Genomic DNA, 55993 nt, shown 5'->3' with positions numbered 1-55993 from the left:
ATGACCGGTAACAGGCCGACCAACACCAGGGTCAGCGCCGGCAGCGATGCCCGCGCCCATTCCCCTTCACTGGTCATTTCGAAGATTCGCACCGCCAGCGTGTCCCAGCCAAACGGGCGCATCAGCAGGGTCGCGGGCATTTCCTTGAGCACATCGACGAACACCAGCAACGCCGCGCTCAGTGTGCCGGGCAGCAACAGCGGCAGATACACTTTGAAAAACAGTCGCGGCCCACTGACACCCAGACTACGTGCCGCTTCGGGCAATGAAGGCCGTATACGCGCCAGACTGTTTTCCAGTGGTCCGTAGGCCACCGCGATAAAGCGCACCAGATAGGCCATCAGCAACGCCGCCAGACTGCCCAGCAGCAATGGTTTGCCGGCGCCGCCGAGCCAGCCCGACAGCGGAATCACCAGTTCGCGGTCGAGATAACTGAACGCCAGCATGATCGACACCGCCAGCACCGAACCCGGCAGCGCATAACCAAGATTGGCCAGACTGACCCCGGAACGGATTGCCCGGGTCGGCGCCAGACGTCGGGCAAACGCCAGCAGCAGCGCGACGCTGACGGTGATCAACGCCGCCATGCCGCCCAGATACAGGGTGTGCAGGATCAGCCCGGCATAACGCTCATCGAGATCGAAGCGCCCGCGCTGCCAGAACCATACGAGCAGTTGCAGCAACGGAATCACGAACGCGCAGGCAAACACCAACGTGCACCAGCCGGTCGCCGCGAACGCCTTTAGCCCGCGCAGCTGATACAACGCCTTGACCCTGGGGCGCTCGTTGCTCGCCCGGTTGGCGCCACGTGCGCGCCGCTCGCCGTACAGCACCAGCATCACAACCAGCAACAACAGGCTCGCCAGTTGCGCGGCGCTCGGCAGACTGAAGAAGCCGTACCAGGTTTTGTAGATGGCGGTGGTGAAGGTGTCGAAGTTGAACACCGACACCGCGCCGAAATCCGCCAGCGTCTCCATCAGCGCCAGCGCCACACCGGCGCCAATCGCCGGACGCGCCATCGGCAACGCCACCCGCCAGAACGCCTGCCATGGCGATTGCCCGAGTACCCGCGCCGCCTCCATCAAGCCTTTGCCCTGCGCGAGAAACGCGGTGCGCGCCAGCAGGTAGACATAGGGATAAAACACCAGCACCAGCACCACAATCACCCCGCCGGTGGAGCGCACGCGCGGCAGGCGCAGGCCGCTGCCGAACCACTCACGCAGCAGGGTCTGCACCGGGCCGGCGAAGTCCAGCAGGCCGACGAAGACGAACGCCAGCACGTAGGCCGGGATGGCGAATGGCAACATCAGCGCCCAGTCGAGCCAGCGCCGTCCGGGGAATTCGCAGAGGCTGGTGAGCCAGGCGAGGCTTACACCGAGCAGCGTCACACCGACGCCGACGCCGAGCACCAGCGTCAGGGTGTTGCCGAGCAGGCGCGGCATCTGGGTTTCCCACAGGTGCGACCAGATCTGCTGATCGATGGTCTGCCACGACAGCAGCAGGACACTCAGGGGCAACAGCACCAGCGCGGCAATGGCGAGGACGATGGGATACCAGCGGCGTTGGGCGGGGTGGGCCAAGGGGGTTCTCTGCAAGAGGGCCAACGCCCATTCGACGTCGACCACATGTTGTGGCGAGGGAGCTTGCTCCCGCTCGGCTGCGAAGCAGCCGCAGGAGATTAACAGTTCAATTCACGCCAGACGCAAGGGCGCCATGGGGTCGCTTCGCGACCCAGCGGGAGCAAGCTCCCTCGCCACAGAGGGCTCGCCGTGATGGCCGGCTCAGTTCCAACCCGCGCGATCCATCATGCGGATCGCTTCCGCCTGACGCTTGCCCGCCACTTCCACCGGCAAGGTGTCAGCGACGAACTTGCCCCACGCCGCCACTTCTTCCGAAGGTTTCACTGCCGGGTTGGCCGGAAACTCCTGGTTGACGTCGGCGAAGATTTTCTGCGCCTCAGGCGTGGTCATCCACTCCACCAGCGCCTTGGCGGCTTCCGGGTGCGGTGCATGCTTGGTCAGGCCGATACCGGACAGGTTTACATGCACGCCGCGATCGGCCTGATTCGGCCAGAACAGTTTCACCGGCAGGTCGGGCTTCTGCTTGTGCAAACGACCGTAGTAGTAGGTGTTGACGATGCCGACGTCGCACTGCCCGGCGTTGATCGCTTCCAGCACCGCGACGTCGTCGGAGAACACATCGGTGGACAGGTTGTTGACCCAGCCCTTGAGGATCTTCTCGGTCTTCTCGGCGCCGTGCACTTCAATCATGGTCGCGGTCAGCGACTGGTTGTAGACCTTCTTCGCCGTGCGCAGGCAAAGACGCCCTTCCCAGTCCTTGTCGGCCAGCGCTTCGTAGGTGGTCAACTCGCCCGGTTTCACCCGCTCGGTGGAATAGGCGATGGTCCGCGCACGCAGGCTCAGGCCGGTCCAGGCGTGGCTTGAGGAGCGGTATTGCGCGGGAATATTGGTATCGATGGTTTTCGAAGTGAATGGCTGGAGGATGCCCATCTGCTCGGCCTGCCAGAGGTTGCCGGCATCCACGGTGAGCAGCAGGTCGGCGGTGGCGTTTTCGCCTTCGGCCTTGATCCGCTGCATCAGCGGCGCTTCCTTGTCGGTGATGAACTTGATCTTCACCCCGGTTTTCGCGGTGTAGGCGTCGAACACCGGTTTGATCAGTTCATCGATACGCGAGGAGTAGACCACCACCTCGTCGGCGGCCTGGGCGGCAGTGCTGCCGATCAGGGTCAGGGCCAGTGCGGTCAGGAGACGCTTGGGTGCCAACATGGGAGTGATCTCTCGGTCGGAAAATGTGGGCCAAATGATAAGGACTCACATTTACCAGCTCAATCGAACACTTGGGCAAGGAGTTACCAGATGTTGCACAAGCTGAAATTCATGGCGTCGGTTCTGGCCCCTTCGCGAGCAAGCCCGCTCCCACCCTTGAAATGCATTCCAATGTGGGAGCGGGCTTGCTCGCGAAGAGGCCATCAGCCTCAAACAGATCTCAGGGTTTGGCCAGTACCGGCAGATCCCCGGTCAACCCCAGCGCCTCACGCACAAACAACGCCTTGGCCTCCGGCATCTGCTCCACCAGTTTCAATCCGGCGTTGCGCAACCAGCGCACCGGCAACGGGTCAGCCTGGAACAGACGCTCGAAGCCCTCCATCGCCGCCATCAATGCCAGGTTGTGCGGCATGCGCCGACGCTCGTAACGACTCAGCACTTTCACATCCGCCAGCCGTTCGCCGCGTTCCGCCGCCTGCAACAACATTTCAGCCAGCACCGCCGCATCAAGGAAACCCAGGTTCACCCCCTGCCCGGCCAACGGGTGAATGGTGTGCGCGGCGTCGCCGATCAGTGCCAAGCCTTCGGCCACGTAGCGTTTGGCGTGGCGTTGACGCAACGGCACGCACAGCCGTGGATCAGCGCTGATCACCTCGCCCAGGCAACCTTCGAATGCCCGCTCCAGCTCACGGCAGAACGCGGTTTCATCCAGCGCCATCAGGCGTTCGGCTTCACTTGGCGTGGTCGACCAGACGATCGAGCACCAGTCCTGCTGCCCGTCACGTTCCAGCGGTAGAAACGCCAGCGGCCCGTGATCGGTGAAACGCTGCCACGCTGTCATCCGGTGCGGCTTGCTGCTGCGCACGCTGGTGACGATGGCGTGGTGCAAGTAATCCCACTCGCGGGTGGCGACGCCGGTCAGCCGGCGCACCGCCGAATTGGCGCCGTCCGCAGCAATCACCAGCGGCGCACGCAACTGCCGACCATCGGCCAGGGTCAGCAGCCAGTCGTCACCGGAGCGGCGCATCTGTTCCAGCCGTGCGTTGGCCAGCATGCCCAGATCGCAATCGTGCAAGCGATCGAGCAAGGCATCCTGCACCACACGGTTTTCGACGATATGACCGAGCACTTCGGCATGCACACTGCTCGCCGAGAAGTGAATCTGCCCGGTGCCGCTGCCGTCCCACACGTGCATGTCGGTGTAGGGGCTGCTGCGGCGCTTGGCGATGCCGTCCCAGACGCCAAGACGTTCGAGTATCCGCTGGCTGGCCGCCGACAAGGCGCTCACTCGCGGCTCGAACGGCGCGGCGGCGTCGAACGGTTTGACGCTCAGCGGGCTGCCGTCGAGCAGCAACACTTCCAGGCCGCTGTCCTGCAACGCCAACGCGAGGGCGCTGCCGACCATTCCGGCTCCGACAATCAGCAGATCTGCGCGCATTTCCATGCTTTAAGCCTGTCTCGCTGGCGGCATGCGCCGCCCGTAAAGGGTTTTAGCGAGCGCGCCAGTTGGCGGCGCGCTGCTGAAAGTGAAAGTGCCGACCCGCCGCTCAAGCATCCGGCCGCGTCCCCAGCCCCATGGCCTGACGAGCAAACCAGCGCTTGGCCGGTGGCAACAGATCGAGACCGAGCAGGCCGATGTTGCGGCCCAGCGAGACCAGCGGCTGAGTGCTGCCGAACAACCGCGTGACCTGATCGGAGAAGCCCACCGTGAGCTCCTGATCCAGACGCTGCCGCTCGCGATAGGCCTGCAAGGTGGCGAAGTCGCCCAGCGGCTGGTCACTGGCGAGCAGTGCGGCAGCCAAGGCATCGGCGTCGCGCAGGGAAAGGTTGAAACCTTGTCCGGCAATCGGGTGCAGGCTGTGCGCGGCATTGCCGAGTACGGCCAGATGCGAGCGCACCTGCTCTTCGGCCTCGACCAGCGACAACGGATACAGATGCCGCGCGCCGACCTGTTTCAAGGTGCCGAGGCGGTAGCCGAACACGCCTTGCAGTTCGCTGAGGAAATCACGCTCGCTGAGGTCTGCCAGGCGTTGCGCATCCATGCCCAGGCGGGTCCAGACCAGTGCGCAACGGTTGTCCGGCAGCGGCAGCAGCGCCATCGGCCCTTCGTCGGTGAAACGCTCGAAGGCCATGCCGTTGTGCGCTTCACTCGGGGTGATGTTGGCGATCAGCGCGCTCTGGTTGTACGGACGCTTGCGCACGTTGATGCCCAGTTGTTCGCGCAGACCGGAGCGACCACCATCGGCGAGCACCGCCAGATCGCACTCGACGGTGGTTTCATCATTGAGGGTCAGGCGATAGCAGTCGGGCAGCGGCTCCATGCGCGTGACTTCCGCCGGGCAGCGCCAGCTGATCACGTCTTTATCCAGATGCTGCCACAGGCACTGGCCGAGCCAGGCGTTTTCCACCACGTAGCCCAAGGCCGGCACGCCCTCTTCCATCGCCGACAGACGGGCGGTGGAGAAGCGACCACGGTCGGACACGTGAATCTGTTTGATCGGCTCGGCGCGGCGGGAAATCTCCTGCCACACGCCCAGCCGTTGATAGATCTGCCGGGAACCGAAGGACAGCGCCGACGAACGTGCGTCGTAGCTCGGCTGCCAGCTGTCGCCGGGGGCGAACGGTTCGATCAGGACGATTTTCCAGCCGCGGGCCTTGGCCCCGGCCTGCAAGGCCAACGCCAGACTGGCGCCGACCAGGCCGCCACCGATGATTGCCAGATTGACTCGACTCATGCCGCGTGTGTCCGTGCTTGCGCCATCAGCGCTTCGATTTCGGCAACGGTTTTCGGTACGCCGCTGGTCAATATTTCACAACCGGTCTTGGTCACTACCACGTCATCCTCGATGCGCACGCCAATGCCGCGCCATTTCTTCGCTACGTGCTGGTTGTCCGGGGCGATGTAGATGCCCGGCTCCACGGTCAGCGCCATGCCGACCTCCAGCACCCGCCATTCGCCGCCGACTTTGTACTCGCCAACGTCATGTACATCCATGCCCAGCCAATGGCCGGCACGGTGCATGTAAAACGCTTTATAGGCTTCGGTCGCGATCAACTCATCGACCTCGCCTTGCAGGATTCCGAGCTTGACCAGACCTGCGGTAATCACCCTGACCGTGGCTTCGTGCGCCTGATTCCAGTTTTTGTTCGGGGCGATTTCAGCGAATGCGGCTTCCTGCGAGGCCAGCACTAGTTCGTAAATCGCTTTCTGCTCGGCGGAAAACTTGCCGTTGACCGGCCAGGTGCGGGTGATGTCGCTGGCGTAGCAGTCGATTTCGCAACCGGCGTCGATCAACACCAGATCACCGTCCTTGAGCAGCGCGTCATTCTGCTGGTAATGCAGGATGCAACTGTTGCGCCCGGCGGCGACGATGGAACCGTAGGCCGGCATCTTCGCCCCGCCCTTGCGGAATTCGTAATCCAGTTCGGCTTCGAGGCTGTATTCGTACAGTCCCGGCCGGCTGGCCTGCATCGCGCGGATATGCGCCTGAGCGGAAATCCGCGCGGCTTCGCGCATCACCTTCACTTCTGCCGCCGATTTATACAGGCGCATGTCGTGCAACAGGTGATCCAGGGCAACGAATTCGTTCGGTGGCTGGGCGCCGAGGTGCGCCTTGGAGCGGATCACGTTGATCCAGTCCATCAGATGGCGGTCGAACTCCGGGTTGCTGCCCATCGCCGAATACACCCGGTCGCGGCCTTCGATCAGGCCCGGCAGGATGTCGTCGATGTCGGTAATCGGGAACGCGTCGTCAGCGCCGTAATCACGGATTGCGCCTTCCTGGCCGGCGCGCAGGCCGTCCCATAACTCGCGTTCGGCATTGCGCTCGCGGCAGAACAGCACGTACTCGCCGTGCTCGCGGCCGGGCATCAGGACGATGACGGCTTGCGGCTCGGGGAAACCGCTGAGGTACTGAAAGTCGCTGTCCTGACGGTAGACATGCTCGACGTCGCGGTTGCGGATCGCCACTGCGGCGGCGGGCAGGATCGCGATGCTGTTGGGTTCCATCTGCGCCATCAGGGCCTTGCGGCGACGGCTGTATTCCGCTTTGGGGATATGGGTCATGGGCAGATGGCTTTCCCTGGCACGCGATTAATGCAGCGACGGCTTGGCGGCTGGCGGCACGTCGGCTTTCTTGGTTTCCGAGAACAGCAGCAGCGGCGCGACGCGCAGGTATTCCATGACTTCCATGTAGTCGCTTTCGCCGTCTTCGGATTCTTCCAGAGCGTCTTGCACCTGGGAGATCGCCGCCAGATCCTGCAGCACTTCGGTGGCTTCGGTGCTGAGCATGCTGCTGTCGCGGCAGTTCAAGCCGAAACCGCTGAGGAAGCCCTGGCACCATTCGCCCAGCGCGGCAGCCCGCTCGGCCAGTGGTGCGTCATCAGTCGGCAGCAGCAGAACGACGGTGACGTCGTCACCGGTCAACTCACCCTTGACCATCTCTTGCAGGCCGATCAGGGCGTTGCGGACGTTGTCCTGTGGCTCGTTTTCCAGAAGTTCGGCAGCATCGATCAGCCACTCGTCGGCGTTGAAGCCGGCACCGGCGCAGCTGCGGCCGAGCAGCAGGCCGTGCAGTTCGGCAGGCGAGACGTTGTGGCCGCTGGCAGTCAGCAGAGTGGCAAAGGCTTGGTACGGGGAATTCGCAATGGTCATGGGCAGCTAGGCGCCAGACGGCGCTATGTCTAGAATGAAGGCCTTGTATCCTACATCGACAGACTCGCCAAGACTATTAAAGGCTGTCCGCCAGCCAGGCGCCTGCCGCCCATCAGATGAATTCAGTGGACACAATGGAAGACACCGACCTGCAAGCGCTGATGGCCAGACTCGAAAAGCTGATTAGCCGAGTCGAGCAACTAAAGAGTCAAAACGCACTCTTACTAGCTCAGGAAAAGACCTGGCGCGAGGAACGCGCTCACCTCATTGAAAAAAACGAAATCGCCCGGCATAAGGTCGAATCGATGATTTCGCGCCTCAAGGCCCTGGAGCAAGACTCATGAGTTCAAGCAATAGCGTTACCGTGCAGATCCTCGACAAAGAATATTCGATCATCTGCCCCCAGGAAGAACGCAGCAATCTGGTCAGCGCCGCCCGCTACCTGGACGGCAAGATGCGCGAGATCCGCAGCAGCGGCAAAGTCATCGGCGCCGACCGTATTGCGGTAATGGCCGCGCTGAACATCACCCACGACCTCTTGCACAAAGAAGAGCGCCCGGATATCCAGGCCAGCGGCTCGACCCGTGAACAGGTGCGCGACTTGCTCGATCGTGTCGATCTGGTGCTGGCGGACGATCCGGACATCAGCAAGGGCTGATTCGCCAGGCCGCTTGAGGTATACTCGCGGCACTCCCTGGGGTGCTTGCCAGTTGACGATGTCCCTGAGCCGATTTGCACTACCCTGGAGGTTGCACGTTGGGCTGGTGTGCATGTCCGCCAGACGGAAAGCCTTAAAGTCTACTGCATCCTCCACCTTGAACTTTCGGGTTCAAGGGCTAAGTTGACAGCGGTTCATCCGGGGAGCCTGATTCGAATCCGATGCCGGTTTTTTGCCGGCATCGGATTTTTTATGCGTGCGTTTTCGCCCTCACCTGCCGAAGCCGAACCATGACCGAACCTGCGCTGCTGCCCCGCCCGCAACTCCGCCGCCTGCTGCGCAAGGCGCGCCGCTCACTGACTCCCGCTGAACAACGACAAGCCGCCAAAGGCCTGTTCCGCCAACTGGCGCAAGACCCGCACTTCCGCCGGGCCCGACATATTTCGCTTTATCTGCCCACCGACGGTGAAATCGACCCGCGCCTGCTGCTGCGTGAAGCCCAGCGCCGCGGCAAAGCCACGTATCTGCCGGTGCTAAGCGCCTGGCCGCGAACCAAAATGGTGTTCCAGCGAATTCGCCCCGGCGACAAGCTCAAGCCCAATCGCTTCCGTATTCTTGAGCCTCGGGCCAATCTGGCTCGTCAGCGCAAGATCTGGACCCTGGATCTGGTGCTGTTGCCACTGGTGGGGTTTGACGATGTTGGCGGACGCCTGGGGATGGGCGGCGGATTCTACGACCGCAGTCTGGCGTACCTGGCCCGGCGCAAGAACTGGCGCAAGCCGACGTTGCTGGGCCTGGCCCATGAATGTCAGAAGGTCGAACGCCTGGCGCAGGCAAGCTGGGATGTACCGTTGCAAGGCACGGTCACCGATAAGGCGTGGTATTTCGCAGGATAGACGCCGCGCAGATCAGCGGCGTCGGGAAGGCAGTTTCAGCGTTTGAAGGCGGTCGACTGTTGGACCTGTTGCGCGACTTCAACCGGAGCATCGGTCTTGCTCGTCCACAGACTTTGCGCGTAACCGGTGGTCACGACGCCAAGGCCGAACAAAATAACCAAAGTCCATAGCAAATCCGGTTTGCGTTTCATCGATTGCCCCCCTCAAGGCACATCATCACGATGACAGCAGCGGTTTCCGTTCGTAGGCCGTGCAGCAGCGTCAAGCTTTAAAGGCCGGCATTTTGCGACAACGTGAACCCGGGCGCAAATGCTGACGTCAACCGACCGTCGGTTTGTCATAAAATTGCCCGACAACCTGCCCAATCACCGCTTGAGGAGCAAAAGACATGGCCTATTGGCTGATGAAATCCGAGCCTGACGAACTCTCGATCAAGGATCTGGAGAAACTCGGCAAAGCGCGCTGGGACGGGGTTCGCAACTATCAGGCGCGTAACTTCCTGCGGGCGATGGCGGTGGGCGATGAGTTCTTTTTCTACCACTCCAGTTGCCCGGAGCCGGGTATCGCCGGAATCGGCAAAATAATCGAGGCGGCGTACCCGGATCCCACCGCACTGGAACCCGAGAGCCATTACTTCGACCCGAAGGCCACACCCGAGAAAAACGCCTGGAGTGCGATTGATGTGGCACACGTCGAGACGTTTGCCCGGGTGCTGAAGCTCGATTACCTGAAACAGCAGACTGCGCTGGCCGAAATGCCGCTGGTGCAGAAAGGCAGTCGCCTGTCGGTCATGCCGGTGACGGCCGAACAGTGGGTCGCGGTACTCGGTTTGCGCTGAGAACTCGCCGGTCACGGTTTTTACCGACAAAAGGGGCTAGGCTTGGCGCTCATTTGACTGACATCAAGCGAATGGAACGCTTGAACAGTCAGACTGCAAGCCACTGCCGCAGGATGCCCCCATGTCGACGCACAGCCGTTCTTCACTTCTATACGCCGGTTCGCTCTTGGTATTACTCGCCATCGCTGGCGGACTCGGTTACTGGATGTCCATCAGCAGCCGCCTGGTCGAAGGACTGTCGATGGGCAACGGGCGGCTGGAAGCCACCGAAGTGCAGATCGCCAGCAAGACTCCCGGGCGCCTCGCCGAGGTGCTTGTGGATGAAGGCGACAAGGTCAGTAAAGGGCAACTGCTGGCGCGCATGGACACCCGCACCCTTGAAGCCCAGCGTAATCAGGCCGAAGCCGAAGTGTTGCGCGCCCGGGAGAATCTCAACGCCGCTCAGGCCAACGTGCAGTTGCGCCAGAGTGAACTGCTGCTGGCCCAGCAAGAGCTCGGGCGTTCGCAATCACTGTTCAAGCACGGTTATGTCAGCGCGCAGATCATCGATCAGCTGCAGTCACGTATCGGCACCGGTAATGCCGCCGTTGTCGCCGCCCGGGCCCAGGTGTCTGCTGTCAGTGCGGCGATTGGCGCGGCACAGGCTCAAGTCGCACAGTTGACCAGCGAGATTGACGACAGCAGTCTGCGCGCGCCGATTGATGGCGTGATTCAGCTGCGCATGGCCGAACCCGGCGAAGTGCTGGGGGCCGGTGGTCGCGTGCTGTTGCTGATCGATCCCAACGACCAGTACATGAACCTCTATCTGTCAGCCGCGGTGGCTGGGCGCCTGGCGGTGGGCGATGACGCTCGCGTGCTGCTCGATGCCTTGCCCGATAACCCGCTGCCGGCAAAAATCAGCTTCGTCGCAGCCAAATCGCAGTTCACTCCCAAAGAGGTCGAAACCCGCGACGAGCGGCAAAAACTGGTGTTCCGCGTCAAGCTGCGCCTGGTTCAGCCCAGCGCCGTGCCGCAGGCCAAACCCGGCATGCCCGGGGCCGGCTACGTGCGGATCGCGCCCGTCGAATGGCCGGCCAATCTGCAATGAGCGGCCTTGCGGTTCAAGCGAACGGTATCGCGCACCGCTACGGCAAACAGCAAGCGCTGAGCGATATCAGCTTCAGCCTGCCCGCCGGTACCCGCTGCGGGCTGATCGGCCCCGATGGCGCCGGCAAATCCAGCCTGCTGGGGTTGATTGCCGGCGTGAAGACCTTGCAGCAAGGGCAACTGGAGGTGCTCGGTGGCGCGATCGAGGAGCGCCGGCATCGCGACACACTCTATGCGCGCATCGCCTTCATGCCGCAGGGGCTGGGCGGCAACTTGTACCCCGAGCTGTCGATCCGCGAAAACATCCAGTTCTTTTCGACGCTGTTCGGCCTGTCCAAGGCTGAAAGCGAGCAGCGCATGCACAGCCTGTTGCTCGCCACGGATCTGCTGAAGTTCGCCGAGCGCCCCGCCGGCAAGTTGTCCGGCGGCATGAAGCAGAAACTCGGGCTGTGCTGCGCGCTGATCCATGAACCGGATCTGCTGATCCTCGATGAGCCGACCACCGGCGTCGACCCGCTCTCGCGCCGGCGCTTCTGGGAGTTGGTCGACGATGTGCGACGCCAGCGCCCGCAACTGACGCTGCTGGTCGCCACGGCCTATATGGAAGAAGCCGAGCAGTTCGAGCATTGCCTGATGCTCGATGCCGGCAAGTTGATCGCCACCGGCCTGAGCCGCGAACTGGCGAACGTCACCCCCAGCGGCAAACTCGATGACGCCTTCACCCATTTTCAGGGTGACAGCCAGCATGACGCTCAGCCGCTGGTGATTCCACCGCGCACCGGCAACAGCAGCGACATCGCCATCGAAGCCCACGACCTGACGCTGCGCTTCGGCGATTTCACCGCTGTGGATCACGTCAGTTTTGCCATTGGGCGTGGCGAGATTTTCGGCTTTCTTGGCTCCAACGGCTGCGGCAAGACCACCACCATGAAAGTCCTGACCGGTTTGATGCCGGCCAGCGAAGGCAGTGCAACGCTGCTCGGCAACCCGGTGAACGCCAAGGATCTGGCCACGCGCAAGCGGGTTGGCTTCATGTCGCAGAGTTTTTCGTTGTATGGCGAACTCAGTGTGCGGCAGAACCTCGAACTGCACGCGCGACTGTTCGATCTGCCAAAAACCGAGAGTGCACAACGCATCGAGGCATTGATTCAGCGCTTCAATCTGCTCGCGGTCGCCGACCAGCCATCCGGGGCATTGCCATTGGGGCTGCGCCAGCGTCTGTCACTGGCGGTGGCGGTGCTGCACCGCCCGGAGGTGCTGATTCTCGATGAGCCGACTTCCGGCGTCGATCCGGCAGCCCGTGATGACTTCTGGCGGCTGTTGATCGAGTTGTCCCGCGAACAGGGCGTGACGATCTTCCTCTCCACGCACTTCATGAACGAAGCGCAGCGCTGCGACCGCATCTCGCTGATGCACGCCGGCAAGGTCCTCGCCTGCGACACCCCGGCGGCGCTGCAACGCCAGTTTGCGGGAGAGACGCTGGAAGCGGCCTTCGTCACTTGCCTGGAACAGGCTCAGGGCGCTCAGCCATCAGCGCCTGTGGCCGAACCGCAAATGGCGTCGCCGAGCGCAGCGACAACACCGCTGCCCCGTCACGGTTTCAGCCTCGGTCGCCTGTTGGCCGTGGCCAGTCGCGAAGGCAAGGAGCTGTTGCGCGATAAAGTGCGCATGGCGTTCGCCTTGGCCGGGGCGATTCTCATGATGGTGATCTTCGGTTACGGCATCTCGCTGGACGTGGAAAACCTCGCGTTTGCCGTGTACGACCAGGATCAGACGCCGCAGAGCCGAGCTTATCTGGAGGCGTTTCGCGGCTCCCGGTACTTCGACGAACAGCCGGCCATTCATGACCCGCAGGAACTGCACCGGCGCCTGCAACGCTCGGAAATCAAACTGGCGCTTGAGATTCCCCCCGGATTCGGCCGCGATCTGTACGCCGGGCGCCAACCCGCTGTGGCGGCGTGGCTGGATGGCGGCATGCCGTTTCGCGCCGAAACCAGCCGCAATTATGTTGAAGCCGTACACATGGGCAATCTGCAACAGTTGGCCGAACAAAGTAGCCCGGCGCTGGCCCACCCGGCGGCCGCCAGCCTGGAAACCCGCTTTCGCTACAACCAGGACGTGGTCAGCGTCAACGCCATCGGCCCCGGGGTCATGGCGCTGATTCTGGCGTTCATTCCGGCGATGCTCACGGCGCTCGGCATCGTCCGCGAAAAAGAGCTGGGCTCGATCACCAACTTCTACGCCACGCCCCTGACCCGCCTCGAGTTTCTGCTGGGCAAACAGGCGCCGTATCTGCTGATCAGCCTGGTCAATCTCGCGTTGCTGGTGGCGATGAATCGCTGGCTGTTCGGCGTGCCGTTCAAGGGCAGCCTGCTGACGCTGGCGTTCGGCGGCCTGCTGTACGTGTTGGCGACCACCAGCATGGGCCTGCTGATCTCGGCGTTCACCCGCACGCAAATTGCCGCGATCCTCGGCACCATGATCATCACCAGCCTGCCGACCATCCAGTTCTCCGGGCTGATCGTGCCGCGCTCTTCACTGGAGGGCGCGGCAGCGATTATGGGCATGCTGTTTCCGGCGGGGCACTTCCTCGACATCGCGGTGGGTACGTTCACCAAGGCGCTGGACTTGCGTCAGCTGTGGCCACAGTGCCTGGCGCTGTTCGGGTTCTTTGTCGGGTTCACCGGGCTGAGCCTGATCATGCTGAAAAAGCAGGAGGCCTGATGCACAAGTTCGCGCACATCCTGCGCCTGGGACTTAAGGAACTGACCAGCCTGCGCCATGACAGCGTGTTGCTGCTGTTCCTGTTCTACGCCTTCACTGTGGCCATTTACATGCCCGCCGCCGGTTCGGTGATCGGCGTGCACAACGCCAGCGTGGCGATCGTCGACGAAGACCACAGCGCTCTTTCGCGCCAGCTGGCCCAGGCCCTGCAGCCGCCGGAATTCCAGACGCCGGTGTTGTTGCCTTATGCGCAGCTGGACCAAGTGATGGACAGCGGCCAGTACACCTTCGTGATCAATATTCCGGCGGGCTTTCAAACCGACCTGCTGGCGGCGCGGCAACCGGCGATTCAGGTCAACGTCGATGCCACGGCCATGAGCCAGGCGTTCATGGGCGCCGGCTACATCAGCCGGATCTTCCAGCGCGAACTGCTCGACTATGCCGGTCAGGGCGGTGCAGCGGCCAAGGTACCCGTGCAACTGACCACCCGCGCGCTGTTCAACACCAATCTGGAAGGGGGCTGGTTTCTGGCGGTAATTCAGATCGTCAACAACATCACCATTCTGGCGATCATCCTCACCGGCACGGCGCTGCTGCGCGAACGCGAACACGGCACGCTCGACCATTTGCTGGTGCTGCCGCTGACGGCGCTGGAAATCATGCTGGCGAAAATCTGGAGCAACCTACTGGTGGTGGTGCTGTGCACCTGGCTGTCGCTGGAAGTGGTGGTCAAAGGCCTGCTGGGTGTGCCGTTGGCCGGCTCGATGAGCCTGTTTTTGCTGGTGACTGCGGTTTATCTGTTTGCCAGTACCGCGTTGGGTATCTTTCTGGCGACGCTGGCGCGCTCGACGCCGCAGTTCGGCCTGCTGGCAATTCCGGTGATCATCCCGATGTTGCTGCTGTCGGGAGGCAGCACGCCATTGGACAGCATGCCGCAGTGGCTGCAATGGGTGATGCAGGGCTCGCCGTCCACGCATTTCGTCAGCCTCAGCGCCGCGATTCTGTTTCGCGATGCCGGGCTGAGCGTGGTCTGGCCGGACTTGCTGGCGCTGACGGCCATCGGCCTGCTGTTCTTCGTTATCGCCCTGGCGCGCTTTCGCAAAAGCCTGGCGTCCTGAACAGCGGCCAGCATGGTTATTGAATGATCAGGTTGTTGAACAACAGATCTTCAACCACCGGCTTGCCGGTCTCGTCATTCATCACTTGCTGGGTCTGCTTCAGGGCTTCCTGACGCAGCTTTTCCTTGCCTTCGATGCTGCCCATCGCCTCGGTGGTCTGCTGAGTGAACAGCGCCACCAGTTGATTGCGAATCAGCGGCTCGTTGGCCTTGACCAGTTTGGTCGCCTCTTCGCCCGTCACACGCAGCGCCACATCGGCCTTGTAGACCTTGAGCTTCGGTGTGCCGTCCAGCCCGTAGTTGCCCACGAACGGCGGGCTCAGGGTGATGTAGTTGACCTTCGGCGCCTCGCCTTCTTTGGCTTCTTCGGCCAGCGCTGCCACAGGCAGAGACAGGGCCAGCAACAACATGATCCACGCTTTCACAATTCGCTCCTTATCCGGTTTGCGGCCTAGCATAACGACCCGCCGCGCAAGCACAAGCTTATGGCTGACTATCAGGGCCGGGCATGCTCGTTGACCCGTTGACTGACACACCTACACTTATCGGCCATCACTCCCAAAGGAATAGCCCTGATGAAAGCCGTGCTGTGCAAAGCCTTCGGCCCTGCCGAATCGCTGGTGCTGGAAGACGTCGCCAGTCCTGTCGCGAAGAAGAACGAAATCCTGCTGGAGGTGCACGCCGCCGGGGTCAACTTCCCGGACACGCTGATCATCGAGGGCAAGTATCAGTTCAAGCCGCCCTTCCCGTTTTCGCCGGGGGGCGAAGCGGCCGGCGTGGTCAGCGCCGTCGGTGAGAAAGTCAGCCACCTGAAAGTCGGCGACCGGGTCATGGCCCTGACCGGTTGGGGCAGCTTCGCCGAACAGGTCGCGGTGCCGGGTTACAACGTGCTGCCGATCCCGCCGTCGATGGATTTCAACACCGCCGCCGCGTTCAGCATGACCTACGGCACTTCGATGCACGCCCTCAAGCAACGGGCCAACCTGCAACCGGGCGAGACCCTGCTGGTGCTCGGCGCTTCCGGTGGCGTCGGTCTGGCGGCGGTGGAAATCGGTAAAGCCATGGATGCCCGGGTCATTGCCGCCGCCAGCAGTGCAGAGAAACTCGCCGTGGCCAAGGCCGCCGGTGCCGATGAACTGATCAACTACAGCGAAACCAGCCTCAAGGACGAAATCAAACGCCTCACCGACGGCCAGGGCGCCGACGTGATCTACGACCCGGTCGGCGGCGACCTGTTTGACCAGGCCATCCGCGCCATCGCCTGGAACGGTCGCCTGCTGGTGGTCGGCTTCGCCAGCGGTCGCATTCCCGAACTGCCGGTCAACCTCGCGCTGCTCAAGGGCGCCGCGGTACTCGGCGTGTTCTGGGGCTCCTTCGCCCAGCGCCAGCCGCAGGACAACGCGGCGAACTTCCAGCAACTGTTCGGCTGGTTCGCCGAGGGCAAGTTGAAACCGCTGGTGTCACAGGTGTATCCGTTGAGCAATGCGGCGCAGGCGATCAACGATCTGGGGCAGCGCAAGGCGGTGGGCAAGGTGGTGGTGCAGGTGCGCTGAAACCGTAGTCCGTTTCAGCCGCCGGGCGATGGTGCCGCGTCGCCCGGCAACAGGTGCTCCTGCACCTTCAGACTGCGCGACGGAATCAGCCGACCCTTGTCGTCGAAGCGCAGGACGATCAGCCAGTCAAAGACCTCATCCGGCCATTTTTCCTGGCCCATCAGGGCTGTGGGGTCACCGCCAAAGGCTTTGAGCAGTTTATTGATATGGCCGTGGTGCCAGGCAATCAGCACCGTCTGCGCCTGATTGCTCTTGCGCAACAGTTTGACCAGTTGATGCAGGTCGCCATTGACGTAGGGCTGCTCGATCGCAAGGTTCAAGCGCTGGGCCAGCGGGGTCAGGGTCAGGCGTGAACGCGAACTTTCCGGGGTATCGCCGGCAGCGATCAAACGCTGGGGGGTGAACGTCTGGCCGTCGAGTTTCAGCGGATTGAAATAGTCGACGTAGGCGGCGGCGCGTTGCTCGCCTCGGGCATTGAGCACCGATCCTGTATCCGGTTTTTCCGCATGCCGAATGATCAGCACCGTGGCGTTGCGCAGACCGGAATGAGAAGGATGATCGGTGACGATCAATGTCAGCAACACGACGGCAAGTCCCGCTGCCACCAAAAATCTCGGCACCAACATGCGAACCTTCAGTGACATTGCTTATCTCGGCTGATCAATCGGCTGAACGGGCCGCGAGTCTAAGTCACTCCATGTAGATAAGTGGTGAAAACGCCCTGTTCTTACAGCTGAGCGACAGGTTCGTAAAAGAACGCGCGAATTCCAACATTTCCCCTATTTTGCCAATGCGAACCGGTGCTATTTTCGGTAACGAAACTGTAACATTCGCATCCGCAGTCAAAACAAGAAATCTGGAGCTCTTGAATGTTTGCTTTCTTTCGTCCTGCCGCACATCAGGCTCCATTGCCTGAAGAAAAAATAGACAGTACTTACCGACGCCTGCGCTGGCAGATCTTCGCCGGTATCTTCTTTGGCTACGCGGGTTACTACCTGCTGCGCAAAAACTTCTCGCTGGCCATGCCGTACCTGATCGACGAAGGCTACAGCCGTGGCGATCTGGGGCTGGCGATGTCGGCCATCGCCATTGCCTACGGTCTGTCGAAGTTCCTGATGGGCCTGGTGTCCGACCGTTCCAACCCGCGTTACTTCCTGCCGTTCGGCCTGCTGGTGTCGGCCGGGGTGATGTTCATTTTCGGTTTTGCGCCGTGGGCGACGTCCAGCGTGACCATGATGTTCATCCTGCTGTTCATCAACGGCTGGGCCCAAGGCATGGGCTGGCCGCCGAGCGGACGCACCATGGTGCACTGGTGGTCGCAGAAGGAACGTGGCGGCGTGGTTTCGGTGTGGAACGTGGCGCATAACGTCGGTGGCGGTCTGATCGGCCCGCTGTTCCTGATCGGCATGGGCCTGTTCAATGACTGGCACGCAGCCTTCTACGTTCCGGCAGCGGTGGCGCTGGGCGTGGCGGTGTTTGCCTTCATCACCATGCGCGACACCCCGCAATCGGTCGGCCTGCCGCCGATCGAGAAGTACAAGAACGATTACCCGGAAGGCTACGACGCCAGCCACGAAGACGAATTCAGCGCCAAGGAAATTTTCGTCAAATACGTGCTGCGCAACAAAATGCTCTGGTACATCGCCATGGCCAACGTGTTCGTTTACCTGCTGCGCTACGGCGTACTGGATTGGGCGCCGACCTACCTGAAAGAAGCCAAAGGTTTCACCGTGGATAAAACCTCGTGGGCCTATTTCTTCTACGAGTGGGCGGGCATTCCGGGCACGCTGCTGTGCGGCTGGATGTCGGACAAGATCTTCCGTGGCAATCGTGGCCTGACCGGCATGGTGTTCATGGCGCTGGTGACCGTGGCGACGCTGGTGTACTGGCTGAACCCGGCCGGCAACCCGACGGTGGACATGATCGCGCTGTTCTCGATCGGCTTCCTGATCTATGGCCCGGTGATGCTGATCGGCCTGCAGGCGCTGGAACTGGCACCGAAGAAAGCCGCCGGTACGGCAGCGGGCTTTACCGGTCTGTTCGGCTATCTGGGGGGGTCGGTCGCGGCGAGTGCGGCGATGGGCTACACCGTTGACCACTTCGGCTGGAACGGTGGTTTTGTCCTGCTGGTGGGCGCTTGCCTGCTGTCGATGGCCTTCCTGGCCCCGACCCTGTGGCACAAGCAAGTCGCCAGTCAGAGCCGCGAAGCCGTCGCCTGATCGGCTTTTGACTGACAGCGCTTGAGCCGCGCCTCCAGATTTCGATCCGGCATGGCGTGGCTGCGCAGGGCGTGGGCGGTCTGCTCGACATAATCACGAGTGGTGCCGTAACGCCCGCAAGCGCTTTCGAACACCTGGCTCAGCACGTGATCCGGCAAGTTGCCGGCATAGCTGGGCAGGTGTCGCTCCAGAACAAATCCCAACGCCTGCACCTGACTGCCATCTTCGAGCCGGCAGTTCAGCCAGTGCGGGCGATAGGACGGGAACGGCATCTCGCGTTTCCACAGCGCGTACAGCGCAGCGTCGAGGTTCTCTTCCGGCAGCCGATAGGCGAAGCCGCTGCATGAACCGCCGCGATCCAGACCAAATACCAGCCCGGGCATTTCCGGCGTTCCGCGATGCTCATGCGACCACAGGTACAAGCCACGATGGTAGCCATGGACTCGTCCGCGCACCCGCTCCACCGCCGTACATTCCGGGCGCCAGATCAGCGAACCGTAGGCGAACAGCCACACCGGGCCGCCCTTGTGGCGCGCCATGGTCGATTGCATCGAGACGAGAAGTTGTTCGTGGGTCAGCTGCGGCCCCAGATCGAGCCGCGGAGGGTAAGCCAGATTCACAAAAGCAGATTCAATGGCTGTCATGACGGAAGTGTTCGGCCCCGCAAGTATTACAAGATGTAAGCACAATTCGCTGGATAGAACATATAGCAGTAACTGTAAAACGAAAAGTGCTAAAGGATGTATGGCCTGCCCGATAGCGCTACTGGGGGTTATCAGCCCCGGCTATGCGGCTTTATATAGCCTAATACCATTGCAGAAATATCTTAAATACCCGAATGAAATATGCATAAGCCTTCGCTTGTTCAGGTTTCGTTCATGAAGGCGCGGGAAACTTCCTACTAAAATGTCGGACTTTCTTTCTTCTCCGTCGCTGAACGCCTACGTATAACGGCCTTCCTCTGGCGCAAGCCATCCCGTTTAACCGAGGCTGCTCAATGAAAATCCCGAGACTATTGACCGCATTACTGATGACTCAGGCCGGCCATGCATTGGCCGAGGACGATGCGCAAGGCAAAGGTTTCTGGTATGCCCAGACCAGTGTCTACACCCGACATTACTCGCCCGACCCCGAACACAATAATCATCAGGACTTGATCGGCATCGAACGCAATCAGGCTTCCGGCTGGGTATTTGGCGGGGCAACTTTCCGCAATTCGTTTCGTCAGCGTTCGAACTATGCTTATGTCGGCAAGCGCTATGACAGCAGCGAATATCCGCTGTATCTGAAACTCACGGGTGGGCTGTTGCAGGGTTATCGCGGTGATTACAAGGACAAGATTCCTTTGAACCGCTACGGCGTTGCGCCGGTGATCATTCCGTCCGTCGGGACTCACTACGGCCCATTGGCCGCCGAGCTGGTATTTCTCGGCGCCAATGCGGCGATGGTGACTAGCGGCGTGCGTTTCTAGAAGCGCGGCTCAGGCGCGGGACGCAAGAGCTCGGCTCAATTCGCGCTGCTCAAGAGCGCGGCGCATACGCAAATACATCGGCGCGCATCTGGTGCGCATCCATCCCGGCTTCCACCAGCGCATCCAGCGTGCCGTAGACCATCGCCGGCGAGCCGCTGGCGTAGACGTGCAGGGACTTCAGATCGGCGAAGTCTTCACACACGGCCTGGTGCAACATCCCGCAGCGCCCTTCCCAACCGCACTGGTCGCTGACGACTTTGTGCAGGAACAGATTGGGCAGCTTCAACCATTCGTCCCAATGTTCAATCTCGTAGAAATCTTCCGGACGGCGTACACCCCAATACAGATGCACCGGGTGTTTGAAGCCGTTGGCGCGGCAGTGTTCGATCAGGCTGTGGATCTGGCCCATGCCGGTACCGGCGGCGATCAACACCAGCGGCCCGTCGGGCAACTCGGCGAGGTGAGTGTCGCCGAACGGCAATTCGACGCGCACCAGCGGGTTGCGCTGCAGTTGCTCGATCAGACTCAGGGCACTGGCTTCGCGGGCCAGTACGTGGATTTCCAGATCGCGCCCGCCGTGCGGCGCCGAGGCCATTGAGAACGCCGACTTCTCGCCGTTTTCACGCTCGATCATCAGGTACTGCCCGGCGTGATAACGCGGCGGCTTGCCGGCCGGCGCACGCAGACGCACGCGCCAGGTGTCGCCACCGACATCCCGGCATTCGATGACCTGACACGACAGGCTGCGCACCGGCAGTTCTCCCAGCGCGAGCACGCCATCCCACAGCAGGACGCAGTCTTCCAGCGGCTCGGCTATGCAAGTGTAGAACTCGCCGTGGTCGTGCACCTTGCCGGCCTGCTCGACCCGGCCTTCCACCAACAGCGCCGCACACACGTGGCAATTGCCATTGCGACAGCTTTGCGGACATTCATAGCCCAGGCGCCGCGCACCATCGAGAATCCGCTCGCCGGGCCGTATCTCAAGCACCGCTCCGGAGGGCTGCAGGGTTACACGCATCAATCTATTCCTAACTGATTCCAGATGGCATCGATCCGCTGGGTGACGGCGTCGTCCTTGACGATTACGCGGCCCCACTCGCGAGTGGTTTCGCCCGGCCACTTGTGGGTGGCATCCAGGCCCATTTTCGAGCCCAGGCCGGACACCGGCGAGGCGAAGTCGAGGTAGTCGATCGGCGTGTTGTCGATCATCACTGTGTCGCGCTTGGGGTCCATGCGCGTGGTGATGGCCCAGATCACGTCGTTCCAGTCCCGGGCGTTGATATCGTCGTCAGTGACGATAACGAACTTGGTGTACATGAACTGTCGCAAAAACGACCAGACACCGAGCATCACGCGCTTGGCATGCCCCGGATACGACTTCTTCATCGTCACCACGGCCATGCGGTACGAGCAGCCTTCGGGCGGCAGATAGAAATCGGTGATCTCCGGGAACTGCTTCTGCAGGATCGGCACGAACACTTCGTTCAGCGCCACACCAAGGATCGCCGGCTCATCCGGTGGACGGCCGGTGTAGGTGCTGTGATAGATCGGCTTGATCCGATGGGTGATGCGTTCGACGGTGAACACCGGGAAGCTGTCGACTTCGTTGTAGTAACCGGTGTGGTCGCCGTACGGGCCTTCGTCGGCCATTTCGCCCGGATGAATCACGCCTTCGAGGATGATCTCGGCAGTGGCCGGCACTTGCAGGTCGTTGCCACGGCACTTGACCAGCTCGGTGCGGTTACCGCGCAACAGGCCGGCGAAAGCGTATTCGGAGAGACTGTCCGGCACCGGCGTCACGGCGCCGAGGATGGTCGCAGGGTCGGCGCCCAGCGCCACGGAGACCGGGAATGGCTGGCCCGGATGCTTCTCGCACCACTCACGGAAGTCCAGCGCACCGCCACGGTGGCTGAGCCAGCGCATGATCACCTTGTTGCGGCCGATCACTTGCTGACGGTAGATACCGAGGTTCTGGCGGTCCTTGTTCGGGCCTTTGGTGACAGTCAGGCCCCAGGTGATCAGCGGGCCGACGTCGCCGGGCCAGCAGGTCTGCACCGGCAGCATCGCCAGGTCGACGTCGTCGCCTTCGATGACCACTTCCTGGCACACCGCGTCTTTGACGACTTTGGGCGCCATCGAGATGATCTTGCGGAAGATCGGCAGTTTCGACCACGCGTCCTTCAAGCCCTTCGGTGGCTCCGGCTCCTTGAGGAAAGCCAGCAGCTTGCCGATCTCGCGCAGTTCGCTGACCGACTCGGCGCCCATGCCCATGGCCACCCGCTCCGGGGTGCCAAACAGGTTGCCGAGCACCGGGATGTCGTAGCCGGTCGGCTTCTCGAACAGCAGCGCCGGGCCCTTGGCCCGCAGCGTACGGTCGCACACCTCGGTCATTTCCAGCACCGGCGAGACGGGAATCTGGATGCGTTTCAACTCTCCGCGCTGCTCAAGCTGCTGCACGAAATCCCGAAGATCCTTGAATTTCATTGACGATGGCACCCTCAAAATAGGCGTACATCCTACCTGCTATGCAGCCCTGTGGCAGCCTGTCGCTGCTTACTTGGCTGCATTCGTCTGCGCTTTGCCAAGGTTTTCCCGGGCTTGCAGTCCGATAAACAGCGGCTCGAGGATCGGCGCCACAAACCGCGCACCGACTTCGGACAGGTGGTTGTCATCGGTGTACAGCGAGTAGCCGCCGAGTTCGGCGTGACACAGGCCGTTTTCATCACACAGTCGCGGCGCCGGATCGACCACGCGCACCGCCGGATCATTCTGCGCCAACTGCGCGAACAACTGACTGATGAACACCTGACGCTTGTGGTGCGCCTCGACGGCCAGTCCGACGTCATCCACCGGACGATCGAGCATCGCCAGCCGCGTCAGCCGATACGGCGGGCTGAACGCCTGCAACGGCGCCTCTTTCACCAGCCATACGCGATGCCCGGCTGCCCGCAATTGTGCGACGCGAGTGCGCAGGCCTTCGGCAAAACGCTGCTCGGCCTCGGCGCGATCGTAACGACCGTCTGGCGTTCTCAAGACATGCCCGAGATCACCCTTGGCATCGCCGTACAGGTACAGGCTCCAGCGGGCGACCAGCACCACATCGCTGATCGCCTGGGTTTTCAGCCCCTGCTCGACCCGCTTGTTGAAGCGCGCGCAAACCCCGTCATGCTCCAGCCCATCGACCGGAATGCACCCTGGAGAACTGGCCAGAATCACGCTGACACCGTGAGCTTTGGCACCGTCATCGAACACCGGGATCAGCGCCGTGGCATGGCTGTCGCCCCAGACCATCGCGCGGGTCGGCAGATCCGCCACGCCGTAATGGCAGAACAGCTTGTCGTCAGGGGTCTTGTCGTCCGCCAGACATGCCATCAGCTCCGGCCGCCACTCGCGGCCCTTGGCATATTGCAGCGCCTGCTCGGACAAGCGCCATGGCAGGCCATCGGTCCAGCGCAGCGATTGCCCGGCCAGACCGAGCACCAGGATCCCGCAGAAACCGGCCAGCAGAATCTGCCGACGACCGGCGAGCAGGCGCCGTTCACGGAACGGCGTTTCGACGAACTTCCATGACAGATAACCCAGCACCAGGGTCAGCAGAATCAACCCGGCCGTGTCGAGCGCGCCCGGCTCATCGACACTGGCGTAGCTGGAAAACACGAATACCGGCCAGTGCCACAAATACCAGGAATAGGAGATCAGCCCGAGGCCGACCATCACCCGACTGCTCAACAATTGACCAACCAGCGTTTCGCGATGACCGTTGGCCAGAATCAGCAGCACCACGCCCAGCACCGGCAGCAACGCGGTGACACCCGGGAACGGCGTCGACTTGTCATAGGCAAACACCGCCAGCAGGATCAACCCCATGCCGAGCAGGCTCAAGGCCTGGGCGGCCTGCGGTTTCAAGCGCCAGGCGTGTTTCGGCGCAATCGCCAGCATCGCCCCGGCGAGCAACTCCCAGGCGCGCATCGGCAGCAGGAAGAAGGCTTTCTCCGGATGATGCTGGATCGCCCACACACTCAGCCCGAACGACACCAGCAGCACGCCGAACAGCGCCAGCCGCCAGTGTTTCAGGCGGCTCGAGAGCAACGTCAGCAGCAGCGGGAAGAAGATGTAGAACTGCTCCTCCACCGCCAGTGACCACGTGTGCAACAGCGGTTTCAGGTCAGAGGCAACGTCGAAGTAGCCGTCCTGACGCATGAACAGGATGTTCGAGACGAACGTCACCTGATAGCGCACAGAACGCCCCAGCTCTTCGTAGTCCTTGGGCGCCAGCAGGAACCAGCCCACCGCCAGCACCGCAATGATCATCGCGAACAGCGCCGGCAGAATCCGCCGCGCACGCCGCGCCCAGAACTCGACGAAGCTGAAACGGCCAGCCTGACGCTGATTCCAGATGATCGAGGTGATGAGGTAGCCGGAAATCACGAAGAACACGTCCACGCCGACAAAACCGCCGGTAAACCCCGGGACGCCAAAATGGAACAGCACCACGGCGATCACCGCGACTGCTCGCAGGCCGTCGATATCCCTTCGATAAGCGAGTGTGCTCATAAAATCTTTAATGCCAATCAGGTGGTTGTTTTTTGTACAGCTCGAGCCTTATTCACAGAGGCTCCGAGCGCTGTTTGTGGGTTGCCCGATCACAGACCTTACCAGATCAGGAACCTCCCATTGCCGGGGTAAATTTCATGCAAAAAAAAGGCGCCCCCCAAAGGGGCGCCCTTTTTATCGGTTCAACCGGCGATGTTACTTGCGCTTCATCGACAGGAAGAACTCGTCGTTGGTCTTGGTCGTTTTCAGCTTGTCGACCAGGAACTCGATGGCAGCCACTTCGTCCATCGGGTGCAGCAGCTTGCGCAGGATCCACATGCGCTGCAGTTCGTCGTCGGCGGTCAGCAACTCTTCGCGGCGGGTGCCGGAACGGTTGATATTGATGGCCGGGAAGACGCGCTTTTCCGCAATCTTGCGGTCCAGAGGCAGTTCCATGTTGCCGGTACCCTTGAACTCTTCGTAGATCACTTCGTCCATCTTCGAGCCGGTTTCAACCAGCGCGGTGGCGATAATGGTCAGCGAGCCGCCTTCTTCGATGTTGCGCGCAGCACCGAAGAAACGCTTCGGTTTCTCCAGGGCGTGAGCATCGACACCACCGGTCAGCACCTTGCCGGAGCTCGGGATCACGGTGTTGTAGGCACGGGCCAGACGGGTGATGGAGTCGAGCAGGATCACCACGTCCTTCTTGTGTTCGACCAGGCGCTTGGCCTTCTCGATCACCATTTCGGCAACCTGCACGTGACGGGTCGGCGGTTCGTCGAAGGTCGAGGCAACCACTTCGCCGCGCACGGTGCGCTGCATTTCGGTTACTTCTTCCGGACGTTCGTCGATCAACAGCACGATCAGGTGAACTTCAGGATTGTTACGGGCGATGTTCGCCGCGATGTTCTGCAGCATGATCGTCTTGCCGGCTTTCGGCGGTGCAACGATCAGACCACGCTGGCCTTTGCCGATCGGGGCGCACAGGTCGATCACACGACCGGTCAAGTCTTCGGTGGAACCGTTGCCGGCTTCCATCTTCATGCGCACGGTCGGGAACAGCGGGGTCAGGTTCTCGAAGAGAATCTTGTTCTTCGCGTTCTCCGGACGATCGAAGTTGATCGTGTCGACCTTGAGCAGAGCGAAGTAACGCTCGCCTTCCTTCGGAGGGCGGATCTTGCCAACGATGGTGTCACCGGTGCGCAAGTTGAAACGACGGATCTGGCTCGGCGAGACGTAGATATCGTCCGGGCCGGCGAGGTAGGAAGCGTCAGCGGAGCGCAGGAAGCCGAAGCCGTCCTGGAGAATCTCCAGCACGCCATCACCGGAGATTTCCTCGCCGCTTTTCGCGTGCTTTTTCAGCAGGGAGAAAATCACGTCCTGCTTGCGCGAACGGGCCATATTTTCTATGCCCATCTGTTCGGCCAATTCGAGCAGTTCGGTAATCGGCTTTTGCTTGAGTTCAGTCAGATTCATATAGGAATGACGTAATCATTTATGGAGGGGGGAAATTAAGCTTTTGGCTTAATGAGGCCGCGCCGCGGAGAAGGCGACAGGATCGCGAACTTGTTCGAAAAGGAGTGCGTCGGCGACGGCTAGCAGGGGGCAGTGGAGAAACCAGTGCGGGGCCGAATGTACCACCTGAGTTTCGGAGCGTCTAGCCCTGAATACGCAAAAAGCCCCGCATATTGCGAGGCTTTTTTTCGGCGATTTACTGCGACGCTTAGATGTTGGCGTCGAGGAAAGCAGCCAGTTGCGACTTCGACAGGGCGCCGACCTTGGTCGCTTCAACGTTGCCGTTCTTGAACAGCATCAGCGTCGGGATACCACGCACGCCGTGCTTGGCCGGGGTTTCCTGGTTTTCGTCAATGTTCAGTTTGGCGATGGTCAGCTTGCCTTTGTAAGTCTCGGCAATCTCGTCCAGAACCGGAGCGATCATTTTGCAAGGGCCGCACCATTCAGCCCAGTAGTCGACCAGTACAGCGCCTTCGGCCTTGAGTACGTCGGCTTCGAAGCTGGCGTCGCTAACGTGTTTGATAAGATCGCTGCTCATGGAATTCTCCAGGTTGTAAGCAAAAAAACGTGGCCCATCATAGCCGCCCTTCCCTTGTTCAGGAAGCCGCAGTTGATTGAGTCTTGCTATGGCACTCGATGAGTTTGGGTATAGCCCAAGTCACGCCGTGGCGGGGGCAATGAAGGAAATTCCGGTGCGCAGGGCCGCATTGCGCACGTGCTCCTGCATGGCCTTCTGGGCCGCAGCGGACGCCCGGCGCGCGAGGGCACGAAGGATCTTGCGGTGCTCCTGCCAGGTTTCCATCGCCCGTTCGGCGCGGATGAACGGTAGCTTCTGGCTCTCCAGAAAGATCTCGGCGCTGGCGGTGAGGATGCTCAGCATCGCCTGATTGCCGCTGGCCAGCAGGATGCGCCGGTGGAATTCGAAGTCGAGTTTCGCCGCGGCCTCGAAGTCGCCGGCCTTCAATTGCTCGCGCATCGCCGCAACGTTGTCCTCCAGCGCATCCAGGTCAAACGTGCTTAAGGTCACCGCCGCCAGCCCGGCGGCAAAACCCTCCAGCGCATAGCGCAACTGAAAGATGTCCAGTGGCGAGGCCTGCGCTGCGAACGGCCAGCCCGGCGCATTGTCACCCTGCGCAATGTCCACCGGTGCCTGCACGAACACGCCTTTGCCCGGCTGGATGCTGACCACGCCCAGCGCACTGAGCGACGACAGCGCCTCGCGCAACGACGCCCGACTGACCCCCAGTTGCACCGCCAGATCCCGTTGCGACGGCAACGCATCGCCCGCACCGAAACCCTGCTCGGTGATCAGTTTGCGTATGGCTTGCAGCGCCACTTCGGGTACGGCGCGGGAGATCGAGTTCATGGTTTTTCAGACGAGCCAGGCCAAGGTGCGGCTAGTTGTAAAGCTATTCGCCGGATCCGGCAAGTCGTGCCCCAGCGGGGTTCGGCGCCCGCTGCCGATGCGCCATCGGGGTGCGAAAAACAACCTGACTGTTCAGACCAGTAAGACCGAATAAACCCGGCAAACCCGCGGCCTGCCGGGGATAAATCCGGGTATTGGCACGGCCCGTGCTCTGTCCGATCGCAGAAATCACTTCCCGTCGATCCGGAGATTTGCCATGACCCTGCGTTACCGAGCCCTCCTCGCCGCTCTGTTTTCCAGCCTGATGCTGAGCCAGATCCCCGCCCACGCCGATGGCCTGGAAGACGTGGTCAAACGCGGCACACTGAAAGTTGCCGTGCCTCAGGACTTCCCGCCATTCGGCTCGGTCGGCCCGGACATGAAACCCCGTGGCCTGGATATCGACACGGCGAAGCTGCTGGCTGATCAACTTAAGGTCAAACTCGAACTGACCCCGGTCAACAGCACCAACCGCATCCCGTTCCTCACCACCGGCAAGGTCGACCTGGTGATCTCCAGCCTCGGCAAGAACCCGGAGCGCGAGAAAGTCATCGACTTCTCCCACGCCTACGCGCCTTTCTACCTCGCGGTGTTCGGCCCGCCTGATGCCGCCGTCACTACGCTCGACGACCTCAAGGGCAAAACCATCAGCGTCACCCGTGGCGCCATCGAAGACATCGAGCTGACCAAGGTCGCCCCCGAAGGCGTGACCATCAAGCGCTTCGAGGACAATAACTCGACCATCGCCGCCTACCTCGCCGGCCAGGTCGATCTGATCGCCAGCGGCAACGTGGTGATGGTGGCGATCAGCGAGAAGAACCCGAAACGCGTGCCGGCGCTGAAAGTGAAGCTCAAGGATTCGCCGGTCTACGTCGGCGTGAACAAGAACGAGCCCGCGCTGCTGGGCAAGGTCAACGAGATCCTCGCCACCGCCAAGGCTGACGGCGCGCTGGAGAAAAACTCGCAGACCTGGCTCAAAGAGCCCCTGCCGGCCGACCTCTGATCGGTCGCGCGGGAGACAATCGATGGCTTATCAGTTCGATTTCATGCCGGTGGTGCAAAACACCGACCTGCTGCTGCGCGGCGCCCTGTTCACCCTGGAGCTGACGGCGATTGGCGCGCTGTTCGGGGTCGGCGTGGGCATCGTCGGCGCGCTGGTGCGGGCGTGGAACATCCGCCCTTTCTCGGCACTCTTCGGCGTCTACGTCGAGTTGATCCGCAACACGCCATTTCTGGTGCAACTGTTCTTCATCTTCTTCGGCCTGCCATCCCTCGGGGTGCAGATTTCCGAGTGGCAGGCGGCGGTGCTGGCGATGGTGATCAACCTCGGTGCTTATTCGACCGAGATCATCCGCGCCGGCATCCAGGCGATTCCGCGCGGACAACTGGAAGCCGCTGCCGCACTGGCGATGAGCCGTTTCGAAGCGTTCCGCCATGTGGTCCTGCTGCCGGCGCTGGGCAAGGTCTGGCCGGCCCTGAGCAGCCAGATCATCATCGTCATGCTCGGCTCGGCGGTGTGTTCGCAGATCGCCACCGAGGAGCTGAGCTTCGCTGCCAACTTCATTCAGTCGCGCAACTTCCGCGCCTTTGAAACCTATGCGCTGACCACGCTGATCTACCTGTGCATGGCTCTGCTAATCCGCCAATTGCTGAACTGGATCGGCCGCCGCTATATCGCGAGGAGCAGCCAATGAGCGACTTCACCTTCTGGGACATCCTGCGCAACCTGCTCACCGGCCTGCAATGGACGCTGGCATTGTCGCTGGTGGCGTTCATTGGCGGCGGGATCGTCGGGCTGCTGATTCTGATCATGCGCATCTCGAAAAACCCGTTGCCGAGCAATATCGCCCGCACCTGGATCGAGCTGTTCCAGGGCACACCGCTGCTGATGCAGCTGTTTCTGGTGTTCTTCGGCGTGGCGCTGGCCGGAATCGAGATCTCGCCGTGGATGGCGGCAGCCATTGCCCTGACATTGTTCACCAGCGCCTATCTGGCGGAGATCTGGCGCGGTTGCGTCGAAGCGATCCCCAATGGCCAGTGGGAAGCCTCGTCGAGCCTGGCGCTGAATCCGCTGGAGCAGTTGCGCTACGTGATCCTGCCGCAGGCGCTACGCATCGCCGTGGCGCCGACCGTGGGCTTCTCGGTGCAGGTGGTCAAGGGCACTGCGGTGACCTCGATCATCGGTTTCACCGAGCTGACCAAGACCGGCGGCATGCTCGCCAACGCCACCTTCGAACCGTTCATGGTCTACGGCCTCGTTGCCCTCGGCTACTTCCTGCTCTGCTACCCCTTGTCGCTCAGTGCGCGCTACCTGGAAAGGAGACTGCATGCCTCTGCTTAGAATTTCCGCCCTGCATAAATACTACGGCGATCACCACGTACTCAAAGGCATCGACCTGAGCGTCGAGGAAGGCCAGGTGGTGGCGATCATCGGCCGCAGCGGCTCGGGCAAATCGACCCTGCTGCGCACCCTCAACGGCCTGGAGTCAATCAACGACGGAGTGATCGAAGTCGACGGCGAATACCTCGACGCCGCCCGCGCCGACCTGCGCAGCCTGCGGCAGAAAGTCGGCATGGTGTTCCAGCAGTTCAACCTGTTCCCGCACCTGACCGTCGGCGAGAACGTGATGCTCGCGCCGCAAGTGGTGCAGAAAGTACCGAAGGCCAAGGCGGCCGAACTGGCGCGCAAGATGCTCGAACGCGTCGGGCTGGGGGAGAAGTTCGACGCCTTCCCGGATCGGTTGTCCGGCGGACAGCAACAGCGCGTGGCGATTGCCCGGGCACTGGCGATGTCGCCGAAAGTGTTGCTGTGCGACGAGATCACCTCGGCGCTGGACCCGGAGCTGGTCAATGAAGTGCTCGCCGTGGTCAGGCAACTGGCCAAGGAAGGCATGACGCTGATCATGGTCACCCACGAAATGCGCTTTGCCCGCGAGGTCGGGGACAAACTGGTGTTCATGCACCATGGCAAGGTGCATGAGGTGGGGGATCCGAAGGTGTTGTTTGCCAATCCGCAGACGGCGGAGCTGGCGAATTTCATTGGCACGGTGGAAGCGACAGCCTGAAATAGCCCGCAGTGATGGGGCGGACGCCTTCGCGAGCAGGCTCGCTCCCACAGGGATCTCTGTTGGACCACTATGGTGAGTTCGCTGCAAAACCTGTGGGAGCGGGCTTGCTCGCGAATGGCCGCGCCGCGGTCTCAAGCTTTTATGCGCAGGATCAACGGTTTGAACCATGCGCGTTGGCGTCAGCGTTTGATCGTGGCACGATGGCGGGGTTATCGACCGAGACCCCCTGACCATGCCGCAATCCAAAGCCAAGAATCTGTCCCTGATCGCCGCAATCGACCTGGGCTCCAACAGCTTCCACATGGTCGTGGCCAAGGCCCAGAACGGTGAAATCCGCATCCTGGAGCGCCTCGGAGAGAAAGTGCAGCTCGCCGCCGGTATCGACGATGAGCGCCATCTCAACGAAGAATCGATGCAGCGCGGCCTCGACTGCCTCAAGCGCTTTGCCCAACTGATCAACGGCATGCCACTGGGCGCCGTGCGGATCGTCGGCACCAACGCCCTGCGCGAAGCGCGCAATCGCCTGGAATTCATCCACCGCGCCGAAGAAATCCTCGGTCACCCGGTGGAAGTCATCTCCGGCCGTGAAGAAGCGCGGCTGATTTATCTGGGCGTTTCGCACACCCTCGCCGACACCCCGGGCAAGCGTCTGGTGGCCGACATCGGCGGCGGCAGTACTGAATTCATCATCGGGCAGCGTTTTGAACCGCTGCTGCGCGAAAGCCTGCAAATGGGCTGCGTCAGCTTCACTCAGCGTTATTTCAAGGACGGCAAGATCGCCCCGGCCCGTTACGCCCAGGCGTACACCGCGGCGCGGCTGGAGATCATGAGCATCGAGCACGCCCTGCACCGCCTGACCTGGGATGAAGCCATCGGCTCCTCGGGCACCATCCGCGCCATCGGCCTGGCGCTGAAGGCCGGCGGGCATGGCACCGGCGAAGTGAATGCCGAAGGCCTGGCCTGGCTCAAGCGTCGTCTGTTCAAACTGGGTGACGTCGACAAGATCGACTTCGAAGGCATCAAACCTGACCGTCGGGCGATCTTCCCGGCGGGCCTGGCGATTCTTGAAGCGATCTTCGACGCCCTCGAACTGCAACGCATGGATCATTGCGAAGGCGCACTGCGTGAAGGCGTGCTCTACGACCTGCTCGGCCGCCATCATCACGAAGACGTGCGCGAACGCACCCTGACTTCGCTGATGGAGCGCTATCACGTCGATCTGGAACAAGCCGCGCGAGTTGAACGCAAGGCACTGCACGCCTTCGATCAGGTCGCCGCGGACTGGGAGCTGGATGACGGCATCTGGCGTGAACTGCTGGGCTGGGCGGCGAAAGTCCACGAAGTCGGCCTCGACATCGCGCACTACCACTACCACAAGCACGGCGCCTACCTGATCGAACACTCTGACCTCGCCGGTTTCTCTCGCGAAGACCAGCAAATGCTCGCTCTGCTGGTGCGCGGCCACCGCCGCAACATCCCCAAGGACAAGTTCGCCGAGTTCGGTGACGACGGCGACAAGCTGATCCGTCTGTGCGTGCTGCTGCGCTTCGCGATCCTGTTCCACCACATCCGCGGCACCCAGGCGATGCCACAAGTGACGCTGCATGCCAAAGGCAACACCCTCGACGTGGAATTCCCGGAGAACTGGCTGGATGAGAATCAGCTGACTCAGGCCGACTTTGGCCTCGAAGCCGACTGGCTGACGCGGGTGGGCATCGTGCTAACAGTCCACTGATAACCTTGTGGCGAGGGAGCTTGCTCCCGCTGGGGCGCGAAGCGGCCCTTCCTTTGAAAGCATAGGCCTGCTGCGCAGTCCAGCGGGAGCAAGCTCCCTCGCCACAGGTGGGTGAACGACAGGCACAAAAAAGGCGATCCGCAAGGATCGCCTTTTTATTGGGCTGAAGGTCAGCTGCTCACCGGCAGAATCGGGCTGCCCAGGCGTTCCAGCAAGGTCGCCTGCGCGCTGCGCGGGTTCTGGTTGCCGGTTGGCGTGTTGCGGATGTAACGGCCATCCGACTGCAGGCTCCAGCTGTGGGTGTTGTCGGTCAGGTACAGCTCCAGCTCTTTCTTCACGCGGGTCAGCAGCTTCTTGCCTTCTACCGGGAAGCAAGTCTCGACGCGCTTGTCGAGGTTGCGCTCCATCCAGTCGGCGCTGGAGAGGAACATCTGCTCCTCGCCGCCGTTGAGGAAGTAGAACACTCGGGTGTGTTCAAGGAAGCGACCGATGATCGAGCGCACATGGATGTTGTGCGAAACCCCGGCGATGCCCGGACGCAGGCAGCACATGCCACGCACCACCAGATCAATGCGCACGCCGGACTGGCTGGCCTTGTACAGCGCACGAATGATCTTCGGATCGGTCAGCGAGTTGAACTTGGCGATGATGTGCGCCGGTTTGCCTTCGACGGCGAACTGGGTTTCCCGGGCAATCATGTCGAGCATGCCCTTCTTCAGGGTGAACGGCGCATGCAGCAGCTTCTTCATGCGCAGGGTTTTACCCATGCCGATCAACTGGCTGAACAGTTTGCCGACGTCTTCGCACAAGGCGTCGTCGGAGGTCAGCAGGCTGTAATCGGTGTACAGACGCGCATTGCCGGCGTGGTAGTTACCGGTGCCGAGGTGCGCGTAACGCACGATCTCACCGGCCTCGCGACGCAGGATCAGCATCATCTTGGCGTGGGTCTTGAAGCCGACCACGCCGTAAATCACCACCGCACCGGCCGCTTGCAGACGGCTGGCCAGTTGCAGGTTGGACTCTTCGTCGAAGCGTGCGCGCAGTTCGATGACTGCGGTCACTTCCTTGCCGTTACGCGCGGCGTCCACCAGCGCATCGACGATCTCGGAGTTGGCACCGGAGCGGTACAGGGTCTGGCGCACAGCCAATACATGCGGGTCTTTCGCCGCTTGGCGCAGCAGGTCGACCACCGGAGTGAACGACTCGAACGGGTGCAGCAACAGGATGTCCTGCTTGCTCACCACGCTGAAAATGTTCTCGCTGTTCTGCAGCAGTTTCGGGATCTGCGGGGTGAACGGCGTGTATTGCAGCTCCGGGTGGCTGTCCAGACCGGTGATGCTGAACAGGCGCGTCAGGTTGACCGGGCCGTTGACCTGATACAGCTCGGTCTCGCTCAGGTTGAACTGCTTGAGCAGATAGTCCGAGAGGTGTTTCGGGCAGGTGTCGGCGACTTCCAGGCGCACCGCATCACCGTAGCGCCGCGAGAACAGCTCGCCACGCAGGGCGCGCGCCAGGTCTTCGACATCTTCGGAGTCGAGCGCCAGGTCGGCGTTTCGGGTCAGGCGGAACTGGTAGCAGCCCTTGACCTTCATGCCCTGGAACAGGTCATCGGCGTGGGCGTGGATCATCGACGACAGGAACACATAGTTGTCGCCCGGGCCGCCGACTTCTTCCGGAACCTTGATGATCCGTGGCAGCAGGCGCGGTGCCGGGATGATCGCCAGACCGGAATCGCGACCGAAGGCGTCGATGCCTTCCAGTTCGACGATGAAGTTCAGGCTCTTGTTCACCAGCAACGGGAACGGGTGCGTCGGGTCGAGGCCGATCGGGGTGATGATCGGCGCGATCTCGTCGCGGAAGTAGCGGCGCACCCAGGTCTTGATCTTGGTCGTCCAGTGACGGCGACGGATAAAGCGCACCTGATGCTTTTCCAGCTCCGGCAGCAGGATGTCGTTGAGGATCGCGTACTGGCGGTCAACGTGACCGTGCACCAGCTCGCTGATCCGCGCCAGTGCCTGGTGCGGTTGCAGACCATCGGCACCGGCCTGTTCGCGAGCGAAGGTGATCTGCTTTTTCAGGCCGGCGACGCGGATTTCAAAGAATTCGTCGAGGTTGCTGGAGAAGATCAGCAGGAACTTCAGCCGCTCCAGCAACGGATAGGACTCGTCCAGCGCCTGTTCCAGCACGCGGATGTTGAACTGCAGTTGCGAGAGCTCGCGATGGATATACAGGCTGCTGTCATCCAGGCCCGGGATCGCAATCACTGGCGCCGCCGCGACGGCTTCGGTAACCGGTGCGGGTGGCGCAGGCTCGAGTTCCGGCGGGGTTTCGGTGATTTGCTCCACCACCGGTTGAGCTTCTTTTACTGCAACTTCAGTGAGTCCTTCGGTATTCATCGAATGTTCCTGGGAGGGCTATTTCTGCTCTCGTAACAATTGAGCGGCGCGGACAGCAAAGTAAGTCAGGATGCCATCAGCGCCGGCACGTTTAAAGGCGGTCAGTGATTCAAGAATTACCGCCTCGCTCAACCAGCCATTCTGGATCGCCGCCATGTGCATGGCGTATTCGCCGCTAACCTGATAGACGAAGGTCGGCACTTTGAAGGCATCTTTTACCCGGAAAAGAATGTCCAGGTACGGCATGCCGGGTTTGACCATGACCATGTCCGCGCCTTCAGACAAGTCCGCGCCGACTTCGTGCAGCGCTTCGTCGCTGTTGGCCGGGTCCATCTGATAGGAGGCCTTGTTGGCCTTGCCCAGATTCGCCGCCGACCCCACGGCATCGCGGAACGGCCCGTAATAGGCGCTGGCGTACTTGGCCGAGTAGGCCATGATCCGCACGTTGACGTGACCGGCCAGCTCCAGCGCCTCGCGGATCGCCTGAATCCGACCGTCCATCATGTCCGACGGCGCCACGACCTGAGCGCCGGCTTCGGCGTGGGACAGTGCCTGCTTGACCAGTGCGTCGACGGTGATGTCGTTCTGCACGTAGCCTTCTTCATCGAGAATGCCGTCCTGACCGTGGGTGGTGAACGGATCGAGGGCGACGTCAGTGATCACGCCCAATTCCGGGAACCGCTCACGCAACGCGCGAGTAGCACGTTGGGCAATGCCCTCGGGGTTCCAGGCTTCGGCAGCATCAAGGGATTTCAGTTCGACAGGCGTGACCGGGAACAGCGCCAGCGCCGGGATCCCCAGTTCGACCCATTGCGCCGCTTCTTCAAGCAGCAGGTCGATGGTCAGGCGCTCGACACCGGGCATCGAGGCCACGGCTTCGCGACGGTTTTCACCCTCAAGCACGAACACCGGCAGAATCAGGTCATCGACCGTCAGCACGTTTTCCCGCACCAGCCGACGCGAAAAATCATCACGACGATTGCGACGCAGGCGAGTGGCGGGAAACAGACGATTGGCAGGGGTAAAGCTCACGGCGGACTCCTGAGCCCGCGCAAACGGGCGAGCGTGACAGTTATAGACGGCCATTATGACCAACAGATTACAGTTGTGCGTACCCCGTGACATGTAGCCGCATTCCATTGTTAGCGTAGGAATTGTTCACGTCGAGACACATTTGGACACTTTCATGAATGTGTCCGAAGGGTTAGGCTGCGCGTTCATTTCGCCAGCACCCAGACAATGCTCCAACAATTTCTGCATGACTTTGGCTACTTTGCCTTGTTCCTCGGCACGTTCTTCGAAGGCGAAACCATCCTGGTGCTCGCAGGCTTCCTCGCGTTCCGTGGATACATGGACATCAACTTGGTAGTGGTCGTGGCGTTCTTCGGCAGCTATGCCGGCGATCAGCTGTGGTACTTCCTGGGGCGCAAGCACGGGCGCAAATTGCTCGCGCGCAAACCGCGCTGGCAGATGATGGGCGACCGCGCGCTGGAACATATCCGCAAACATCCGGACATCTGGGTCCTGAGTTTCCGCTTCGTTTATGGCCTGCGCACGGTGATGCCGGTGGCGATCGGCCTGTCGGGTTACCCGCCGGGACGTTACCTGCTGCTGAACGGCATCGGCGCGGCAATCTGGGCAACCGCGCTGGCGGCCGCCGCCTACCACTTCGGCGCGGTGCTCGAAGGCATGCTCGGCAGCATCAAGAAGTACGAGCTGTGGGTGCTCGGTGCGCTGCTGATTCTTGGCGTTGGTCTGTGGCTGCGCCGCCGCTTCAAGAATGCGCGACTGGCAAAACAGGTTTACGCCGATGAGCAAGCCGCAAAAGCGGCACTGCTGAATCAAGCCGAAGTGGCCAAACCTGCCGAACCGAAGACGCCAGCCGAATAACGCGCTGGCGCCTGGCGCACAGCCCTGCGCAAAGCCCGGGCTGGCCGGCTCTTTTAGTCATTTATCCCCTCTGCGCCAGCGGACTCCCGTTCGCCAGCGGCGTTCTCACGCCAAAAATCTCCTGCTCGTCACGAAGCAGGCAACCGCAAATAATGAACACCCCGCCGTTGTTGCGATCCATTTAGAAAGCGCTCCATGCAGGTGCAGCCGCCACTTGGGCCTATGGCAACGCACGACAAATTAGTGGACATTTAGCGCCATGAATCTGGAGAGAAACCCATGAGCAAAAAAGTTGCAGTGATCCTGTCCGGCAGCGGCGTGTACGACGGCGCCGAAATCCATGAAAGCGTCATCACCCTGCTGCGCCTGGATCAACGCGGCGCACAGGTGCAATGCTTCGCGCCGAACATCGCGCAATTGCATGTGATCAATCACCTGACCGGTGAAGAAATGCCCGAAACGCGCAACGTGCTGGTGGAGTCGGCGCGCATTGCCCGCGGCAACATCAAGGACATCCGCGAGGCCGACGTCGATGACTTCGACGCGCTGATCGTACCTGGCGGTTTTGGCGCCGCGAAAAACCTCTCGAACTTCGCCGTTGAAGGCGCCGGCTGCACGGTGCAGCCTGAAGTGCTGGCCTTGGCGGAAGCATTTGCCGAAGCGGGCAAACCGGTGGGTCTGATGTGCATCTCGCCGGCGCTGGCAGCGAAGATCTACGGCCCGGGCGTGACCTGCACCATCGGCAACGATGCCGACACCGCCACCGCGATGAACAAGATGGGCGCCACCCACGAAGACTGCGCGGTGACCGACATCATCGAAGACAAGGCACGCAAACTGGTAACGACTCCGGCTTACATGCTGGCGCAGAACATCAGTGAAGCGGCTTCGGGGATCAACAAACTGGTGGATCGCGTTCTCGAACTGACTCACGAGAACGATGTTTGATCTCTGACCGCATGCGGAGCGAGATGTGGGAGCGGGCTTGCTCGCGAAAGCGGTGTGTCATTCAAATCAATGTTGTCTGATTCGACGCCTTCGCGAGCAAGCCCGCTCCCACAGGGGAATGGTGATTATTTCAGGGTTTGCGGGTCAGGCGCGTCAGGATCCGGTCCAGCGCATTGGCAAACGCCTGCTTCTCCCGCTCGCCGAATGGCGCCGGGCCGCCGCTGATCTGGCCCTGTTCACGCAGGTCGGTGAACAGGTTGCGCACCGCCAGACGCTCGCCCATGTTTTGCGCATCGAACTCCTTGCCGCGAGGATCCAGCGCTGCCACCCCCTTCTTCACCAGACGATCGGCCAGCGGAATATCGCTGCAGATCACCAGCTCACCGGGCACCGCGTGCTCGACCAGATAATTGTCCGCCGCATCCGGGCCGCTGGGCACCACAATCAGTTTGACGATGGCCAGCCCCGGCTTGGTCTGCGGCTGCCCGGCCACCAGCACCACTTCGAACCGGCGCTTGAGGGCAAACTTCACCACCAGTTCCTTGGCGGCCCGGGGGCAGGCGTCGGCATCGATCCATACACGCATCATTTTTTCCTCTTCTAAAAGCATCGCGGGCAAGCCACGCTCCCACAAGGTTAACGCTAAACCTGTGGGAGCGTGGCTTGCCCGCGAATGTGAGCGCAGCGAATGCAGTTAAGCAGTGACCCGCTTCTTCTCGGCCATCCGGCTGCGCCCGTACAGCACAACAATCGCCAGAATCGCCACCGCCTGCGCCGTCAGCGAATAGGCATCGGCATGGATCCCCAGCCAGTCGAAGTCAAAGAACGCCACCGGCCGCGTGCCGAAGATCCCGGCTTCCTGCAACGCTTTCACGCCATGCCCTGCGAACACCACCGACAACGCACAGAGCAGACCGGCGTTGATGCTGAAGAACAGCGTCAGCGGCAGTTTCGCCGAACCGCGCAGGATCACCCACGCCAGACCGACCAGCAGCACCAGCGCCGTCGCACCGCCGGCCAGCACTGCGTCATGCCCGGCGGGGCCAGCCTGCAGCCACAGGGTTTCATAGAACAGGATCACTTCGAACAGCTCGCGGTACACCGAGAAAAACGCAAGGATCGCGAAGCCGAAACGCCCGCCGCCGCCCACCAGACTCTGCTTGATGTAATCCTGCCAGGCCACCGCGTGGCGCCGGTCGTGCATCCACACGCCGAGCCACAGCACCATGACGCTGGCGAACAGCGCCGTGGCGCCTTCGAGCAGTTCACGCTGCGAGCCGCTGACGTCGATCACGTACGCCGCCAGCGCCCAGGTGCCAAGACCCGCGAGCAGCGCCAGGCCCCAACCGATGTTGACGCTGCGCACCGCCGACTGCTGGCCGGTGTTGCGCAGAAACGCGAGGATCGCCGCCAGCACCAGAATCGCTTCGAGGCCTTCGCGCAGCAGAATCAGCAGACCGGAGATAAAGCTCAGCGACCAGCTCAGACCATCGCTGCCGAGCAGTTCAGCAGACTCTTTCAACTTGCCCTTGGCCGCGTCCAGGCGCTGTTCGGCTTGCGCCACCGGCAAGCCGTCCTGCAACGACTGACGGTAGGCCATCAGCGATTTTTCGGTGTCCTTGCGCACGTTGGCGTCGACGTTATCCAGCGAGCTTTCGACCAGTTCGAAGCCTTCCAGATACGCCGCCACCGACAGGTCGTAAGCCTGATCGTGATCACCGGCGCGATACGCCGCCAGGCTCTTGTCCAGCGTGGCCGCGGTGTAATCGAGCAGCTGCGCCGGGCCACGCTTGACCTGCGGCGGTTGCGCACGCTGGGCACGGAAGCTTGCGGCGACCTGCGGGCCTTCGGCGGCCTGCACCTCGGCCGGGGTCTGGCGTGCCAGATCAGCGATGTTGAAGATCTTGTCAGACTTGACCGCAGCCGGGTCGGCACTGAAACCGGCAATGTAGGTCGCCAGATCCCAACGCTGACGGTCGTCCAGTTGATCGGCGAAGGCCGGCATGTCGGTGCCTTCGACGCCTTGGCCGAGGGTGCTGTAGATCGCGTACAGGCTCAGATGATCGATGCGTGCGGCATCGCGCAGATTGGCTGGCGGCGGCGTCATGCCGAGGCCCGCCGGGCCGTCACCGGCGCCGGTTTCACCGTGACATACCGAGCAGTTCTGCGCGTACAGCGGCGCGCCCCGGGTCGGATCGGGAGTGATGATCGGCGCTTGGCTGACTTCATATGCTACCGCCAGTTTCGCCCCCAGTTGTCGGGCCTGACGCGCGACCTCGGCGCCGTCCTGTTTCGCGGTGATGGCGGCGTGCAGAGCCTCGACACCCTGCTCCAGCTCAGCCTTCTCCGGTTTGGCCGGCAGACCGCCGATCAGCCCTTGCAGCACCTGGGTGAATTCCAGTTGCTCGCGGTATTCGCCGTCGTCGACGACCTTGCCCGCCTCGACCGTCGGCGGATAGTCGGCGCTGATGTAATCGAGCAGGTGCAGCGCCTGCGGGGCGCCTTCCACGGTGTCGGCCAGCAGGTTGAAACTGCTCAGGGCAAACAGCGGGAACACCAGCCAGGCCAGGAATCGGGACGCGGCAGTCATGAATGAGTCTCAAATGGAAATGCGAAGTTACATATTGTTCACTTCGAACGCCTTTCACTCAAGCTTTGTCGACGTCTCGTGGCGTTTTAACGCAGCGCTGCGGCGCTGTTGCGGTAGTGCTCAAGCATGAATTCGACGAACACCTGCACCTTCAGCGCGACGTGCCGGGCATGCGGATAGAGCGCGTAATAGTGGCGCCGCCCAAGGCTGTAGTTGGGCAGGATTTGTACCAGCCGGCCGCTGAACAGATCGTCCTGCACCGTGGCCCGGGTGAACGCGGCGATGCCAACCCCGGCCAACGCGGCGGCGTGCAGCGAACTGATCGAATCGGCCTTGAACCGGCCCTGCACGCGCACGCTGGTGGTGGTGAGTCCACGCGTATCGGTCAGCACCCAGTCACTGCCACCGGCAAACGCCAGCAACTGCTGCTCGGCGAGTTCGCGCACCTGGCGCACCAGACCATTGCGCGCCACATACACAGGCGAAGCCACCAGCAACATGTCCGAGACAGTCAGCAACCGCGCCACCATGGATGAATCGGCCAAGGGTCCGCAGATGCGCAGAGCCACATCGAAACCCTCGGCGATCAGATCGACGAAACGGTCATCGCAGGACAGGTCCACTTCAATCTCGGGATAGCGCTGCTGAAACGCCGGCAACCAGCTCGCCAGTTCCAGCGTACCGATGACCATCGGTGCACTGATGCGCAGCACACCGCTGGGGCTTTCATGTGCCTGCCCCACCGCCAGTGCGGCTTGATCGAGGCGATCGAGAATGTCCACGCACGCCGCGTAATACTGCTGCCCTGCCGTGGTCAGGCTGAAACCTCGGGTGTTGCGATTGATCAGCCGCGTGCCCAGCTCGCTTTCCAGTTGCTGCAACTGCCGGGAGATGGTCGAGTGAGTGGTGTCGAGGCGCTCGGCAGCGGCGCTGAACCCGCGACACTCGACGATGCAACGAAACGCGCGCATGGCTTGCAGTTGATTCATTAAAGCCCCGGATCTGTTGAGCGCTGAGCGCGCAAGCCTAGCGCAATCCTTGTCCACCCGGCAGCAGCAAAGCGCCCCTATAATGCGTCACCTCCGTGCTTTTGCCGTTCAAGGAAGAACCCGTCTCCATGCGCCATTGCCTGCCGCTCTACCTGCTGCTTAGCCTCATCATGCAACTGAGTGGGTGCGCCGCTTACCGCAATTACGATCAGGAAATGCAGCAGACCATCGATCAGATGGCGCAGGGCAATCTCAACGAAGCGCTTTATCTGATGGAGCTGCACAATCCTTGGGAAGACAAGGATCTGCTGTATTTCATGGAACGCGGCGCGATCCTCAGCGCCGGCACCAACCTGCCAAAAAGCCAGGAAGCGTGGCGCAGTGCTGACCGGATGATTTTTCAGCGCGAAGAAGCCGTGCCTTCCGCAGGCATGAAGTTGCTGACCCGTTTCGGTAATGAAATGGGCACCATGCTGGTCAATGACAAGCTGCAGCGTTACGAAGGCTACGACTACGAAAAAGTCATGCTGACCACCGAAATGGCCCTCAACCAACTGGCGGAAAACGATTTCGACGGGGCCCGCGCCGACATCAAGAAAACCCACGAGCGCGAAACCCTGATCGCCCGCCAGCGGGAGCGGCAATACGAAGAGGCGCAAGAGCAAGCTACGCAACAGGGCATCACCTTGCACTACAAGGATCTGGAAGGCTATCCGGTGGCCATCCTCGATGCCCCGCAAGTGCTTGAGCTGAAGAACGGCTACCAGAGTGCATTCAGCCATTATCTGGCCGGCTTCACTTATGAAGCGCTGGGCGAACGCGCGCTCGCAGCGCCGGGGTATCGACAGGCGATCGAATTGCGCCCGGGCGTGCCGCTGCTCGAAAACGCTTTGCGCAACCTGGACAAGCCCGGACCGGCAGCCGATGAAAGCGAGATTCTGATCGTGGTCCAGGCCGGTTTCGCCCCGGCACGCAGCTCGGTGCAAGTGCCGATCCCGGTGCGGCTGAACGAAAACCTGACGATTGTTGCACCGATCTCGTTCCCGGTGATGGTGCCCGACACCCTCACACCTGGCGTGACCCAGGTCCTCGTCGACGGTAAAAAGCACCCATTGACCATGATTAACAGCGTGTCGGACATGGCCATTCGCACCTTGCGCGATGACATGCCGGCGATCATCTCTCGCGCCATGTTCCGCGCCAACATGGCCGCCATCAGCCAGGCGCAAAAGAACGAGCGCGATCCGTCCAAGGCGTCGTTGGTGGTGACCGATCCTGATCCTTTTGAAGAGGCTGACACTAGAACCTGGCGCACGCTGCCGGACAAAACCCTGGTCGCCCGTCTGCGCCTGAAAAAAGGCCTGCACCGCGTGCGCTTTCCGTATTTTCGTGCAGAAGACGGGTTCACGGTACGCGTCGACCACAGCCATCAAGTGTTCAACCTGCGGGTATTCATGGGCCAGAACTATTACGTCGGATCCGCATTGGTCCTGCCCGAAACGCCATGAACGAAAGGTGTCAGATAAAGCAGAGGAGTAATGGCACCAAACTAACAAGTGCAATTAAAAAGCTATTACATGGCCAGCATCGCCCGCTTATAATGCCGCGCCCGCGCTATAGCAACGCGGCATAAAAGCTCCTCTGGTTATGAGGAATTGGCAGGAGGCCAGCGCCACTGTCGATGGGTCACACCAGCCCGACCAGCACCGGCGGCTGATGCAGTTACTAGCTCAGGGAAGAAGTACCCCCATGGCATTGCGCACTCCCACCTTGATCGCGCTCAGCGCGGTTACTCTGCTGTCCGGCTGTTCAGCGTTTCGCAACTACGATTCGGAACTGGCCCAGACCAACCAGCAACTGGCCACCGGCAACGTCGACGCCGCGCTGAGCCTGCTGGAAAAGAACAACACCGGTCCGGACAAAGACCTGCTCTATTACTTCGAGAAAGGTGAGTTGCTGCGCGCCAAGGGCGACCTGTCCGGCAGCCAGAACGCCTGGACCAGCGCCGATCAGGTGGTTGGCCAGTGGGAAGATTCGGTCAAGCTCGACACCGGTAAATACCTGGCTCAGTTCGGCAGTTTCCTGGTCAACGACAAGGTGCGTCGCTACGAAGGCTACGACTACGAAAAAGTCATGCTGACCACGCAGATGGCCCTCAATCTGCTGGCAGTCAATGACTTCGATGGCGCCCGCACCGCGATCAAGAAAACTCACGAACGTGAAGCGGTGATCGCCGAGCTGCGCGACAAGGAATACCTCAAGAGTGAGGAAGAGGCCGAGAAAGAAGGCATCAAGACTCAGTACAAGGATCTGCAAGGCTACCCGGTTGCCAGCCTCGACGCGCCGGAAGTGGTCAGCCTGAAAAACAGCTACCAGAGTGCGTTCAGCCATTACCTGGCCGGTTTCGTCTACGAAGCCCTGGGCGAGAAAGACCTGGCTGCGCCGGGCTATCGCAAGGCGGCTGAACTGCGCCCGAACACCCCGCTGCTGGAACAGGCACTGGTCAACCTCGACAAGCCGAGCAAGTCCGACGACAGCGATATTCTGATCGTGGTGCAAAGCGGTGTGGCACCCTCGCGTGATTCGATCCGCGTGCCACTGCCATTGCCGATCTCCAACAACGTGGTGATCACTCCACTGTCGTTCCCGATCATCAAGCCTGACACCTCCACTGCACCGTTCGCGCAGATTGGCGTCGATGGCCAGCAAGTCAACCTGACCGCTCTCAACAGCACTACCGCCATGTCGCGTCGCGCCCTGCGCGATGACATGCCGGGGATCATCGTCCGCACCACCGTGCGCGCAATCACCAAAGGTGTGGCGCAGAAGAAGATCAACGAAACCAACCCGCTGGCCGGTCTGGCCGTGGGTATTTCTTCAGCTGTGCTGGAAGGTGCCGATACCCGTACGTGGCGCACCCTGCCGGACAACACCCAAGTGGTGCGTCTGCGCTTGAAGAAAGGCGAGCATCAAGTCAGTCTGCCGAGCGCCGTCGGCGGTTCGCTGGTCAAGGTCACCGTCGATCAGCGTTATCAAGTGATCAGCCTGCGTGCCGTGGGCAATCAGGTATTTGCCGGCGGCGTCGCCGCCCATGTCATCCCGAGCGCCGGCGCGACCAATGTCGCCAGCCTCAAACAACCTTAAGAACGGAGTCTTTGCATGCGCTTCAAACTCTTCGCCGTCGCCGCTCTCGCCATCCTGGCCAGCGGCTGCGCCACCCCGCCACCACCGGAGCCGGGCAGCGCCGCGAGCAAGGTCGTGGCCATGGGCCCGCAGAAGCACATTGCGGTCGGCGCCATGCGCGTCGCCCGAGAGAACGGCTTCATGACCGTCAATGTGCAGTTGACCAACACCCTCAACAGCAACAAGACGTTCTACTACCGCTTCGCTTGGCTCGGTGCGGAAGGTTTCCCGATCGCCGAGGAAGAAGTCTGGAAGAGCCAGATGATGTACGGCGCTCAGACCAGCTTCATCCAGGGCATCGCCCCGACCCCGAAAGCCGTGGATTTCCGTCTCGAACTCAAGACGCCTTAAGTCCGCCACCCTATTCCTGTTTTAGAGAGCATTCCCATGTTTGCACGCTTTTCCCTGATCGCTGTCCTCGCCCTGCTGGCTTCCGGTTGCGCCAACACCTCGCCGACCCTGGGCAGCAAGAACATCAGCTACGGCGATGCCAAAGCGGTTGAAACCGTGACCAACGAATTCGGTTCGACCGACCTGCAAATGATCGCCGAATCGATGACCCGCTCGCTGGCCCAGTCCGGCATTCTGCAGGGCCGCCCGGTGGTGCAGGTTTACGACGTGAAGAACAAGACCAGCGAGTACATCGATACCCGCGAAATCACCACCAGCATCAAGACTCAGCTGATGAAGTCCGGCACCGCCCGCTTCGCCAGCGACAACACCGCGATGCAGAGCCAGGTCGATCAGCTCAAGTTGCAAAACCAGAGCGGCCTGTACAAAAAGAGCACCGTGGCCAAGACTGGCAACATGATCGCCGCCAAGTACCGTCTGGAAGGTTCGATCAGCTCGATCGTCAAGCGCAGCAGCGACTACAAGGACGTCTTCTACAAATTCAGCCTGCAACTGATCGACGTCGAAAGCGGTCTGGCCGAGTGGATGGACGAAAAAGAGATCCGCAAAACCACGGAGCGTTAATTGATGCGCGCATGGATTGGCATGATGGCCCTGGCTTGCGCGTTCAGCGTGCAAGCGGCCCCGAAAGTGGCGGTAACGGATCTGGCGTATCAGGAGCGTGTGGAGCAGTACATTCACATCGTTTCGGCGCAGAACAATTACCGCGAGGGTTACTACAGCTCCAGTGGTTCCTCGAACTACAACGAGCTGGAAGCGACCACCAGCTACATCGAACAAGGTGAGCTGCGTAAATTCACCGGCGACATCAAGGGCGAGATCCTCCGCACCGGGATGTTCCAGCTGGTGCAGGGCACGCCGTACACCGCGTCGTCCAAGGGTGACGTGTACGACGTGATCAAGCGCATCAAGGCCGGCAGCTTCAAGGGTGCCGACTACGTGCTGTTCGGCACCGTGTCGGACATCGACTTCACCCAGGACATGAACGAGCTGGCGCACACCGACAGCTATTCGGCGGTGCTGGGCCTGACGCTGGTGGCGGATTTCAGCCTGATCAACACCAAGACCTACGAAATCACCTCGGCCTTCACGGCGATGGGCGAAGCGCAGGACACCAAACTGGTGAACGGCCGCGACATCAAGATCTCGCTGAATCGCCCGCGGGTGGTGCGTGAAGTGTCCAAGGCTTTGGGTGAGGACGTTGCCGGGCAGCTGAGCCAGCAGCTCGGTGGCGGCGGGTACGAGCAGCCGCGCGAAGCGCCGCAGCGCAACAACTTGCCGCGTGATACCGCGCCGGTGATCTTGCGCTGACTCTTGGCTGAACGCGTTCTGTGGCGAGGGAGCTTGCTCCCGCTGGGCTGCGAAGCAGACCCAAAAGCTTGTGAGCGCTACGCACTCAAGCGGGAGCAAGCTCCCTCGCCACAATTGCGCGTCACTCCAAAGTCTTGGCGGATAAAAAAAGGCGACCTCATCAGGTCGCCTTTTTTGTGCCGGCAGGTTTTACACCGCCGCTTTACGCAACGTCGCCATAAATGCCGCCGCACCAATGAACAGCCCGGCAAACGTGCGGTTCATGCGTTTCTGCTGCTGCGGTGTACGCAACAGGCGCAGCACCTTGGACGCCAGCCCGGTGTAACCGGCCATGACAATCAGATCCACGCAGATCATGGTCGCACCGATCACCACATACTGAATCAGCAACGGTGCGTGAGGATTGATGAACTGCGGCAACACCGCCAGCATGAACACCAGTGCCTTGGGGTTGCTGATGTTGACCAGGAAGCCGCGAAACACCAGCGCCAGAGGTTTGCCGATCGGCCGTACCGCCGCGTCATCGCTCATGTCCATGGGCAGCGCACGCCATTGCTTGATCGCCAGATAGACCAGATACGCCACACCGAACCATTTGATCGCGTGGAATGCGGTGGCCGAGGCGGTGAGGATCGCGCCGACACCGGCGCCGACAATCGCAATCTGTACCGCCAGGCCGATCTGCAGGCCGAGGGCGTTCCAGTAACCGCGCCAGAAACCGTATTGCAGGCCGCTGGACATCGACGCAATGGCGCCAGCACCCGGGGACAGACTGATCACCCAGCAGGCGGCAAAGAATGCCAGCCATGTTTGAAGCTCCATCGCACACCTCGACTGTGAATCGTGACAGACGTCAAAGCTAATGCGCTTTGGCGCGGATGACTACCGATTTTTGCTGGATGGTTCGGGCGCGGCTGAGGGCTTGCTCGCGAAGGCGTCAGATCAGACGCCCGAGGACTACTTCTCGAAACCGCTGGAAGGAAACACATCACTCCCGCGCCAGCGCCGCACCGAACGCTGGAAGAACAGGCTATTCGGCACTTGCACCATGGCGCTGCCCGTCCCGAGCTCCTCGGCTTCGACCAACGTGGTGTAGAGCAGATTGATCGCCACCACCCGGCCTTTGACACCCGGCTTGTCGGTGGTGTCCACCAGCTCGACCACATCGCCCAGGCGGAACGGGCCGACGGTGAAGATCAGAATCGCGCAAAGCAGGTTCGACAGCACACTCCACATCGCGAAGAACGCCACCGCCGCCACCGCGACGAAACCCGACAGCGCCGTCCACAGCACCGTGGCCGACACCCCGAGGCGTTCCAGCACAAAGATCAGCGCGCTGCCCATGATCAGCCAGCGCAGACCGCCCCGCAGGGGCATCAGCAACTGCGGCGGAAACGGATAGCGCTCGCCCAGGCGGGTGAGGAATCGAGCGACGACACGTTGAGCGAAGTAGCCGGCCAGCAGGATCAGCAGAATCTGCACGCCGAGCCAGATCGGTTCGACCCACACCGCCGGCAGCGGCAGCTTGAACGCTTCCATCAGGACAGCGCCTCCAGCTCCGCCTGCATGCTTTCCAGCGTTTCGAGTGCCTCCATCCACGCTTCTTCCAGCTCGGCTTCGCGCACTTTCAGCTTGGCCTGCTCTGCCAGCAGATCACGCAACTCGTTCTTGCGCGCCGGCTCGTAGATGTCGCTGTCACCGAGGCTGGCATCGACCTTGGCGAGTTTTTCGTGGAGCTTGCCCAGTTCGGCTTCGAGCTTGTCGGCCTCGCGCTTGTGCGGTGCCAGTTGCTGACGCAATGCAGCAGCGGCCTGGCGCTGGGCCTTTTTGTCGGTCTTGTCCGGGTTCACCGGGGTGTTGCTGACCGGCGCATTGCGTTGACGGTATTCCACCAGCCAGCGCGCGTAGTCTTCGAGGTCGCCATCGAACTCTTCTACCTTGCCGTCCGCGACCAGGTAGAAGTTGTCGGTGGTGCTCTTGAGCAAGTGCCGATCGTGAGACACCACCAATACCGCGCCGCTGAATTCCTGCAGCGCCATGGTCAGCGCCAGGCGCATTTCCAGGTCGAGGTGGTTGGTCGGTTCGTCGAGCAGCAACAGATTCGGCCGTTCCCAGGCGATCAATGCCAGCGCCAGACGCGCTTTCTCGCCACCGGAGAAATTCAGCACTGGCTCGTCAATGCGTGCGCCACGGAAATCGAAACCGCCGAGGAAGTCGCGCAGGGTCTGCTCGCGTTCGGTCGGCGCCAGACGCTGCAAGTGCAGCAGCGGGCTGGCCTTGGCATCCAGCGAGTCGAGCTGATGCTGGGCGAAGTAGCCAACCACGGTGTTTTCGCCACGGGTCAGACGCCCGGCCAGCGGCTCGAGCTCACCGGCGAGGTTCTTGATCAGGGTCGATTTACCGGCACCGTTCGGCCCGAGCAGACCGATCCGCGCACCCGGGGTCAGTTGCAGCTTGACCTTCTCCAGGATGGTTTTGTCGCCGTAACCCAGGCGCGCATCGGACAGGTCGATCAGCGGACTGGAGATCTTGGTCGATTCGCGAAACACGAAATCGAACGGTGAATCGACGTGGGCCGCCGACAGCTCTTCCATGCGCTCCAGGGCCTTGATCCGGCTCTGCGCCTGACGGGCCTTGGTGGCCTGAGCCTTGAAGCGGGCGATGTAGCTTTCCATGTGCGCACGTTGCGCCTGCTGCTTCTCGTAGGCCTGTTGCTGCTGGGCCAGACGTTCGGCACGGGCACGTTCGAACGCAGTGTAGCCGCCACGGTACAGGGTCAGTTTGCGCTGATCGACATGCGCCACGTGATCGACCACTTCATCGAGGAAGTCGCGGTCGTGGGAAATCAACAGCAAGGTGCCCGGATAGCTTTTCAGCCACTCTTCGAGCCAGATGATCGCGTCGAGATCCAGGTGGTTGGTCGGTTCGTCGAGCAGCAACAGGTCCGACGGACACATCAAGGCCTGCGCCAGGTTCAGACGCATCCGCCAGCCACCGGAGAAATCTCCTACCTGACGATCCATCTGTTCATTGGTGAAACCGAGACCGGCCAGCAACTTGCGAGCCCGCGCATCGGCGGTATAGCCGTCGGCGCTGTCGAGTTCGGCGTGCAGGCGGGCCAGAGCCGTACCATCGTGGGCCGCTTCGGCGGCGGCGAGGTCACGTTGCACTTCGCGCAGACGCAGGTCGCCATCGAGCACATAGTCGACCGCCAGGCGTTCGAGCGTGTCGACCTCCTGGCGCATGTGCGCGATTCGCCAGTCGGCCGGCAGCAGGCAATCGCCCGAGTCCGGGTGCAACTCGCCGCGCAGCAAGGCAAACAGGCTGGATTTGCCGGCGCCGTTGGCACCGATGAGGCCGGCTTTGTGGCCGGCGTGCAGGGTCAGCTCGGCGTCTTCTAGCAGACGTTGCGGGCCACGCTGTAAAGTCAGGTTCTGAAGTCGGATCATAATGGCGGCGGAGTCTACCAGCTTCGCTCACAACTGGCGCGAGTAGCACGATGTCCTCTGACCTGTGGAGCTTTTCCCTTGCCACCTACGCCCGACCGGGCGTGGAACCTGCCTGCCTGCAACTGCAAGCGGCGGGGGCCAATGTCTGCCTGCTGCTGTGTGGTTTGTGGCTTGAGCAACGTAGCGCGGCTTGTAACGAACAGCGCGTAGAGCAGCTGAAAAGGCTGGTGGGGCCTTGGGATCGGGAGGTGGTGCAGCCACTGCGTGCGTTGCGCACTCAATGGAAAACCCTGGCCGAAGACGATCCGGTACTCAAGGGTCTGCGAGAACAAATGAAAGCATTGGAGCTGGAAGCCGAACGGCATCTGCTGTGGCAACTGGAACAGGTTGCGCAGGATTGGCCGCGCGATGACGCATCAGCGTCGGGGGAGTGGCTGGAGAGTCTGACGGGATCGGCCGCCAGCCCGAACCGCGACGCGCTGCAAGTGCTGCGCGTCGCGGCAACCGGCACTTAGGAAGCGCTGGTCGGGTTGCTGCTGGCGCTCGACGCAGCGGCTGGCGTTGGCGCAGTCGTGGTGGTCGAGGTGGAAGCGGCTGGAGCAGGCGCGGCGGCGGCCGGCGCCGGAGCGGCTGGCTTGGCGGCTGGTGCAGTCGCCGGCTTGGCGGCTGGTGCAGTCGCCGGCTTGGCGGCAGCTGGTTTGGCAACGGCCGGTTTTTTCGCGGCAGGTTTGGCAGCTGGCTTGGCGGCTGGTTTAGCGGCTGGCTTTGCGGCTACTGGTTTGGCGGCAGGCTTGGCTGCAGCGGTCGCAGGTTTTGCTGCTGCAGGTTTGGCAGCGGTTTTAGCGGCAGGCTTGGCCGCTGGTTTGGCAGCAACCTTGGCAGCAGGTTTTGCCGCGACCGGTTTGGCCGCAGTCTTGACTGCCGGTTTTGCCGCAGCGGTTTTCGCGGCAGGTTTGGCAGCCGGTTTTACCGCTACTTTGGCAGCTGGTTTAGCAGCAGCGGTTTTTGCCGGAGCGACTTTGCGCGCAGCAGGTTTTGCTGCTGGCTTGGCAGCCGGTTTGGCCGCTGCAGGTTTGGCAGCGGCAGTACGTGCGGCCGGTTTCGCAGCGCTCGCCGCAGCCGGTTTTTTCACTGCGGTTTTTGCAGCAGGTTTGGCGGCGGTTTTAGCCGGTGCCTTGGCTGCAGGTTTTGCCGCTGGTTTGGCCGCAGCAGTTTTCGCCGGGGCTTTCGCCGCAGCAGGTTTGGCTGGCGCTTTTTTCGCAGGCGCTGCTGCTGGTTTGGCGGCGCGGGAGGACAGCGCTTTGCCGGCGGCCTCTTGCACCCGGCCGACACCTTGGGCCAGTTTCAGGCTTTCCTGGGCATCGCGCTTGAGTTGCAGAATGTAGCCGCGAGTGTCGGACTGACGATCCTTCAACGCATCGAGCAGGTCTTCAAGTTCTTTGACGGCAGCCTTGGCCTTGTTCTGTGCCTTGGCTTTACCGGCAGCAGCGGCGTCCTGCAATTTGGTGCGGGACTTGTGCAGTTTTTCTTGCGCCTTGCCGCGTTGCTTTTCCAGTTTGGCGAGCAGTTTTTCAGCATCAGCCAAGGCTTGGGAGCAAGCGTTTTCCAAATGCTCGAGCAGGCTGCCCGAGAGTTGTTGGAGTAAGTGCAACGGAGTGTTTACAGGCTTCTTGGTGGCCGACATGGTTTACCTCCTGGCTGACGTGAGTGCGGCTCATACTAGACCTCTGCAGTTACCGCCGCTAGGTCATCTTGACAGTAACGAAACCGTTGCGTTGCAACGAAGCGAAAATGTTCTTCAACAAGTCAAAAGCAGTTCACCGTTGCAGACGTTCGCGCTGGCATAATCCACCGCAATTCAGGACGGAGAGTGCCCATGTCGCGCTACCTTTTTTTATCCCTCTGGATGATTTTTTCCGTGGCCCACGCCGACGAAAAAACCACCGCGAACGATGCTCACGATCTGGCTTACAGCCTCGGCGCCAGCCTCGGTGAGCGGCTGCGCCAAGAGGTGCCGCAATTGCAGATTCAGGCATTGGTCGACGGTTTGCAGCAGGCCTATCAAGGCAAGCCGCTGGCCCTGAGCGAAGCGCGGATCGAGCAGATCCTCGCCGATCACGAATCGCAAAACGCCGAACACGCGTCGCTGCCTTCCAGTGATGCTGCGATGGAAAACGAGCAGCGTTTTCTCACCGCCGAAAAAGCCAAACCGGGTGTGAAGGAACTGGCCGACGGCATCCTGCTGACCGAGCTGACACCGGGCACCGGTGCCAAGGCCGGCCCCGATGGAAAAGTCCAGGTGCTGTATATCGGTCGGCTGCCGGATGGCACGGTGTTCGACCAGAACACTCAGCCGCAATGGTTCAGCCTCGACAGCGTAATAGCCGGCTGGCGTTCCGCGCTGCAGAACATGCCGGTGGGTGCCAAGTGGCGACTGGTGATTCCATCGGATCAGGCCTATGGCGCCGACGGTGCGGGCGATCTGATCGCGCCGTTCACACCGTTAGTGTTTGAAGTCGAATTGCGCGGTGCAACGAGCTGACCGACGCCGATTCGCCGGCATAAAAAAACGCGGTGCGCTTTCGGCGCATCGCGTTTTTTTTTGCCTGAGAAAACCAATCAGGCCTGAGCGGTATCTTCTTCCTTGTGTGCCGTGTGCAGCACTTCAATAAGGCAGTCTTCCAGTTCGAAGCGTTCGTGCAGCAGGCCACCGAGCTCCTTGAATTTCTCCGCAACGCATTTGCCTTCGTCGCAAAGGTCGTTGAAGGCGAGGAGTTTTTCGGTGATGACGTCGATGCGCGGGTAGATTGTCTCGGCCAATTCCAGACCGCGCGTGTCACCGAACGCCTTGGCTTCACCGGTCAGCTGTTCGTAGATCTCGAAGTGCCCGGCCGAGACGTAATCGACCAGCACGCCGCAGAATTCAAGCAAGGGTTTACGGTTCTCGGACAGAGCCTGTGGTTTGTCACCCAACTTGTCGTAGGCACTGATCAGATCTTCACGCTCTTGCAACCAGCGGTCGATCAGCAGATGAACTCCACCCCAGCGTTCCTGAGCATTCTGACAACTTTCGAGCATGGCGATCTCTCTTCCCTTGTGGGTCATGCTGCTCTACACCCGCGCCCCTCTTCTGGCTGTTATCGCTTGGGGGCCGACCGGGCAGAGCGTCATCGAGCAACATAAATCCAATGACACGTGCGGGCCAGATTATGCCCGCACGCCTATGGCTTCAAGGTACGCAGGAGATAAAGTTCATACAAGTGTTTAATCCCTGACCAGCGTGCGGTGCGACGATTCGCCGCTGAGCGGTCGCTGCAGAGCGCTCCAGACCAGCCGCAGCAATTGATAGACCGCCAGGATCGACATCGCCACAAAGAACAGCAGGCTCCATTCCGGGATGCTCAAATCGAACAGCGTCCAGGAAATTTCTGCGCAATCTACACCGCCCCTAAGCATCCGCAACGTTGCACACAACCACGGCAGGTTGCTGAACAACGCTTCGGCATCAGGCGCGCACCTCGTCATCTGCATCAACGGGTCACTCTGCAACAACACCTGTCGCCAGGCCGCCGTCGTCCCGCCCAGGCTCAGGCCAAGCGCGGCGACCCAGTACAGCGACAGGCCGACACGCCGTGGGCCGTGGACCGCCGCCAACCCGCAACAGAACGTCAGCAACGCCATGAAAAACCTTTGCGCCAGGCACAGGCTGCAGGGCGTCAGCCCGACCGCATACTCGAGATAATAGGAAGCTCCCAGGGCCATGGCCCCTGCAGTGAAAGCCGTGAAAAACAAGGAGCGTGAACAGGCCAACGACATGGCTTTTCCGTAACAGTGGAGACAGGCAGTTACGGTAGAGGAAAGCTTGTCAGCCTTTCAAGGCGGGGCCTTGGCGACAGTTCACCAGAAGTGTAGGGAAAACCCGACAGGTGCGAGAGGAATAGGTGTAGTCCGTTGTAGGACTTTGCCCAAGACGCCCGCCACAGGTAATTTTTCGCTCACTGAACGTTAACGAGGGAGCATGCTCCCTCGCGATATCAGGCGTGAACCGGCACCGGCAACGGCGCGGCCAGCAGACGCTCATCCAGCAATCCGAGACCCTCCTGGAACAGCTGGTTACTGCGCTCGGTGTCACCCAGTTGCGCAAGCAGACGTGCCAGCTCGGCGCAGGCTTCAGGGTTACGCTGCACTCGCAGACTGCTTTCCAGGTAATCCCGTGCCTTGCCCCACAAGCTGGCTTGCAGACAGAGACGACCGAGGGTCAGCAACAGGCTCGGGTCAGCAGGATGTTCCTTGAGCCAACCTTCGGCGGTCTGCAACTGGCGCGCCGGATCGCTGCCGCGCACCAGGCCATACAGACGCGCGAGATGGCTGTCGTACTTGCGCTTGAGGGCACTGCGCAGGATTTCTTCAGCTTCGACCTGAGCACCCAACTGACGCAATTGCTCGGCGTATGCCAGCACCAGCGCCGGCTCCTGACGCTGCGCGGAGGTCAACTGCTCCCAGGCACGGGTGAGTGACTGCAGACCGACCTTGCCGTCCTCGTCCCGATGCGCTGCCAGAGACAGGTTGTTGCCCCAGGCACGCCGCTCCAGTTCAGCCAGTTCGGCCGGCGGCAGCACCTTGTCCTTGCGCAGTTCCGGCAACAGGCGAATCACCGCCGACCAGTCGCCGCGCTGCTGATGCAGACGCTGCAACTGTCGCAAGGTCTGCACGTTATGCGGATGCCGCTCGTGCATCGCTTGCAGGGTCACCAGGGCGCCGTCGGTGTCACCACGATCGGTCTGCAACTGTGCATGACTCAAGGCAATCGCCAACTCGGCCTGCGGCTGGCGCTCCAGCGCACGCTCAAGCAACTGATCACACTCTTCATATTTGCCTTGTTCGTTGGCCGCGCGTGCTGCGCCGAGGTAATACAACAGCGGCTGGCGCTCGGCTTCGGCGGCGCGAGACAGGTGACGTTGCGCGCTGGCCCAGCGACCTTCGGCCAGATCCAGCTGCCCGTGTTCGATGGCCACCTGCACCCGCCGGCTGCGGTTGCGCCGTGACCAGGGATTGACTACGCCACTGGAGGCCATGACCAGCTCGACCAAGGCCTTGATCCCCCAGATCAGCAGCCACAACACCGCGATCAGGCCCAGCGTGGCCCACAGACTGGCCTCGTAGCGGAAGCTCTTGTAGGCAATCAGCACGTAACCCGAGTGCTGGGCAATTGCCAGGCCCAGCGCCGCCGTCGCCGCGATCACCAGAAACACGATCACATACAGGCGTTTCATGGCGTGGTCTCCTGCGCGGTGTTGGCGGCAGGTTTGGCGAACGGTTTGACCGACTCTTCAGCGTTGACGTTACGGCGCTCCAGATAAGCCTGCACCGCACTCAGCGTGCCGGTCAGGTCCGGCGTCTTGACGGTGACCGGTTGCTGGCTCAGCTCGGCAACCTGTTCAAGCATGATTTTGCTCTGCGGATTGTCCGGATTGAAATTGCCCTTGAGCACGTCCCGCGCTTCGGTCATTGCCTGGGTGTAGACCGGCGCCTGACCATTGAGCGCCGCCCATTGCGCTTGCTCCAGCGCGAGACTCAGGGCAAGGCGCACCTGGCTCAGACTTTGCCCGGCCAGCAGTGGCTTCACGTTCTTGTCGGCATTGAAATCGATACGGATGTAACGCGACACCTGATCCCACCACTGCGCCCAGCGACTGGCGCCATCGCCGTCAGCGGTCAGGCCCAGCAGCGACTCGCCGCGATCCTTGTACTCAGGCGCCAGCTCGGTCAGTTCGATGACCTGATCACGCAAGGCACCAATGCGCAGGAACAGACCGGTGCGATCCGGCTGCTCGGTGCTGCGCAGGGCGACGAGAGTTTTCGCCACTTGCTCACGGGCGGCGAACGAGCCGGGATCGTTCTGCTCACGCAGAATTTCGTCGGCACCCTGCACCAGCGCCTGGGCGCTGCTGATGTCCTGCAAGGCCGACAGACGCAGGCTGGCCAGACGCAGCAGATGCTCGGCCTCGGCCAGACGCCAGTCCTTGCGGCTGGCACCGAGGACGGTTTCCAGACGCTGGTTGAGACGCTGCTGATCCCCCTGCAGTTGCGTCACCAGACGCTGACGTTCGGCGAGTTCATCGGCACCGGGCAATTGCGCGAGGCGCTCGGTCAGGCGCTGTTCGTTGAGCTTGAGGCTCTGCGCCTGATCGTTCAGTGCCTGCACCTGGCCTGACTGTTGTGCGGTGTTGCTCTGCAGGTGACGCACCTGCCAGACACCCCAGCCACCGATCGCCACGCCGGCAGCGCCGAGCAACAGGGCGACAATGGCCAGTCCGTTGCCTCGGCGCGGCTCTTTGGCCGGCGGTGGAGTTTCAACCTGGGCATCGATCACAGGCTGGACATCATCTTTAGGCAAGGCTGTTTCGCTCACGTATCCATCCTTTGCATTAGAGAACGGGCACGGGATGCTCCCGTAACGCCGTCAGCAAAGCCGCGGCATTCGCGCCGCGGCAATCCACAACTGTTCGGGCCCCGGCGGCATGTGCCAGCTCGGCAACCCTTGGGCTTGGCACAAACAACGGCAACT

The 55993-nt window shown here is 61.6% G+C and carries 54 protein-coding genes and 1 other RNA gene (2 of these 55 cut by a window edge); 25 read left to right on the top strand and 30 right to left on the bottom strand.

The features are described 5' to 3' along the window. The 6 genes from VLA07_RS10850 to VLA07_RS10825 all read right to left on the bottom strand — a co-directional run. Nucleotides 1-1580, bottom strand: partial view of an ABC transporter permease gene (locus tag VLA07_RS10850; protein ID WP_134784918.1) — the 5' portion only. 37 nt of this gene lie to the left of the window's left edge; 1580 of the gene's 1617 nt are visible here — the first part of the coding sequence; its start codon is at nt 1578-1580; the stop codon falls past the left edge of the window. Nucleotides 1581-1781: 201 nt separating this feature from the next. Continuing rightward, entirely contained in the window at nt 1782-2786 is a 1005-nt protein-coding gene (locus VLA07_RS10845) for an extracellular solute-binding protein (protein ID WP_333989223.1), read from the bottom strand. A 220-nt stretch (nt 2787-3006) separates the two neighbouring features. Then, nucleotides 3007-4224 carry a 2-octaprenyl-3-methyl-6-methoxy-1,4-benzoquinol hydroxylase gene (locus VLA07_RS10840; protein WP_333989292.1) on the bottom strand — a complete coding sequence of 406 codons (1218 nt, stop codon included), beginning with the start codon at nt 4222-4224 and terminating at the stop codon, nt 3007-3009. Between the two features lie 109 nt (nt 4225-4333). Then, entirely contained in the window at nt 4334-5521 is a 1188-nt protein-coding gene (ubiH, locus tag VLA07_RS10835; protein WP_333989222.1) for a 2-octaprenyl-6-methoxyphenyl hydroxylase, read from the bottom strand. Further along, the gene (gene pepP, locus VLA07_RS10830) at nt 5518-6852 is read right to left on the bottom strand and encodes a Xaa-Pro aminopeptidase (RefSeq protein WP_183782965.1); all 1335 of its coding nucleotides are present in this window, start codon (nt 6850-6852) and stop codon (nt 5518-5520) included. The genes ubiH and pepP overlap by 4 nt, the downstream gene beginning before the upstream one ends. 27 nt (nt 6853-6879) lie before the next feature. Then, nucleotides 6880-7440, bottom strand: a complete 561-nt coding sequence (locus VLA07_RS10825) for a YecA/YgfB family protein (protein ID WP_333989221.1) — start codon at nt 7438-7440, stop codon at nt 6880-6882. Between the two features lie 134 nt (nt 7441-7574). Here VLA07_RS10825 and VLA07_RS10820 point away from each other — a divergent pair, with 134 nt between their 5' ends. From VLA07_RS10820 to VLA07_RS10805, 4 genes are all read left to right on the top strand, one after another. Next, entirely contained in the window at nt 7575-7784 is a 210-nt protein-coding gene (locus tag VLA07_RS10820; protein WP_333989220.1) for a TIGR02449 family protein, read from the top strand. After that, the gene (locus VLA07_RS10815; protein ID WP_007967943.1) at nt 7781-8098 is read left to right on the top strand and encodes a cell division protein ZapA; all 318 of its coding nucleotides are present in this window, start codon (nt 7781-7783) and stop codon (nt 8096-8098) included. Before VLA07_RS10820 ends, VLA07_RS10815 begins: the two co-directional genes overlap by 4 nt. A gap of 30 nt (nt 8099-8128) precedes the next feature. Beyond that, nucleotides 8129-8307, top strand: a non-coding RNA gene (ssrS, locus tag VLA07_RS10810) — 6S RNA. A gap of 81 nt (nt 8308-8388) precedes the next feature. Then, complete coding sequence (locus VLA07_RS10805; protein ID WP_027610490.1) at nt 8389-8994, top strand: 5-formyltetrahydrofolate cyclo-ligase; 606 nt, start codon at nt 8389-8391, stop codon at nt 8992-8994. 35 nt (nt 8995-9029) lie between these two features. On the opposite strand, the gene VLA07_RS10800 is transcribed toward VLA07_RS10805, so the two are convergent. Beyond that, nucleotides 9030-9185 (bottom strand): hypothetical protein, encoded by a 156-nt coding sequence (locus tag VLA07_RS10800; RefSeq protein ID WP_003229308.1) that lies wholly within the window; start codon nt 9183-9185, stop codon nt 9030-9032. Nucleotides 9186-9382: 197 nt separating this feature from the next. On the opposite strand from VLA07_RS10800, the gene VLA07_RS10795 reads away from it, so the two are divergent. The 4 genes from VLA07_RS10795 (at nt 9383) to VLA07_RS10780 (ending at nt 14760) form a co-directional block, all read left to right on the top strand. Next, nucleotides 9383-9832 (top strand): EVE domain-containing protein, encoded by a 450-nt coding sequence (locus VLA07_RS10795; protein WP_183782975.1) that lies wholly within the window; start codon nt 9383-9385, stop codon nt 9830-9832. 121 nt (nt 9833-9953) lie between these two features. Then, nucleotides 9954-10919: an HlyD family secretion protein gene (locus tag VLA07_RS10790; RefSeq protein ID WP_333989219.1), complete on the top strand. Its 966-nt coding sequence runs from the start codon at nt 9954-9956 to the stop codon at nt 10917-10919. Next, nucleotides 10916-13642, top strand: coding sequence for a ribosome-associated ATPase/putative transporter RbbA (gene rbbA / locus VLA07_RS10785; protein ID WP_333989218.1), 2727 nt, complete (start codon nt 10916-10918; stop codon nt 13640-13642). Before VLA07_RS10790 ends, rbbA begins: the two co-directional genes overlap by 4 nt. Then, nucleotides 13642-14760 carry an ABC transporter permease gene (locus VLA07_RS10780; protein WP_333989217.1) on the top strand — a complete coding sequence of 373 codons (1119 nt, stop codon included), beginning with the start codon at nt 13642-13644 and terminating at the stop codon, nt 14758-14760. The genes rbbA and VLA07_RS10780 overlap by 1 nt, the downstream gene beginning before the upstream one ends. A gap of 16 nt (nt 14761-14776) precedes the next feature. Here the strand turns inward: VLA07_RS10780 and VLA07_RS10775 are convergent, their stop codons facing one another. Then, on the bottom strand, nt 14777-15184 hold the full coding sequence (locus tag VLA07_RS10775) for a flagellar basal body-associated protein FliL (RefSeq protein WP_027610485.1): 408 nt from the start codon (nt 15182-15184) through the stop codon (nt 14777-14779). A gap of 150 nt (nt 15185-15334) precedes the next feature. Between VLA07_RS10775 and VLA07_RS10770 the strand changes: the two genes are divergently transcribed. Next, nucleotides 15335-16312: an NADPH:quinone oxidoreductase family protein gene (locus VLA07_RS10770; RefSeq protein ID WP_247267238.1), complete on the top strand. Its 978-nt coding sequence runs from the start codon at nt 15335-15337 to the stop codon at nt 16310-16312. A 14-nt stretch (nt 16313-16326) separates the two neighbouring features. On the opposite strand, the gene VLA07_RS10765 is transcribed toward VLA07_RS10770, so the two are convergent. Next, nucleotides 16327-16956 carry a flagellar basal body-associated protein FliL gene (locus VLA07_RS10765; RefSeq protein WP_333989216.1) on the bottom strand — a complete coding sequence of 210 codons (630 nt, stop codon included), beginning with the start codon at nt 16954-16956 and terminating at the stop codon, nt 16327-16329. Nucleotides 16957-17181: 225 nt separating this feature from the next. Between VLA07_RS10765 and glpT the strand changes: the two genes are divergently transcribed. Further along, complete coding sequence (gene glpT / locus VLA07_RS10760; protein WP_027610481.1) at nt 17182-18531, top strand: glycerol-3-phosphate transporter; 1350 nt, start codon at nt 17182-17184, stop codon at nt 18529-18531. Here the strand turns inward: glpT and VLA07_RS10755 are convergent. Further along, nucleotides 18507-19175 carry a gamma-glutamylcyclotransferase gene (locus tag VLA07_RS10755; RefSeq protein ID WP_047596692.1) on the bottom strand — a complete coding sequence of 223 codons (669 nt, stop codon included), beginning with the start codon at nt 19173-19175 and terminating at the stop codon, nt 18507-18509. The two genes, glpT and VLA07_RS10755, sit on opposite strands and share 25 nt — an antisense overlap. A gap of 353 nt (nt 19176-19528) precedes the next feature. Between VLA07_RS10755 and VLA07_RS10750 the strand changes: the two genes are divergently transcribed. Then, nucleotides 19529-20002: a sn-glycerol-3-phosphate transporter gene (locus VLA07_RS10750; protein ID WP_333989215.1), complete on the top strand. Its 474-nt coding sequence runs from the start codon at nt 19529-19531 to the stop codon at nt 20000-20002. A gap of 49 nt (nt 20003-20051) precedes the next feature. On the opposite strand, the gene VLA07_RS10745 is transcribed toward VLA07_RS10750, so the two are convergent. The 6 genes from VLA07_RS10745 to VLA07_RS10720 form a co-directional block, all read right to left on the bottom strand. Continuing rightward, entirely contained in the window at nt 20052-21020 is a 969-nt protein-coding gene (locus VLA07_RS10745; protein WP_225136734.1) for a CDP-6-deoxy-delta-3,4-glucoseen reductase, read from the bottom strand. Continuing rightward, nucleotides 21020-22486: a 4-hydroxy-3-polyprenylbenzoate decarboxylase gene (ubiD, locus tag VLA07_RS10740; protein ID WP_003229330.1), complete on the bottom strand. Its 1467-nt coding sequence runs from the start codon at nt 22484-22486 to the stop codon at nt 21020-21022. Before ubiD ends, VLA07_RS10745 begins: the two co-directional genes overlap by 1 nt. Nucleotides 22487-22555: 69 nt before the next feature. Further along, nucleotides 22556-24556, bottom strand: a complete 2001-nt coding sequence (locus tag VLA07_RS10735; protein WP_333989214.1) for an acyltransferase family protein — start codon at nt 24554-24556, stop codon at nt 22556-22558. A 195-nt stretch (nt 24557-24751) separates the two neighbouring features. Further along, nucleotides 24752-26011, bottom strand: coding sequence for a transcription termination factor Rho (gene rho, locus VLA07_RS10730; RefSeq protein ID WP_003229334.1), 1260 nt, complete (start codon nt 26009-26011; stop codon nt 24752-24754). 247 nt (nt 26012-26258) lie between these two features. Further along, nucleotides 26259-26588 (bottom strand): thioredoxin TrxA, encoded by a 330-nt coding sequence (trxA, locus tag VLA07_RS10725; RefSeq protein WP_003177349.1) that lies wholly within the window; start codon nt 26586-26588, stop codon nt 26259-26261. A gap of 120 nt (nt 26589-26708) precedes the next feature. Next, nucleotides 26709-27416 (bottom strand): FadR/GntR family transcriptional regulator, encoded by a 708-nt coding sequence (locus VLA07_RS10720; protein WP_097089549.1) that lies wholly within the window; start codon nt 27414-27416, stop codon nt 26709-26711. Between the two features lie 256 nt (nt 27417-27672). Between VLA07_RS10720 and VLA07_RS10715 the strand changes: the two genes are divergently transcribed. The 5 genes from VLA07_RS10715 to ppx all read left to right on the top strand — a co-directional run bounded on the left by VLA07_RS10715 (nt 27673) and on the right by ppx (nt 32258). After that, nucleotides 27673-28458: a transporter substrate-binding domain-containing protein gene (locus VLA07_RS10715; RefSeq protein WP_096796124.1), complete on the top strand. Its 786-nt coding sequence runs from the start codon at nt 27673-27675 to the stop codon at nt 28456-28458. A 22-nt stretch (nt 28459-28480) separates the two neighbouring features. Next, the gene (locus VLA07_RS10710; RefSeq protein WP_027610474.1) at nt 28481-29149 is read left to right on the top strand and encodes an amino acid ABC transporter permease; all 669 of its coding nucleotides are present in this window, start codon (nt 28481-28483) and stop codon (nt 29147-29149) included. Next, a complete protein-coding gene (locus tag VLA07_RS10705) occupies nt 29146-29796 on the top strand; it encodes an amino acid ABC transporter permease (RefSeq protein ID WP_095137639.1) in 651 nt (216 codons plus the stop codon). The genes VLA07_RS10710 and VLA07_RS10705 overlap by 4 nt, the downstream gene beginning before the upstream one ends. Then, nucleotides 29783-30520, top strand: coding sequence for an amino acid ABC transporter ATP-binding protein (locus VLA07_RS10700; protein ID WP_095137640.1), 738 nt, complete (start codon nt 29783-29785; stop codon nt 30518-30520). The genes VLA07_RS10705 and VLA07_RS10700 overlap by 14 nt, the downstream gene beginning before the upstream one ends. A gap of 235 nt (nt 30521-30755) precedes the next feature. Next, nucleotides 30756-32258 (top strand): exopolyphosphatase, encoded by a 1503-nt coding sequence (gene ppx / locus VLA07_RS10695; protein WP_333989213.1) that lies wholly within the window; start codon nt 30756-30758, stop codon nt 32256-32258. 170 nt (nt 32259-32428) lie between these two features. On the opposite strand, the gene ppk1 is transcribed toward ppx, so the two are convergent. Beyond that, nucleotides 32429-34654 (bottom strand): polyphosphate kinase 1, encoded by a 2226-nt coding sequence (gene ppk1, locus VLA07_RS10690; protein WP_041072035.1) that lies wholly within the window; start codon nt 34652-34654, stop codon nt 32429-32431. A gap of 18 nt (nt 34655-34672) precedes the next feature. Beyond that, a complete protein-coding gene (hemB, locus tag VLA07_RS10685; RefSeq protein WP_007968446.1) occupies nt 34673-35686 on the bottom strand; it encodes a porphobilinogen synthase in 1014 nt (337 codons plus the stop codon). Nucleotides 35687-35893: 207 nt separating this feature from the next. Here hemB and VLA07_RS10680 point away from each other — a divergent pair, with 207 nt between their 5' ends. Then, nucleotides 35894-36544, top strand: a complete 651-nt coding sequence (locus VLA07_RS10680) for a DedA family protein (RefSeq protein ID WP_027610469.1) — start codon at nt 35894-35896, stop codon at nt 36542-36544. 279 nt (nt 36545-36823) lie between these two features. Then, nucleotides 36824-37492 carry an isoprenoid biosynthesis glyoxalase ElbB gene (gene elbB / locus VLA07_RS10675; RefSeq protein ID WP_333989212.1) on the top strand — a complete coding sequence of 223 codons (669 nt, stop codon included), beginning with the start codon at nt 36824-36826 and terminating at the stop codon, nt 37490-37492. 130 nt (nt 37493-37622) lie between these two features. Here the strand turns inward: elbB and VLA07_RS10670 are convergent, their stop codons facing one another. The 3 genes from VLA07_RS10670 to VLA07_RS10660 all read right to left on the bottom strand — a co-directional run bounded on the left by VLA07_RS10670 (nt 37623) and on the right by VLA07_RS10660 (nt 41071). After that, complete coding sequence (locus tag VLA07_RS10670; protein ID WP_333989291.1) at nt 37623-38078, bottom strand: YaiI/YqxD family protein; 456 nt, start codon at nt 38076-38078, stop codon at nt 37623-37625. A 108-nt stretch (nt 38079-38186) separates the two neighbouring features. Beyond that, the gene (locus tag VLA07_RS10665) at nt 38187-40082 is read right to left on the bottom strand and encodes an FTR1 family protein (RefSeq protein WP_333989211.1); all 1896 of its coding nucleotides are present in this window, start codon (nt 40080-40082) and stop codon (nt 38187-38189) included. Nucleotides 40083-40168: 86 nt separating this feature from the next. Beyond that, a complete protein-coding gene (locus VLA07_RS10660) occupies nt 40169-41071 on the bottom strand; it encodes a LysR family transcriptional regulator (protein ID WP_330205813.1) in 903 nt (300 codons plus the stop codon). 128 nt (nt 41072-41199) lie between these two features. On the opposite strand from VLA07_RS10660, the gene VLA07_RS10655 reads away from it, so the two are divergent. The 5 genes from VLA07_RS10655 to VLA07_RS10635 all read left to right on the top strand — a co-directional run bounded on the left by VLA07_RS10655 (nt 41200) and on the right by VLA07_RS10635 (nt 45976). After that, nucleotides 41200-42579 carry a COG3014 family protein gene (locus VLA07_RS10655; protein WP_330205934.1) on the top strand — a complete coding sequence of 460 codons (1380 nt, stop codon included), beginning with the start codon at nt 41200-41202 and terminating at the stop codon, nt 42577-42579. A 241-nt stretch (nt 42580-42820) separates the two neighbouring features. Then, nucleotides 42821-44215, top strand: coding sequence for a COG3014 family protein (locus tag VLA07_RS10650; protein ID WP_333989210.1), 1395 nt, complete (start codon nt 42821-42823; stop codon nt 44213-44215). Nucleotides 44216-44230: 15 nt separating this feature from the next. Continuing rightward, nucleotides 44231-44605 carry a YcfL family protein gene (locus VLA07_RS10645; RefSeq protein WP_247267231.1) on the top strand — a complete coding sequence of 125 codons (375 nt, stop codon included), beginning with the start codon at nt 44231-44233 and terminating at the stop codon, nt 44603-44605. A gap of 36 nt (nt 44606-44641) precedes the next feature. Then, nucleotides 44642-45229 carry a penicillin-binding protein activator LpoB gene (gene lpoB, locus VLA07_RS10640; protein WP_247267230.1) on the top strand — a complete coding sequence of 196 codons (588 nt, stop codon included), beginning with the start codon at nt 44642-44644 and terminating at the stop codon, nt 45227-45229. A gap of 3 nt (nt 45230-45232) precedes the next feature. Then, entirely contained in the window at nt 45233-45976 is a 744-nt protein-coding gene (locus tag VLA07_RS10635) for a penicillin-binding protein activator LpoB (protein ID WP_247267229.1), read from the top strand. 189 nt (nt 45977-46165) lie between these two features. Here VLA07_RS10635 and VLA07_RS10630 read toward each other — a convergent pair whose 3' ends face one another. From VLA07_RS10630 to VLA07_RS10620, 3 genes are all read right to left on the bottom strand, one after another. Beyond that, nucleotides 46166-46798 (bottom strand): LysE family transporter, encoded by a 633-nt coding sequence (locus tag VLA07_RS10630; protein WP_027610461.1) that lies wholly within the window; start codon nt 46796-46798, stop codon nt 46166-46168. A 135-nt stretch (nt 46799-46933) separates the two neighbouring features. After that, on the bottom strand, nt 46934-47515 hold the full coding sequence (locus VLA07_RS10625; protein WP_333989209.1) for a mechanosensitive ion channel family protein: 582 nt from the start codon (nt 47513-47515) through the stop codon (nt 46934-46936). Then, nucleotides 47515-49425, bottom strand: a complete 1911-nt coding sequence (locus tag VLA07_RS10620; protein ID WP_003229372.1) for an ATP-binding cassette domain-containing protein — start codon at nt 49423-49425, stop codon at nt 47515-47517. Before VLA07_RS10620 ends, VLA07_RS10625 begins: the two co-directional genes overlap by 1 nt. A 50-nt stretch (nt 49426-49475) precedes the next feature. On the opposite strand from VLA07_RS10620, the gene VLA07_RS10615 reads away from it, so the two are divergent. Beyond that, on the top strand, nt 49476-49940 hold the full coding sequence (locus tag VLA07_RS10615; RefSeq protein WP_333989208.1) for a TIGR02444 family protein: 465 nt from the start codon (nt 49476-49478) through the stop codon (nt 49938-49940). On the opposite strand, the gene VLA07_RS10610 is transcribed toward VLA07_RS10615, so the two are convergent. Further along, nucleotides 49937-51109, bottom strand: coding sequence for an AlgP family protein (locus VLA07_RS10610; protein WP_333989207.1), 1173 nt, complete (start codon nt 51107-51109; stop codon nt 49937-49939). The two genes, VLA07_RS10615 and VLA07_RS10610, sit on opposite strands and share 4 nt — an antisense overlap. A gap of 192 nt (nt 51110-51301) precedes the next feature. On the opposite strand from VLA07_RS10610, the gene VLA07_RS10605 reads away from it, so the two are divergent. Further along, complete coding sequence (locus VLA07_RS10605) at nt 51302-51967, top strand: FKBP-type peptidyl-prolyl cis-trans isomerase (protein ID WP_333989206.1); 666 nt, start codon at nt 51302-51304, stop codon at nt 51965-51967. Nucleotides 51968-52044: 77 nt separating this feature from the next. Here the strand turns inward: VLA07_RS10605 and rsd are convergent, their stop codons facing one another. The 5 genes from rsd to VLA07_RS10580 form a co-directional block, all read right to left on the bottom strand. After that, nucleotides 52045-52503, bottom strand: a complete 459-nt coding sequence (rsd, locus tag VLA07_RS10600) for a sigma D regulator (RefSeq protein WP_330205808.1) — start codon at nt 52501-52503, stop codon at nt 52045-52047. 186 nt (nt 52504-52689) lie between these two features. Beyond that, nucleotides 52690-53241, bottom strand: coding sequence for a disulfide bond formation protein B (locus tag VLA07_RS10595; protein WP_333989205.1), 552 nt, complete (start codon nt 53239-53241; stop codon nt 52690-52692). Nucleotides 53242-53459: 218 nt separating this feature from the next. Then, a complete protein-coding gene (locus VLA07_RS10590; RefSeq protein ID WP_333989204.1) occupies nt 53460-54698 on the bottom strand; it encodes a heme biosynthesis protein HemY in 1239 nt (412 codons plus the stop codon). Then, complete coding sequence (locus VLA07_RS10585; protein WP_333989203.1) at nt 54695-55837, bottom strand: uroporphyrinogen-III C-methyltransferase; 1143 nt, start codon at nt 55835-55837, stop codon at nt 54695-54697. Before VLA07_RS10585 ends, VLA07_RS10590 begins: the two co-directional genes overlap by 4 nt. A 16-nt stretch (nt 55838-55853) precedes the next feature. Next, nucleotides 55854-55993 carry the 3' portion of a uroporphyrinogen-III synthase gene (locus VLA07_RS10580; protein WP_333989202.1) on the bottom strand. Its footprint extends 628 nt past the window's final position, so the window shows 140 of its 768 coding nt (coding positions 629-768); its start codon lies beyond the right edge, outside the window; its stop codon occupies nt 55854-55856.

The organism is Pseudomonas sp. S3(2024) (genome assembly GCF_036861315.1).
In the GTDB taxonomy this organism is placed as follows: Bacteria; Pseudomonadota; Gammaproteobacteria; order Pseudomonadales; family Pseudomonadaceae; genus Aquipseudomonas; species Aquipseudomonas putida_A.
Note: the sequence above shows the minus strand (reverse complement) of the source record. Positions and strands in the feature narration are given on the sequence as shown.

Bases quoted from the DNA above. Each gene is read 5' to 3' on its own strand.
- VLA07_RS10815 (WP_007967943.1), top strand. From the start codon at position 7,781: ATGAGTTCAAGCAATAGCGTTACCGTGCAGATCCTCGACAAAGAATAT.
- VLA07_RS10755 (WP_047596692.1), bottom strand. From the start codon at position 19,175: ATGACAGCCATTGAATCTGCTTTTGTGAATCTGGCTTACCCTCCGCGG.
- VLA07_RS10590 (WP_333989204.1), bottom strand. From the start codon at position 54,698: ATGAAACGCCTGTATGTGATCGTGTTTCTGGTGATCGCGGCGACGGCG.
- trxA (WP_003177349.1), bottom strand. From the start codon at position 26,588: ATGAGCAGCGATCTTATCAAACACGTTAGCGACGCCAGCTTCGAAGCC.
- VLA07_RS10805 (WP_027610490.1), top strand. From the start codon at position 8,389: ATGACCGAACCTGCGCTGCTGCCCCGCCCGCAACTCCGCCGCCTGCTG.
- rho (WP_003229334.1), bottom strand. From the start codon at position 26,011: ATGAATCTGACTGAACTCAAGCAAAAGCCGATTACCGAACTGCTCGAA.
- VLA07_RS10715 (WP_096796124.1), top strand. From the start codon at position 27,673: ATGACCCTGCGTTACCGAGCCCTCCTCGCCGCTCTGTTTTCCAGCCTG.
- VLA07_RS10625 (WP_333989209.1), bottom strand. From the start codon at position 47,515: ATGGAAGCGTTCAAGCTGCCGCTGCCGGCGGTGTGGGTCGAACCGATC.
- VLA07_RS10840 (WP_333989292.1), bottom strand. From the start codon at position 4,224: ATGCGCGCAGATCTGCTGATTGTCGGAGCCGGAATGGTCGGCAGCGCC.
- ppx (WP_333989213.1), top strand. From the start codon at position 30,756: ATGCCGCAATCCAAAGCCAAGAATCTGTCCCTGATCGCCGCAATCGAC.
- VLA07_RS10765 (WP_333989216.1), bottom strand. From the start codon at position 16,956: ATGTCACTGAAGGTTCGCATGTTGGTGCCGAGATTTTTGGTGGCAGCG.
- VLA07_RS10680 (WP_027610469.1), top strand. From the start codon at position 35,894: ATGCTCCAACAATTTCTGCATGACTTTGGCTACTTTGCCTTGTTCCTC.
- VLA07_RS10665 (WP_333989211.1), bottom strand. From the start codon at position 40,082: ATGACTGCCGCGTCCCGATTCCTGGCCTGGCTGGTGTTCCCGCTGTTT.
- VLA07_RS10800 (WP_003229308.1), bottom strand. From the start codon at position 9,185: ATGAAACGCAAACCGGATTTGCTATGGACTTTGGTTATTTTGTTCGGC.
- VLA07_RS10795 (WP_183782975.1), top strand. From the start codon at position 9,383: ATGGCCTATTGGCTGATGAAATCCGAGCCTGACGAACTCTCGATCAAG.
- VLA07_RS10630 (WP_027610461.1), bottom strand. From the start codon at position 46,798: ATGGAGCTTCAAACATGGCTGGCATTCTTTGCCGCCTGCTGGGTGATC.
- VLA07_RS10645 (WP_247267231.1), top strand. From the start codon at position 44,231: ATGCGCTTCAAACTCTTCGCCGTCGCCGCTCTCGCCATCCTGGCCAGC.
- VLA07_RS10655 (WP_330205934.1), top strand. From the start codon at position 41,200: ATGCGCCATTGCCTGCCGCTCTACCTGCTGCTTAGCCTCATCATGCAA.
- VLA07_RS10845 (WP_333989223.1), bottom strand. From the start codon at position 2,786: ATGTTGGCACCCAAGCGTCTCCTGACCGCACTGGCCCTGACCCTGATC.
- VLA07_RS10750 (WP_333989215.1), top strand. From the start codon at position 19,529: ATGAAAATCCCGAGACTATTGACCGCATTACTGATGACTCAGGCCGGC.
- VLA07_RS10745 (WP_225136734.1), bottom strand. From the start codon at position 21,020: ATGCGTGTAACCCTGCAGCCCTCCGGAGCGGTGCTTGAGATACGGCCC.
- VLA07_RS10605 (WP_333989206.1), top strand. From the start codon at position 51,302: ATGTCGCGCTACCTTTTTTTATCCCTCTGGATGATTTTTTCCGTGGCC.
- VLA07_RS10780 (WP_333989217.1), top strand. From the start codon at position 13,642: ATGCACAAGTTCGCGCACATCCTGCGCCTGGGACTTAAGGAACTGACC.
- rsd (WP_330205808.1), bottom strand. From the start codon at position 52,503: ATGCTCGAAAGTTGTCAGAATGCTCAGGAACGCTGGGGTGGAGTTCAT.
- VLA07_RS10735 (WP_333989214.1), bottom strand. From the start codon at position 24,556: ATGAGCACACTCGCTTATCGAAGGGATATCGACGGCCTGCGAGCAGTC.
- VLA07_RS10710 (WP_027610474.1), top strand. From the start codon at position 28,481: ATGGCTTATCAGTTCGATTTCATGCCGGTGGTGCAAAACACCGACCTG.
- ubiD (WP_003229330.1), bottom strand. From the start codon at position 22,486: ATGAAATTCAAGGATCTTCGGGATTTCGTGCAGCAGCTTGAGCAGCGC.
- VLA07_RS10650 (WP_333989210.1), top strand. From the start codon at position 42,821: ATGGCATTGCGCACTCCCACCTTGATCGCGCTCAGCGCGGTTACTCTG.
- VLA07_RS10825 (WP_333989221.1), bottom strand. From the start codon at position 7,440: ATGACCATTGCGAATTCCCCGTACCAAGCCTTTGCCACTCTGCTGACT.
- VLA07_RS10705 (WP_095137639.1), top strand. From the start codon at position 29,146: ATGAGCGACTTCACCTTCTGGGACATCCTGCGCAACCTGCTCACCGGC.
- pepP (WP_183782965.1), bottom strand. From the start codon at position 6,852: ATGACCCATATCCCCAAAGCGGAATACAGCCGTCGCCGCAAGGCCCTG.
- rbbA (WP_333989218.1), top strand. From the start codon at position 10,916: ATGAGCGGCCTTGCGGTTCAAGCGAACGGTATCGCGCACCGCTACGGC.
- lpoB (WP_247267230.1), top strand. From the start codon at position 44,642: ATGTTTGCACGCTTTTCCCTGATCGCTGTCCTCGCCCTGCTGGCTTCC.
- VLA07_RS10700 (WP_095137640.1), top strand. From the start codon at position 29,783: ATGCCTCTGCTTAGAATTTCCGCCCTGCATAAATACTACGGCGATCAC.
- VLA07_RS10790 (WP_333989219.1), top strand. From the start codon at position 9,954: ATGTCGACGCACAGCCGTTCTTCACTTCTATACGCCGGTTCGCTCTTG.
- VLA07_RS10820 (WP_333989220.1), top strand. From the start codon at position 7,575: ATGGAAGACACCGACCTGCAAGCGCTGATGGCCAGACTCGAAAAGCTG.
- elbB (WP_333989212.1), top strand. From the start codon at position 36,824: ATGAGCAAAAAAGTTGCAGTGATCCTGTCCGGCAGCGGCGTGTACGAC.
- VLA07_RS10620 (WP_003229372.1), bottom strand. From the start codon at position 49,425: ATGATCCGACTTCAGAACCTGACTTTACAGCGTGGCCCGCAACGTCTG.
- VLA07_RS10635 (WP_247267229.1), top strand. From the start codon at position 45,233: ATGCGCGCATGGATTGGCATGATGGCCCTGGCTTGCGCGTTCAGCGTG.
- VLA07_RS10595 (WP_333989205.1), bottom strand. From the start codon at position 53,241: ATGTCGTTGGCCTGTTCACGCTCCTTGTTTTTCACGGCTTTCACTGCA.
- glpT (WP_027610481.1), top strand. From the start codon at position 17,182: ATGTTTGCTTTCTTTCGTCCTGCCGCACATCAGGCTCCATTGCCTGAA.
- ppk1 (WP_041072035.1), bottom strand. From the start codon at position 34,654: ATGAATACCGAAGGACTCACTGAAGTTGCAGTAAAAGAAGCTCAACCG.
- ubiH (WP_333989222.1), bottom strand. From the start codon at position 5,521: ATGAGTCGAGTCAATCTGGCAATCATCGGTGGCGGCCTGGTCGGCGCC.
- VLA07_RS10615 (WP_333989208.1), top strand. From the start codon at position 49,476: ATGTCCTCTGACCTGTGGAGCTTTTCCCTTGCCACCTACGCCCGACCG.
- VLA07_RS10670 (WP_333989291.1), bottom strand. From the start codon at position 38,078: ATGCGTGTATGGATCGATGCCGACGCCTGCCCCCGGGCCGCCAAGGAA.
- VLA07_RS10660 (WP_330205813.1), bottom strand. From the start codon at position 41,071: ATGAATCAACTGCAAGCCATGCGCGCGTTTCGTTGCATCGTCGAGTGT.
- VLA07_RS10770 (WP_247267238.1), top strand. From the start codon at position 15,335: ATGAAAGCCGTGCTGTGCAAAGCCTTCGGCCCTGCCGAATCGCTGGTG.
- VLA07_RS10610 (WP_333989207.1), bottom strand. From the start codon at position 51,109: ATGTCGGCCACCAAGAAGCCTGTAAACACTCCGTTGCACTTACTCCAA.
- VLA07_RS10720 (WP_097089549.1), bottom strand. From the start codon at position 27,416: ATGAACTCGATCTCCCGCGCCGTACCCGAAGTGGCGCTGCAAGCCATA.